General features: G+C 68.2%; 57 protein-coding genes and 4 pseudogenes (2 of these 61 running past the window's edge). 24 read left to right on the top strand and 37 right to left on the bottom strand.

Features of this window, described 5'->3' with window-relative positions; genetic code table 11:
- Window positions 1-756 carry the 3' portion of a transglutaminase-like domain-containing protein gene (locus tag BW730_RS10940; protein ID WP_077686267.1) on the top strand. The gene continues 105 nt to the left of window position 1, outside the view, so only the last 756 of its 861 coding nucleotides appear in the window; its start codon lies beyond the left edge, outside the window; the stop codon is at window positions 754-756.
- Between the two features lie 23 nt (window positions 757-779).
- On the opposite strand, the pseudogene BW730_RS10935 reads toward BW730_RS10940, so the two are convergent.
- From BW730_RS10935 to trhA, 10 genes and pseudogenes are all read right to left on the bottom strand, one after another.
- Window positions 780-2,194, bottom strand: a pseudogene (locus tag BW730_RS10935) (sulfatase family protein).
- A gap of 23 nt (window positions 2,195-2,217) precedes the next feature.
- Complete coding sequence (locus BW730_RS10930; protein WP_077686266.1) at window positions 2,218-3,729, bottom strand: sulfatase family protein; 1,512 nt, start codon at window positions 3,727-3,729, stop codon at window positions 2,218-2,220.
- Window positions 3,726-4,739: an aliphatic sulfonate ABC transporter substrate-binding protein gene (locus BW730_RS10925; protein WP_077686265.1), complete on the bottom strand. Its 1,014-nt coding sequence runs from the start codon at window positions 4,737-4,739 to the stop codon at window positions 3,726-3,728. The genes BW730_RS10930 and BW730_RS10925 overlap by 4 nt, the downstream gene beginning before the upstream one ends.
- A 21-nt stretch (window positions 4,740-4,760) precedes the next feature.
- Window positions 4,761-5,480 carry an ABC transporter ATP-binding protein gene (locus BW730_RS10920; protein WP_226997219.1) on the bottom strand — a complete coding sequence of 240 codons (720 nt, stop codon included), beginning with the start codon at window positions 5,478-5,480 and terminating at the stop codon, window positions 4,761-4,763.
- A 64-nt stretch (window positions 5,481-5,544) separates the two neighbouring features.
- Complete coding sequence (locus tag BW730_RS10915; RefSeq protein WP_226996727.1) at window positions 5,545-6,375, bottom strand: ABC transporter permease; 831 nt, start codon at window positions 6,373-6,375, stop codon at window positions 5,545-5,547.
- Window positions 6,365-7,591: an ROK family transcriptional regulator gene (locus tag BW730_RS10910; RefSeq protein ID WP_077686263.1), complete on the bottom strand. Its 1,227-nt coding sequence runs from the start codon at window positions 7,589-7,591 to the stop codon at window positions 6,365-6,367. Before BW730_RS10910 ends, BW730_RS10915 begins: the two co-directional genes overlap by 11 nt.
- Window positions 7,592-8,364: 773 nt before the next feature.
- Window positions 8,365-9,705, bottom strand: coding sequence for a PhoH family protein (locus BW730_RS10905; protein WP_226996725.1), 1,341 nt, complete (start codon window positions 9,703-9,705; stop codon window positions 8,365-8,367).
- 373 nt (window positions 9,706-10,078) lie between these two features.
- Window positions 10,079-10,369, bottom strand: coding sequence for a hypothetical protein (locus BW730_RS19335; protein WP_226997252.1), 291 nt, complete (start codon window positions 10,367-10,369; stop codon window positions 10,079-10,081).
- Between the two features lie 83 nt (window positions 10,370-10,452).
- Window positions 10,453-10,743, bottom strand: a pseudogene (locus tag BW730_RS20375) (PIG-L deacetylase family protein); the annotation flags it as partial.
- 44 nt (window positions 10,744-10,787) lie between these two features.
- Complete coding sequence (gene trhA / locus BW730_RS10895) at window positions 10,788-11,465, bottom strand: PAQR family membrane homeostasis protein TrhA (protein ID WP_077686261.1); 678 nt, start codon at window positions 11,463-11,465, stop codon at window positions 10,788-10,790.
- A 97-nt stretch (window positions 11,466-11,562) separates the two neighbouring features.
- Here trhA and BW730_RS10890 point away from each other — a divergent pair, with 97 nt between their 5' ends.
- Window positions 11,563-12,363: an isoprenyl transferase gene (locus tag BW730_RS10890; RefSeq protein ID WP_226996721.1), complete on the top strand. Its 801-nt coding sequence runs from the start codon at window positions 11,563-11,565 to the stop codon at window positions 12,361-12,363.
- Window positions 12,364-12,408: 45 nt separating this feature from the next.
- Entirely contained in the window at window positions 12,409-12,972 is a 564-nt protein-coding gene (locus BW730_RS10885) for a DUF4245 domain-containing protein (RefSeq protein ID WP_158522609.1), read from the top strand.
- Window positions 12,973-13,616: 644 nt separating this feature from the next.
- Here the strand turns inward: BW730_RS10885 and BW730_RS10880 are convergent.
- Both BW730_RS10880 and xseA read right to left on the bottom strand, forming a co-directional pair.
- On the bottom strand, window positions 13,617-13,832 hold the full coding sequence (locus tag BW730_RS10880) for an exodeoxyribonuclease VII small subunit (protein WP_077686258.1): 216 nt from the start codon (window positions 13,830-13,832) through the stop codon (window positions 13,617-13,619).
- Window positions 13,825-15,051, bottom strand: coding sequence for an exodeoxyribonuclease VII large subunit (gene xseA / locus BW730_RS10875; protein ID WP_077686257.1), 1,227 nt, complete (start codon window positions 15,049-15,051; stop codon window positions 13,825-13,827). Before xseA ends, BW730_RS10880 begins: the two co-directional genes overlap by 8 nt.
- Before the next feature lie 98 nt (window positions 15,052-15,149).
- Here xseA and BW730_RS10870 point away from each other — a divergent pair, with 98 nt between their 5' ends.
- Window positions 15,150-15,980, top strand: coding sequence for a Cof-type HAD-IIB family hydrolase (locus tag BW730_RS10870; RefSeq protein ID WP_077686256.1), 831 nt, complete (start codon window positions 15,150-15,152; stop codon window positions 15,978-15,980).
- A gap of 441 nt (window positions 15,981-16,421) precedes the next feature.
- Here BW730_RS10870 and BW730_RS10865 read toward each other — a convergent pair whose 3' ends face one another.
- Complete coding sequence (locus BW730_RS10865) at window positions 16,422-17,174, bottom strand: hypothetical protein (RefSeq protein ID WP_077686255.1); 753 nt, start codon at window positions 17,172-17,174, stop codon at window positions 16,422-16,424.
- 54 nt (window positions 17,175-17,228) lie between these two features.
- Between BW730_RS10865 and BW730_RS10860 the strand changes: the two genes are divergently transcribed.
- Window positions 17,229-18,209: a 4-hydroxy-3-methylbut-2-enyl diphosphate reductase gene (locus tag BW730_RS10860; protein WP_077686254.1), complete on the top strand. Its 981-nt coding sequence runs from the start codon at window positions 17,229-17,231 to the stop codon at window positions 18,207-18,209.
- Between the two features lie 386 nt (window positions 18,210-18,595).
- Here BW730_RS10860 and BW730_RS10855 read toward each other — a convergent pair whose 3' ends face one another.
- The 4 genes from BW730_RS10855 to BW730_RS10840 form a co-directional block, all read right to left on the bottom strand.
- Window positions 18,596-20,437, bottom strand: coding sequence for an endo-1,4-beta-xylanase (locus BW730_RS10855; protein WP_077686253.1), 1,842 nt, complete (start codon window positions 20,435-20,437; stop codon window positions 18,596-18,598).
- 377 nt (window positions 20,438-20,814) lie between these two features.
- A complete protein-coding gene (gene ilvA, locus BW730_RS10850; RefSeq protein WP_226996719.1) occupies window positions 20,815-22,080 on the bottom strand; it encodes a threonine ammonia-lyase IlvA in 1,266 nt (421 codons plus the stop codon).
- An 890-nt stretch (window positions 22,081-22,970) separates the two neighbouring features.
- Window positions 22,971-24,464 carry a DNA recombination protein RmuC gene (locus BW730_RS10845; protein WP_145952818.1) on the bottom strand — a complete coding sequence of 498 codons (1,494 nt, stop codon included), beginning with the start codon at window positions 24,462-24,464 and terminating at the stop codon, window positions 22,971-22,973.
- A gap of 47 nt (window positions 24,465-24,511) precedes the next feature.
- Complete coding sequence (locus BW730_RS10840) at window positions 24,512-24,982, bottom strand: GNAT family N-acetyltransferase (protein ID WP_077686250.1); 471 nt, start codon at window positions 24,980-24,982, stop codon at window positions 24,512-24,514.
- Window positions 24,983-25,100: 118 nt separating this feature from the next.
- Between BW730_RS10840 and BW730_RS10835 the strand changes: the two genes are divergently transcribed.
- Window positions 25,101-26,366, top strand: a complete 1,266-nt coding sequence (locus BW730_RS10835) for a M18 family aminopeptidase (RefSeq protein ID WP_077686249.1) — start codon at window positions 25,101-25,103, stop codon at window positions 26,364-26,366.
- A 102-nt stretch (window positions 26,367-26,468) separates the two neighbouring features.
- Here the strand turns inward: BW730_RS10835 and BW730_RS10830 are convergent, their stop codons facing one another.
- The 4 genes from BW730_RS10830 to BW730_RS10815 form a co-directional block, all read right to left on the bottom strand.
- On the bottom strand, window positions 26,469-27,335 hold the full coding sequence (locus BW730_RS10830) for an iron ABC transporter ATP-binding protein (protein WP_077686248.1): 867 nt from the start codon (window positions 27,333-27,335) through the stop codon (window positions 26,469-26,471).
- Window positions 27,332-28,384, bottom strand: a complete 1,053-nt coding sequence (locus BW730_RS10825) for an iron chelate uptake ABC transporter family permease subunit (RefSeq protein ID WP_226996717.1) — start codon at window positions 28,382-28,384, stop codon at window positions 27,332-27,334. Before BW730_RS10825 ends, BW730_RS10830 begins: the two co-directional genes overlap by 4 nt.
- Window positions 28,377-29,360: an ABC transporter permease gene (locus BW730_RS10820; RefSeq protein WP_077686247.1), complete on the bottom strand. Its 984-nt coding sequence runs from the start codon at window positions 29,358-29,360 to the stop codon at window positions 28,377-28,379. The genes BW730_RS10825 and BW730_RS10820 overlap by 8 nt, the downstream gene beginning before the upstream one ends.
- A 93-nt stretch (window positions 29,361-29,453) precedes the next feature.
- A complete protein-coding gene (locus BW730_RS10815; RefSeq protein ID WP_077686246.1) occupies window positions 29,454-30,467 on the bottom strand; it encodes a siderophore ABC transporter substrate-binding protein in 1,014 nt (337 codons plus the stop codon).
- A gap of 199 nt (window positions 30,468-30,666) precedes the next feature.
- Between BW730_RS10815 and ychF the strand changes: the two genes are divergently transcribed.
- From ychF to BW730_RS10780, 6 genes are all read left to right on the top strand, one after another.
- Window positions 30,667-31,740, top strand: a complete 1,074-nt coding sequence (ychF, locus tag BW730_RS10810) for a redox-regulated ATPase YchF (RefSeq protein WP_077686245.1) — start codon at window positions 30,667-30,669, stop codon at window positions 31,738-31,740.
- 141 nt (window positions 31,741-31,881) lie between these two features.
- Complete coding sequence (locus BW730_RS10800; RefSeq protein WP_077686244.1) at window positions 31,882-32,400, top strand: P-loop nucleotide/nucleoside kinase family protein; 519 nt, start codon at window positions 31,882-31,884, stop codon at window positions 32,398-32,400.
- A 101-nt stretch (window positions 32,401-32,501) separates the two neighbouring features.
- Window positions 32,502-33,041 (top strand): type IV toxin-antitoxin system AbiEi family antitoxin domain-containing protein, encoded by a 540-nt coding sequence (locus tag BW730_RS10795; protein WP_077686243.1) that lies wholly within the window; start codon window positions 32,502-32,504, stop codon window positions 33,039-33,041.
- Between the two features lie 95 nt (window positions 33,042-33,136).
- Entirely contained in the window at window positions 33,137-33,883 is a 747-nt protein-coding gene (locus tag BW730_RS10790) for a nucleotidyl transferase AbiEii/AbiGii toxin family protein (protein WP_226996716.1), read from the top strand.
- 213 nt (window positions 33,884-34,096) lie between these two features.
- Window positions 34,097-34,918 (top strand): siderophore-interacting protein, encoded by an 822-nt coding sequence (locus tag BW730_RS10785; RefSeq protein WP_077686241.1) that lies wholly within the window; start codon window positions 34,097-34,099, stop codon window positions 34,916-34,918.
- A 286-nt stretch (window positions 34,919-35,204) separates the two neighbouring features.
- Entirely contained in the window at window positions 35,205-35,636 is a 432-nt protein-coding gene (locus BW730_RS10780) for an NUDIX hydrolase (RefSeq protein WP_077687624.1), read from the top strand.
- Window positions 35,637-35,723: 87 nt separating this feature from the next.
- Here the strand turns inward: BW730_RS10780 and BW730_RS10775 are convergent, their stop codons facing one another.
- The 4 genes from BW730_RS10775 to BW730_RS10760 form a co-directional block, all read right to left on the bottom strand.
- The gene (locus tag BW730_RS10775) at window positions 35,724-36,311 is read right to left on the bottom strand and encodes an SMI1/KNR4 family protein (RefSeq protein WP_077686240.1); all 588 of its coding nucleotides are present in this window, start codon (window positions 36,309-36,311) and stop codon (window positions 35,724-35,726) included.
- Window positions 36,312-36,543: 232 nt separating this feature from the next.
- Complete coding sequence (locus tag BW730_RS10770) at window positions 36,544-36,981, bottom strand: AAA family ATPase (protein ID WP_077686239.1); 438 nt, start codon at window positions 36,979-36,981, stop codon at window positions 36,544-36,546.
- A gap of 135 nt (window positions 36,982-37,116) precedes the next feature.
- A complete protein-coding gene (locus tag BW730_RS10765; RefSeq protein ID WP_077686238.1) occupies window positions 37,117-37,419 on the bottom strand; it encodes a hypothetical protein in 303 nt (100 codons plus the stop codon).
- An 80-nt stretch (window positions 37,420-37,499) separates the two neighbouring features.
- Window positions 37,500-38,198: a Type 1 glutamine amidotransferase-like domain-containing protein gene (locus BW730_RS10760; protein WP_158522607.1), complete on the bottom strand. Its 699-nt coding sequence runs from the start codon at window positions 38,196-38,198 to the stop codon at window positions 37,500-37,502.
- Window positions 38,199-38,389: 191 nt separating this feature from the next.
- Between BW730_RS10760 and BW730_RS10755 the strand changes: the two genes are divergently transcribed.
- The 6 genes from BW730_RS10755 to BW730_RS10730 all read left to right on the top strand — a co-directional run bounded on the left by BW730_RS10755 (window position 38,390) and on the right by BW730_RS10730 (window position 43,033).
- Window positions 38,390-38,776: a DUF2510 domain-containing protein gene (locus BW730_RS10755; protein WP_077686236.1), complete on the top strand. Its 387-nt coding sequence runs from the start codon at window positions 38,390-38,392 to the stop codon at window positions 38,774-38,776.
- Between the two features lie 165 nt (window positions 38,777-38,941).
- Window positions 38,942-40,045 (top strand): hypothetical protein, encoded by a 1,104-nt coding sequence (locus BW730_RS18155; RefSeq protein WP_145952817.1) that lies wholly within the window; start codon window positions 38,942-38,944, stop codon window positions 40,043-40,045.
- Between the two features lie 616 nt (window positions 40,046-40,661).
- Window positions 40,662-40,919, top strand: coding sequence for a hypothetical protein (locus tag BW730_RS10745; protein ID WP_077686234.1), 258 nt, complete (start codon window positions 40,662-40,664; stop codon window positions 40,917-40,919).
- 378 nt (window positions 40,920-41,297) lie between these two features.
- Window positions 41,298-41,519, top strand: a complete 222-nt coding sequence (locus tag BW730_RS10740) for a hypothetical protein (protein WP_077686233.1) — start codon at window positions 41,298-41,300, stop codon at window positions 41,517-41,519.
- 165 nt (window positions 41,520-41,684) lie between these two features.
- Window positions 41,685-42,380, top strand: a complete 696-nt coding sequence (locus BW730_RS10735) for a hypothetical protein (protein ID WP_077686232.1) — start codon at window positions 41,685-41,687, stop codon at window positions 42,378-42,380.
- Window positions 42,381-42,553: 173 nt separating this feature from the next.
- The gene (locus BW730_RS10730; protein ID WP_145952816.1) at window positions 42,554-43,033 is read left to right on the top strand and encodes a hypothetical protein; all 480 of its coding nucleotides are present in this window, start codon (window positions 42,554-42,556) and stop codon (window positions 43,031-43,033) included.
- Between the two features lie 25 nt (window positions 43,034-43,058).
- Here the strand turns inward: BW730_RS10730 and BW730_RS19325 are convergent, their stop codons facing one another.
- The 7 genes and pseudogenes from BW730_RS19325 to BW730_RS10700 all read right to left on the bottom strand — a co-directional run bounded on the left by BW730_RS19325 (window position 43,059) and on the right by BW730_RS10700 (window position 47,234).
- Window positions 43,059-43,235, bottom strand: coding sequence for a VOC family protein (locus tag BW730_RS19325; protein WP_226996715.1), 177 nt, complete (start codon window positions 43,233-43,235; stop codon window positions 43,059-43,061).
- Between the two features lie 134 nt (window positions 43,236-43,369).
- Window positions 43,370-43,495, bottom strand: a pseudogene (locus tag BW730_RS20170) (VOC family protein); the annotation flags it as partial.
- Between the two features lie 40 nt (window positions 43,496-43,535).
- Window positions 43,536-44,108, bottom strand: coding sequence for a hypothetical protein (locus tag BW730_RS10720; protein ID WP_077686230.1), 573 nt, complete (start codon window positions 44,106-44,108; stop codon window positions 43,536-43,538).
- A 383-nt stretch (window positions 44,109-44,491) separates the two neighbouring features.
- Window positions 44,492-44,935, bottom strand: coding sequence for an alternative ribosome rescue aminoacyl-tRNA hydrolase ArfB (gene arfB, locus BW730_RS10715; RefSeq protein ID WP_077686229.1), 444 nt, complete (start codon window positions 44,933-44,935; stop codon window positions 44,492-44,494).
- 183 nt (window positions 44,936-45,118) lie between these two features.
- A complete protein-coding gene (locus BW730_RS10710; protein WP_145952815.1) occupies window positions 45,119-45,607 on the bottom strand; it encodes a hypothetical protein in 489 nt (162 codons plus the stop codon).
- 191 nt (window positions 45,608-45,798) lie between these two features.
- Window positions 45,799-46,518: a TetR/AcrR family transcriptional regulator gene (locus BW730_RS18560; RefSeq protein WP_158522605.1), complete on the bottom strand. Its 720-nt coding sequence runs from the start codon at window positions 46,516-46,518 to the stop codon at window positions 45,799-45,801.
- Between the two features lie 137 nt (window positions 46,519-46,655).
- A complete protein-coding gene (locus BW730_RS10700; RefSeq protein WP_077686227.1) occupies window positions 46,656-47,234 on the bottom strand; it encodes a 1-acyl-sn-glycerol-3-phosphate acyltransferase in 579 nt (192 codons plus the stop codon).
- Window positions 47,235-47,434: 200 nt separating this feature from the next.
- Here BW730_RS10700 and BW730_RS10695 point away from each other — a divergent pair, with 200 nt between their 5' ends.
- The 3 genes and pseudogenes from BW730_RS10695 to BW730_RS20370 form a co-directional block, all read left to right on the top strand.
- A complete protein-coding gene (locus BW730_RS10695) occupies window positions 47,435-47,872 on the top strand; it encodes a carboxymuconolactone decarboxylase family protein (RefSeq protein WP_077687622.1) in 438 nt (145 codons plus the stop codon).
- Between the two features lie 78 nt (window positions 47,873-47,950).
- Entirely contained in the window at window positions 47,951-48,364 is a 414-nt protein-coding gene (locus BW730_RS10690; protein WP_145952813.1) for a hypothetical protein, read from the top strand.
- Window positions 48,365-48,532: 168 nt separating this feature from the next.
- A pseudogene (locus BW730_RS20370) lies at window positions 48,533-48,622 on the top strand (DUF2798 domain-containing protein); the annotation flags it as partial.
- 116 nt (window positions 48,623-48,738) lie between these two features.
- On the opposite strand, the gene BW730_RS10680 reads toward BW730_RS20370, so the two are convergent.
- Complete coding sequence (locus BW730_RS10680) at window positions 48,739-49,065, bottom strand: YciI family protein (RefSeq protein WP_077686225.1); 327 nt, start codon at window positions 49,063-49,065, stop codon at window positions 48,739-48,741.
- A 107-nt stretch (window positions 49,066-49,172) separates the two neighbouring features.
- On the opposite strand from BW730_RS10680, the gene BW730_RS10675 reads away from it, so the two are divergent.
- Complete coding sequence (locus BW730_RS10675) at window positions 49,173-49,622, top strand: acetyltransferase (protein WP_077686224.1); 450 nt, start codon at window positions 49,173-49,175, stop codon at window positions 49,620-49,622.
- Here BW730_RS10675 and BW730_RS10670 read toward each other — a convergent pair.
- Window positions 49,597-51,141 (bottom strand): trypsin-like serine peptidase, encoded by a 1,545-nt coding sequence (locus BW730_RS10670; protein WP_077686223.1) that lies wholly within the window; start codon window positions 51,139-51,141, stop codon window positions 49,597-49,599. The two genes, BW730_RS10675 and BW730_RS10670, sit on opposite strands and share 26 nt — an antisense overlap.
- A gap of 252 nt (window positions 51,142-51,393) precedes the next feature.
- Between BW730_RS10670 and BW730_RS10665 the strand changes: the two genes are divergently transcribed.
- A complete protein-coding gene (locus BW730_RS10665; protein WP_226996713.1) occupies window positions 51,394-51,984 on the top strand; it encodes a hypothetical protein in 591 nt (196 codons plus the stop codon).
- Here BW730_RS10665 and BW730_RS10660 read toward each other — a convergent pair.
- A complete protein-coding gene (locus BW730_RS10660; RefSeq protein ID WP_077686222.1) occupies window positions 51,977-52,396 on the bottom strand; it encodes a GNAT family N-acetyltransferase in 420 nt (139 codons plus the stop codon). The genes BW730_RS10665 and BW730_RS10660 overlap by 8 nt on opposite strands.
- Window positions 52,397-52,878: 482 nt before the next feature.
- Here BW730_RS10660 and BW730_RS10655 point away from each other — a divergent pair, with 482 nt between their 5' ends.
- Window positions 52,879-54,267: an MATE family efflux transporter gene (locus BW730_RS10655; protein WP_077686221.1), complete on the top strand. Its 1,389-nt coding sequence runs from the start codon at window positions 52,879-52,881 to the stop codon at window positions 54,265-54,267.
- Window positions 54,268-54,300: 33 nt separating this feature from the next.
- On the opposite strand, the gene BW730_RS10650 is transcribed toward BW730_RS10655, so the two are convergent.
- Complete coding sequence (locus BW730_RS10650) at window positions 54,301-54,744, bottom strand: DUF6176 family protein (protein WP_077686220.1); 444 nt, start codon at window positions 54,742-54,744, stop codon at window positions 54,301-54,303.
- 22 nt (window positions 54,745-54,766) lie between these two features.
- Window positions 54,767-54,863: the end of a Na+/H+ antiporter NhaA gene (gene nhaA / locus BW730_RS10645; protein WP_226996711.1), read on the bottom strand. It continues 1,139 nt past the right edge of the window; 97 of the gene's 1,236 nt are visible here — the last part of the coding sequence; its start codon lies beyond the right edge, outside the window; it ends in the stop codon at window positions 54,767-54,769.

Below are 54,863 nucleotides of genomic sequence, written 5' to 3'. Positions count from 1 at the left end.
GTGATCGGCCACTATCGCGCCGAGGACCTCGACCCGTCGACGGCAAGCGAGATCCATCTCCGCACCGTCGCCGAGATCCTCGACGCCGACCAGTCCCGACACCAGTTGTCCCTGGCCGAGCCGCGGCCTCCCCGGGACCGGGTCCAGGGCTGCTGCCGCGACCATTCGCTCCTCGCCGTGTCGATCCTGCGCTCCCACGACGTCGCGGCCCGCACGCGCGTCGGCTTCGCCTCCTACTTCCTGCCCGACTGGTGGTGCGACCACGTGGTCACGGAGGTCTGGGAGGACGGACGGTGGCGGCGCTTCGACCCGGAGTTCGTCGACGGAGGCGCCGACTTCTCGCCGCACGATCTCGACCGGTCGGGCGACGGCGCATTCCTGACGGCCGCGCAGGCCTGGCTGGGGTGGCGCCGCGGCGAGCGTGACCTCACAAACTTCGGCGTCGGCCCCGACGTGCCTGAGCTTTCCGGCCCGGACTTCGTGCGCGACTACGTGATCTACGAGGCCGCGCACCTGGCGGGCGACGAGTTGCTGCTATGGGACGTGTGGGGAGGCATGGACAACCCCGACGAGTCGATCGACCTGGAGTTGATTGACAGGCTCGCCGGTCTCTTGGTGACGGACGAGGAGCAGGCTGTCGCGCTCTACCTCGCGGACGAGCGGCTTCACCCCGGCACGGAGGTGACGCGCCTCGACCCGCTCGGGGGACCCGCGGCCGTCGAAGCGCTGCCGGCTCGCGGGGAGACGGCCCCGTAACGAGGACGGGGCCGCCGTGACGCTCAGACGGACCAGTCGGGGCGCGGTGTCTCCGGGCCCTCGTACGGGCGGTCGCCGTAGAGTTCCTGCAGTCGGGCCAACTCGGCCTCGAGGTCGCGTCGAACCTCCGTGTAGGACGGATCGTCGGCCACGTTGGTCAACTCCGACGGATCGGCGACCAGGTCGTACAACTCGAACTCGCTCGGCAGCACCCGCTCCGACGACCCGGGCGTGCCCAGCCCGTCGTTGTAGTAGTGGATGAACTTGTGCGTCGCCGTCCGCACCCCGTAGTGCGCGGGCGCGTGGTGCTCCGGGTCGTCGTGCTCCCAGTAGCGGTAGTACATCGACTGCGGCCAGTCCTCGACGGACTCGCCACGCAGCAGCGGACGAAAGCTGCGACCCTGCTGGGCGGGCAACGCCTCGGCCGACTCGCCAGCCATGTCCAGGAAGGTCGCCGCGAAGTCGACGTTGGTGATCATCGCCTCGACGTGCGAGCCCGGCTCGATCTCCGCGGGCCAGCGCATCAGCATCGGCATCGTCAGCGACTCGTCGAACATCAGTCGCTTGTCGAACCAGCCGTGGTCGCCCAGGAAGAAGCCCTGATCGGAGGTGTAAACGACCACCGTGTTCCCGGCGAGCCCCGCCGCGTCCAGCCAGTCGAGCAGCGTGCCGACCGAGTCGTCGATCGCCTGGATGGTCTGCAGGTAGTCGCGCATGTAGCGCTGGTACTTCCACCTGGACCGCTCGCGCCAGCGCTCGTCGCCCTCCAGGTCGGCGGGGACCGGTTCCTTGACGTCGGCAAGGGTGAGGTCGTCCAGGGTCATCGCCACGTCCTGCACGACCTGGCTCATCGACGCGTGGTCGTCCCACATCGTCTCCGGTTCCGGGATCGACCCGGCCGGGTAGAGGTCGGCGTGCCGCGGGTGCGGCACCCACGGCCGGTGCGGCGCCTTGTGGTGGACCAGCAGCGCGAACGGGCGGTCCCGGTCGACCCCGTTGAGGAAGCCGAGGCTCAGGTCGGTGACGATGTCGGTGGCATAGCCCTCGACCCTCTCCTCACCCTCCGGCCCGTACATCAGTGGGTCGACGTACTCGCCCTGCCCAGGGAAGATGCGCCAGTCGTCGAAGCCCTGCGGGTTCGACTTGGGCGTGACGCCCAGGTGCCACTTCCCGAAGAGCGCCGTCTGATAGCCGGCGTCGTGCAGCACCTCGGCGAACGTCGGCACCCGGTAGTCGAACTCGGAGTAGATCGAGCAGGCCCCGTTGACGTGGCTGTAGGCCCCGTCAGGATCGTCGCCCGCGACGGCGTGCAGATCGAGTTGGTGCAGTACACCGCGTCGAGCCGGGCGCCCTGCGTCGCGATCCGGTCGATGTTCGGCGTCGAGTTGACCCTGCTTCCGTACGCGGAGATCGCGTGTGCGGCGTGGTCGTCCGACATCACGAACACGATGTTCGGCCTTGTCATCCAGCGACCTCCTCGGGCGCGTAGGTCGACTCGTCCAGGCCCGACATGCTCGGGTCGTAGTCGACTCCTCCGACGTCGAACATCGACGTCATCCAGTGGTAGAAGTTGTCCCCCCGGTCGCGCAGCCGCGTGTACAGCCGCTGCAGCAGATCCTGGCGGACGGCGGCCATCTCCGGATGCGTGTACCGGTTGAGCAGTTCGTCGGGGTCAACGACCAGGTCGTACAGCTCGTTGACGGACTCCGGATTGACGACCAGCTTGTACCTGTCGGAGCGGATCATCCGCTGCGGCAGCGGGAAGTGGTGCCCGTGGAACTCGCAGACGATGTCGTCGTCCCAGTCGGGCTCCTCGCCCCTGACCAGCGGCAGCAGCGAGCGCGAGTCGACGGCCGGCGCCGGGTCGAGCCCGCACCAGTCGAGGATGGTGGCGGTGCAGTCGAGCAGGCTGACGAACTCGCGTCGGACCTGACCCTCCGGCGCCCCGGGTAGCCGGACGATGCCAGCGGTGCGGTAGATGTCCTCGTACATGGCGGGGCCCTTGTCGTGCAGCCGGTGCGCGCCGGTGAACTCGCCGTGATCGGAGCTGAAGAAGAAGGCAGTCGAGTCCATCAGCCCGAGCTCCTCGGCGACCGCGAGCACCCGTCCGATCTGCTCGTCGATCAGCGTCACATACCCCCAGTAGACGGCGATCAGCTTGCGGCTCTCCGCCTCGCTCATGCTGTCGAAGGTCCAGTGCGCCGAGTAGTTCTTCTGCACGGGGGGCTTCGACGCGAACGTCTCGGCCACCGACTTGGGCAGCTCGATCTGATCGGGGTCGAACATGTCGAAGTACGCGTCGGGGACGATGTATGGCAGATGCGGGCCGAAGTAGTGCAGCGCCAGGAAGAACGGGCGGCCCGTGTCGCGCTGCTCCGCGGCGTAGCGGCGCAGCAGGTCGATGGTGCGATCGGCGAGGTAGTGCTCGAAGGTCGCCTCGACGGGTTGGTGCAGCCGCGCAGCGAGCAGGTTGCCGGGGCCGCCGTTGGGCAGCGTGCCCCGCATCTGGTCGCTGATCTCGTAGCCGGGCAGGCCCCGTTCCTCGAGGTAGGCGAGGTAGTCGGGATGGTCGACCGGGTTGTGCCAGCCGTGCAGTTGGGCGCCGTCGAAGCCGAACGCGTCGCGCTCCTTGTTGGTGCCGACGTGCCACTTGCCGATCAGCCCGCAGTTGTAGCCGGCGCCCCGGAGGGCCTCCGAGAAGGTGAACTGGCCTTCCCGGAGGTCCTCCTGGTACCCGACGTTGCGCTCGTAGTTGGCGAGCAGTTTGTGCCTGAACGGCGCCATCCCGGTCAGCAGGCTGGCGCGCGCGGGCGTGCAGATCGCCGTCGGGGTGTACCACCGGTCGAACCGGGTGCCCGACGCGGCCAGCGCGTCCAGATGCTCAGTCCGGGCGACCTGGTTGCCGTACGCGCCTAGCGTGTCCGCCCGATGCTGATCGGTCAGGAAGAAGACGACGTTCTTGGGAGCGGTCACTTACCCGCCTCGACGAACAGGTCACCCACGTAGAAGTCCTTGGGTGCGACAGGTGTGCCCTCGATCTTGCCGTTGGCCTCGAAGAACTTGTTCATCGCCGTGAGCCACGTGTCGATGGTGCCGTCCTCGGTCAGCGTGTCGAGCTCGGCGGCCTTGTAGTACTTGGCGTTGGAGGCGTCGGCGTTGATGGCGTCGACCTCCGCGGCGTTCATCTTGGCGACCAGTTCGACGGTGGCGTCGAGGTTGTCGGCGCGGTAGTCCATCGCGTCTCGGAGCACCTTCAGAACCTTGATGGTGGTCTCCTTGTTCTTCTCCGCGTAGTCCTCGCCGGTGACCATCACGTTGGGGAACTGCATGACGTCGACGAAGTCGGTGTTCTTGGCAAGCTCGACGAGGTCGGGGACCTGCTGCTTGATGGTGTCGATCATCGGGTACCAGATGCCCGCCGCGTCGACGTCCTTCGAGGCGAATGCCGACACGACGGTCGCGGCGTCCATGGCGACCTTCTCGATGTCGTCCATGCTCATGCCTGCCTGCTCGAGGGCGAGCTGGACGATCATGTCGCCCGAGGTGCCCTCGGGGATGGCGACCTTCTTGCCCTTGAGGTCCTGGATCGAGTTGATGCCGGGCTGGGCGATCACCCGGTCGGCCTGGCCGACGCCGTTGATCGTCAGCAGCTTGGCCTTGCCGGAGGCGGGCAGCCACATGGCGCCGGGGCCGATGTAGCCGAACTGCAGGTCGCCGGTGCCGATCGCCTGGATCTGCAGCGGGCCGTTGGTGAACGACTTCAGGTCGGCCTTCAGGCCGTGCTTCTCCCACAGCTTCTGATCGTTGGCGATGGCGAGAAGGCTGGTGCCGTTGAAGTCGGGAATGTAGCCGTAGGTGATGGGGGTCAGCTCGGCGGGCTTCTCACCGCCGGCGGAGGGCGTGTCGTCGCCGCAGGCGGCGAGGACGCCGACGGCGGGGACGGCGAGCAGGGAACCGAGCAGGGTGCGACGGCGCATGTTCATGGAAGGGTCCTCTTTCGGGGGTTAGGAAGCGACGGCTTCGTCGTCGACCTGGTCCTGGTGGTACACGGCGTACCAGATCTCGTTGCGGAGTTCGGTGAACTCTGGGCTCAGGCGCACCTCTTCGGTGCGGGGGTAGGGGAGGTTGACGTCGATGATCTTGTGGATGCGTCCCGGGCGGGCAGCCATCACGACGACACGGTTGGCCAGGTAGACGGCCTCGTCGACGTCGTGCGTGATGAACATCACGGTGCGCTTCTCCTGCTCCCACGTCTGCAGCAGGTGCTCCTGCATGCGGACCCGGGTCAGGGCGTCGAGTGCGCCGAATGGTTCGTCCATCAGCAGGATCTTCGGGTTCATGGCGTAGGCGCGGGCGATGGCGCAGCGCTGCTTCATGCCTCCGGAGAGCATCTTGGGCAGCGCGTCGGCGAAGTCGGTCAAGCCGACCATGTCGATGAAGTGCTGGGCGCGGTCGCGGCGTTCCCCGGCGGGGACGCCCGCGTTCTTCAGGCCGAACTCGACGTTCTTGCGGACCGTCAGCCATGGGAACAGCGCGTACTGCTGGAAGATGACGCCACGCTCGGGGCTCGGCCCGTTGACCGGCTTGCCGTCGACGAGCGCGGTGCCGCTGGTGGGCTCCTCGAGCCCCGCGAGGATGTTCATGAGCGTCGACTTGCCGCAGCCGGACGGGCCGACGACGGTGACGAACTCGTTGTCGACGAGGTCGAGCGAGACGCCGCCCAGCGCAACGAAGCGCTCCTTGCCGAGGTCGAAGACCTTCCGGACGTCGCGGATCTGAATCTTGGGGTCATCGGCGCTCCTGCCAACTGGTCAGCTTGTTCTCAACCCACAGCAGCCCGCGGTCCATCAGGAGGCCGATGCCCCCGATGATGACGATGCCCACGAAGATGACGGGGAGTTGGTAGTAGATCTGGGCCTGCTGCATGCGGTAACCGAGGCCGACCTGGGCGGCGATCAGTTCGGCGGCGATCACGGTCGCCCATGCGGAGCCGAGGCCGACGCGCATGCCGACGAGGATGAACGGCGTCGAGGCGGGGATGACGACCTTCGCGAAGATGGTGCCGTCCTTGGCACCGAGCACGCGGGCAGCGTTGATGAGCGTCTTGTCGACCTGCACGACGCCCTGGAACGTCGAGATGACGCAGGACAGGAACGCGGCGAGGAAGATGACGAAGATCTTGGGCACCTCACCGATGCCGAGCAGCGCAATCATCAGCGGGATGATCGCCAGCGGCGGCACCGTGCGGAAGAACTGGATCCACGGCTCGAGCAGCCCGCGCGCCCAGGGGTACCAGCCCATCAGGAAGCCGACGGGGATCGCGAGCGCGGTGCCCAGCACGAAGCCGGTCAGCACTCGCGTCAGAGAGGCGCCCAGGTCGGTCCAGAGGGTGCCGTTGGCGGCCATCTTGATGGCGGCCTGCACCACCTCGGGCGGCGTCGGGAGCTTGATGCCCGAGATGGACACCAGCCACCAGACCCCGATGCCGAGGAAGATCGTGACGACGTTGAGGATCAGCAGCGTCGGGCGCTGCTTCTTGGGTGGGGTGAGGTCGGCGGACGCGGCCGCGGCCACCTCCCGGTCGGCATGCAGGACGGCGCCGGTTGCGTTATCCGACACGCGGCGCCCCCGTCACTTCTAGGCGGTTGGGGCTCATGGAAGCCTCCTTCTGGGGTTCGGTGGCACGCTGCTGGGCCATCAGGGCGACGATCCCTCCGATGGCGCCCGCCTCTTCTCCGAGGTTGCTGTGGCGCACGGGGACGTGTTGGGTGGACAGGACGGAAGGCCAGAGCGCAGCCTGGACGCGCTCGACGAAATCGGGAAGGTAGCGGGGGACCTCTCCTGCGAGGACGACCTCGCCGGGGTCGCTGACCAGGACCGCCATCGCAAGGACCCGGCCGACGCGCTGCGCGGCGACCTCCAGGAGGGCGACGGCGTCGGGGTCGCGTTCGGCCGCGGCGGCCTCGAAGGCGGCACGATCGGGAGCCTGGCCCTTGAGGTGGGCCCAGTCGCGGGCCAGCGCGTCGATGGAGGCCACCGTCTCGAGGCAGCCGCGTCGACCGCACCGGCACTCGAGGGCGTCGTCGTCGAGTTGGACAATGAAGTGGCCGATCTCGCCCGCCTGCTGGTGCGCGCCCTGCGCGACCGAGCCGGAACTGATCACTGCGCCGCCGATGCCGGTGGACATGCGGAGGTAGACGAGGTTGCGGATCGGGGTGGCGCGGCCGGCAGAGGCTTCAGCCAGGGCGGCGAGGCGGATGTGGTGGTCGACCATGATTCCGACGCCGAACGCCTGGCTGAAGAGTTCCCGGATCCGGGCGCTGACCATGTGGAAGGGCTCGGCGCGGGTCGCGCTCGGCAGGCCAGAGTCCCAGGTCGCCGAGTTGGGGCCTGGGAGCCCGATCGCGATGCGGCTGAGGGCGCCGAAGTGGACGTCGTCGCCTTCAAGGCCTCTGGCCAGTTCGATGCCTGCGCGGCAGCGTCGCTCCCAACCGTCGTCGGGGGAGTAGGACGCGGTCCCGCTGGCGATCACCTGGCCCGTGGAGTTGGCGATGCACGCCATGACGCGGGTGTGGGAGTAGTCGACGGCGATGTAGCGGGCGGCGCCGGGGTTGGCGCACAGCACCTCGGCGGGTCGCCCGCGCCCTCCGCTGTGCGTGACCTTGGAGACGACGACGGCGCCCTCTTCCTGGAGGTCGGTCAGCACCTCAGAGACGGTCGATCGGGTGATGCCGAGCCGGCTCGCGATCTGGCCGCGGGTGAGGTGGACGCCCGAATGCAGCAACCCGAGGACGGCTCCTCGATGCTGCAGTCTTGCGGTCCGATCTGAATCCATGCGGGCTAGCTAACTTGCCCGGATTTTTTCCGTCAACATCTCGACAAAAATAGATTCGTGAATCGTGATAATTTCGTTACTTTTGCGACGTTTGTCCCGAAAGCTCGTGCATGCGGCGCTGTCGCGCGGGCAGGGGGCCACGGTAGGCGGTGGAATTCCGTCCCGCCGCCGCCGCGCCGACCGAGTCGCGCAGCCACCCCGGGTCGTCCCATGGGCCGTTGACCGACCCCGTCGAGACGTTTGTCCACCGTGCGTCGAGCTTGTCGAGACGTCCGATGGTCGGGTGGTTCTGGTGCTTGGTCGGTTCGGGCGGGTTGGTCGCGGTCGGTGGTGGGTTGCGGACCCCTCGACGGGCTCGGGGATCGTTCGTCGAGCTTGTCGAGACGTCCGATTGTCGGGCGGATCTGAAGCGTGGTCGGCCCTGGGAGTCGTCGCGTTGGGTGTGGGTTGCGGACCCCTCGACGAGCTCGGGGACCGTTCGTCGAGCTTGTCGAGACGTCCGAGTCCCGCGCGGGGCCCTCGGGCACCGTTCGTCGAGCTTGTCGAGACGTCCGATTGCCAGGTCTGGGCCTCGTCGGCCTGGGGAGTCGTCGCGTTTGGTGTGGGTTGCGGACCCCTCGACGGCTCGGGGATCGTTCGTCGCGTTGGTGTGGGTGCGGACCCTCGACGGGCTCGGGGAGCGTTCGTCGAGCTTGTCGAGACGTCCGATTTCACGGGTACGCGACGCGGAGAGCCCCGGGCGACCTGCGCCCGGGGCTCGACGCAACGTAAGGTCAGCCGACCTGGTCACCCTCCAGCAGGTCCGTCACGAGGGCCGCGATGGGGGACCGCTCGGAGCGGGTCAGTGTGACGTGGGCGAACAGCGGGTTGCCCTTGAGCTTCTCCACGACCGCAACGATGCCGTCGTGCCGTCCGACCCGCAGGTTGTCGCGCTGGGCGACGTCGTGGGTCAGCACAACCCGCGAGTTCTGGCCGATCCGCGACAACACCGTCAACAACACGTTGCGCTCGAGCGACTGGGCCTCGTCGACGATCACGAACGCGTCGTGCAGCGACCGGCCGCGGATGTGCGTCAACGGAAGCACCTCGATCATCTCCTGCGCGAGCAGTTCATCGATGACGTACTTGTTCGTCACGGCTGAGAGGGTGTCGAATACGGCCTCGCCCCACGGCTGCATCTTCTCCGCGGACGTGCCAGGCAGGTAGCCGAGGTCCTGGCCGCCGACGGGGTACAGCGGTCGGAAGACCATCACCTTGGAGAACTTGTGCTGCTCGAGCGTCTGTTCCAGCCCGGCGCACAGCGCGAGGGCCGACTTACCGGTACCGGCCCGACCGCCGAGCGAGACGATGCCGACAGAGTCGTCCATCAACAGGTCGAGCGCGACACGCTGTTCGGCAGACCTTCCCCGAATGCCGAACACCTCGCGATCCTGCTTGATGAGGCCGATCCGGCCGTCGCTCTTCACCCTGCCCAGCGCGCTGGAGCCCGGTGCGTGAACGACGACTCCCGAGTTGACCGGAATGTCCGACTCCACATCGAGGCTGCCCGTCTCGTAGAGGGTCGCGACCTCTTCGGTGCCGACGTCGATGCTCGCCATGCCGGTGTAGCCGGTCAAGGTGGGCATCTCGTTGCGGTACTCCTCGGCCGCGAGCCCGACGGCGGCGGCCTTGACGCGCAGCGGCAGGTCCTTTGACACCAACACGACGTCGTGGCCCTCGTTGGCGTAGTTCAGGGCAACGGCCAGGATGCGGGTGTCGTTGTCGCCAAGGCGGAACCCGAGGGGCAGCGCCTCCTGGCTCGTGTGGTTCAGCTCGATGCGAAGGTTTCCGCCGTCCTCGTTGATTGCCATCGGGGTGTCGAGGCGTCCGTGATCGACGCGGAGGTCGTCGAGGAGCCGCAGCGCGCTCCTGGCGAAGTAGCCGAGCTCGGGATGATGGCGCTTCGCCTCCAGTTCCGTGATCACCACGATCGGCAGGATCACGTTGTGTTCCGCGAACCGGAGCATCGCCCGCGGGTCGGACAGGAGGACTGAGGTGTCGACGACGTAGGTGCGGATCGCGGTGTCGCTGGTCGTCGAGGTGGAGGTTGTTGGCTGGTCAGACGTGGTGAGCACTGTTGCTCCCTTCCCGGGGGCGGTGCTTCGTCCGTCCCCGAGTACGAAGGTCAGGGGACTTGTGTTGCTGCGATGGAGCCTCTCTCCATGACGAGACGATAACCCGCGACCCGCTCGCGCGTCGTCGAATCACACAATTGTCATTTACCGTTCACCGAACGGTCCCCGACGCCGACGCGGCCGCCGACCCGGCGCCCAGTCGCCGTTCAAGGGCGTGGTCGGGTGCCGCGTTGAGCATGTTTGGCTGCTCGTTTGCTCTTGAGCCGCGAAATCGCGGCGTGTCGCGCAACGAGACACCAAACATGCTCAAGTCCTGACCCAGCCGCGCGCGGCACCCTCGTCGACGCGGACCGACGCGAGCGCGACGTGGGGGTCAGGCGGGGCGGCTGATCAGGCGCAGCCCGACGCGGATCCAGCCCTGGTCGCGACTGATGGAGCGGTAGACCTGGGCACGGGCCTGCGCGGCGACCGGGGTCGTCGGGTCGAGCACCCGCAGGTACACCTCGTGCTCGGCGAGTGAGTCGATCGCCGCCTGCACGTCCTCGTCGCTGACCTCGACGTGGTGCGTCGGTTCGGGGCCGTTCTCGAACTGCCAGATGCCGAGCGGGGCGACGACGTCGACCGCCGCGTCCCCGAAGGCGATGTGATCGGCCTGGTTCGGCATGCCCGGACCCCACTCGGGCCGCGATAGAGGCTGATCACCAGGTCGGCGTCGGGGTGGGCCTTGACGGCGGCGTCGAGGCGTTCCCGGAGGTCGGGGGCCTCGCTGAGCCGGGAGTCGGGCAGGCCGAGGAACTCGATGTCGTGCACGCCGACATGGGCGCCCGCGCGGATCTGTTCCTGCTCACGCAGCGGGCCCGCCTCCGATGCGGGCATCCCCTCGATGCCCTCTTCTCCGCTCGTGGCGAGGATGTAGGTCACCTTCTTGCCTGTGCGGGTCCAGAGGCTGATGGCGGGCGCGAGGCCGTATTCGGGGTCGTCGGGGTGCGCGACCAGGATCAGTGCATGCGACCAGTCGGTCGGAAAGGGCTGCGTCATGTCGCCACGCTACCCAACGCTCAGGCGACTGAGGACGGATCGCGTCAGAAGACCGCCAGCCCGATCGCGATCGCGTGCAGGACCGCCGCGATGATCGTGCAGGCGTGGAAGACCTCGTGGAAGCCGAACCACTTCGGCGAGAGCGCGGGCTTCTTGGTCCCGTAGGCGACCGCACCGAGCGAGTAGACGAGCCCACCTGCGAGGAGGCAGACGACCACGCCCGGGCCGCCGTTGACCCAGAACTGGTTGAGCCACCCGACCGCGGCCCAGCCCATCGCGACGTACAGCAGCGTGTAGAGCCAGCGGGGGGCGCCGAGCCAGGTGGTGCGGAACACGACGCCGAGGATCGCGATCGACCAGATGAGGATCAGCAGGCTCCACCGCGACGTGCCCGTCAGCAACGTGAGGGTCAAGGGGGTGTAGGTGCCGGCGATGAAGACGAAGATGTTGGAGTGGTCGATCCGTCGGAAGATCGACAGGCCCTTGGGCGACCAGTTGCCGCGGTGGTAGGCGGCGCTCGTGCCGAAGAGTTGGACGGCGGTCAGCGTGTAGATGCCGCAGCCGATCCTGCCCTCGATCGTCGGGGCGAAGATGGTGAAGATCAGCCCGGTGATCAGCACGACCGGCGCCATGCCCAGGTGCAGCCAGCCGCGCAGTTTGGGCTTGATGGGCGCCTCGGCGACCGGTTCTGCTGTTGCCACGGGGGCACCTTCCCTCGTCATGGTTCCAGTCATCAGAGATACCTACGCTTCCGTAACTTACGCTACCGTAGGTTAGTCGGTCCGAGACGAGATTCCAACCCCACGCTACGCTTCGTTCATGTCCTGGTGGAGTCGAATGCTCGAGCGGCACTGGCCGCCTCGCTGGCTCTACACGACCTATGAACGTCAGGTCCTCGAAGGCATCGACAAGGACAGCCTCCCCAAGCATGTCGCGGTGCTTGCCGACGGCAACCGTCGATGGGCCAGGATGAACGCGCCGGGGGAGCCGTTGGTCGCCGGCTACCGGGCCGGGGCGGCCCGCCTGATGGAGTTCGTCGAGTGGTGCGACGAGGCCGACCTGCAGGTCGTCACGCTCTGGGTGCTCAGCACCGACAACCTCTCGCGCAGTGACGACGACGAGTTGCGCCCCCTGCTTGCGGTGATCGACGCACTGGTCAAGGACCTGGCGGCCACCGGCCGCTGGCGGGTACAAGCCGTCGGGGCCCTCGATCTGCTTCCGGCCGAGATGGTCGAGTCGCTGAACGAGTCGGCCGCGGCCACCTCGCAGGTTGACGGCATGCAGGTCAACGTCGCGATCGCCTACGGCGGCCGACAGGAGTTGCGCGACGCCGTCCGGTCGCTGCTCGCGGCCAGGGCGGGGGAGGGTGCCACCCTTGAGGAGGTCTCGCGCACCCTGGAGATCGACGAGATCTCCAAGCACCTCTACACCAAGGGTCAACCGGACCCCGACCTGATCATCCGCACCTCGGGCGAACAGCGGCTCTCCGGGTTCCTGCTGTGGCAGTCGGCCCACAGCGAGTTCTACTTCTGCGAGGCCCTCTGGCCCGATTTCCGGCGCGTCGACTTCGTCCGCGCACTGCGCTCGTACTCGCACCGGGAGCGCCGTTTCGGACGCTGACGTCACGATTCAGCGCCTCATGGCAGGCCGGTTACGATGGCCGTCATGGCGCGCAACCAGAACTCAAGGGCCCGAGACATGATCATCTCGATGGCCGTGATCCTGGTACCGGTGCTGCTCATCGTGTTCTTCTTCACCCAGCCCGCCGACCAGGATCCCGAGAAGGCCGACGTCGCGGGCATGCTCACCCGGGCAAAGACCGAGTCGCCATACCCGCTGCTGCAGGCAGAGGGCCTCGGCGACGACTGGGCGGCCGTGAGGGTCGCCTGGGCCAAGGACGGGGCACCGTGGATCACCTCGGAGCCCGCCGACGGCGACTCCTGGCAGGTGGGCTACCTGTCTCCAGATGACATCTACTACGGCGTCCAGCAGCGCAACCGCGACGTCGCACGGTTCGTCGACACCGTCACCCGCGACGGGAAGGCCGTCGGCGGTGAGGTCGAGGTCGCCGGGCGCACCTGGGAGCGCTACGAGAGCGAGGACGGGCGCACCCGCAGCCTGGTCAGCCGGACAGACGACGTCACCTCGGTCGTGACGGCGGACACCGACTTCGTGGAGTTGGAGGCCTTCGCTGGCACGTTGGTCGAGGTCGCACCGAACCCGAAGTAGCCGCTGCGTGAGCCATGCGGAGCGCGTGAGCGGTCCGCATCGGTCGAAGCCTCGTGAGGTGTCCGCGGTGTCGGGTCAGCGCTAGGTCAAAGGGGTTTCGACGCAGGCTGCGCCGCTTCGCCGCTTCGCCGCTCTGCCCGGCTCAACCAGCGCGTGCGCGTCGGAGTCGGTCGCCCCCGCTGGGTGAGCCATGCGGAGCGCGTGAGCGGTCCGCATCGGTCGAAGGCTCGTGAGGTTTCTCGGTGTCCGATCGGTGCTCAGGGTCAGGGGGTTTCGACGCGGGCTGCGCCGCTTCGCGGCTTTGCCCGGCTCAACCAGCGCCTTCGGGTGGGAGTCGGTCGGCCCCGCTGGGTGAGCCATGCGGAGCGCGTGAGCGGTCCGCATCGGTCGAAGCCTCGTGAGGTTTCTCGGTGTCCGATCGGTGCTCAGGGTCAGGGGGTTTCGACGCGGGCTGCGCCGTTTCGCGGCTTTGCCCGGCTCAACCAGCGCCTTCGGGTGGGAGTCGGTCGGCCCCGCTGGGTGAGCCATGCGGAGCGCGTCAGCGGTCCGCATCGGTCGAAGCCTCGTGACGCTTTCCGGGGTCGATTGTGGGTCGACGGCGTACCGGGCGACGCGCGCATGTCAGTCGCTCGACAAGGCCCTCGTCAGTCGTCCTCCGGGTCCTCGTCCTCGGCCGACCGTGACTTCGCCACCTGCTCCTTCGCGCCGTCCAGGAACCGCTGGCACAGGTCGGCCAGCCGCTCACCGCGCTGCCACAGGGCCATGGAGTCCGCGAGGGAGGTGCCGCCCGACTCGAGTTGGGCGACGACCTGCATCAGCTCCTCGCGGGCCTCCTCGTAGGTCGGTTCCTTCTCAGCCATGCTGCTCCTTCTGGTGGGCCTCGACGACGTCGAGGGTGAGCTCGCCGTCGGCGAGATAGGCGTGGATCCGCTCCCCGGCGGAGGCGTCGGCGACGCTGGAGACCGACTCGTGATCAGGGCCGACGAGGACCGCGTACCCGCGCTCAAGGGTGCGTTTGGGCGACAGCGCCCGGATCGACGTGACCGCGGCGCGCAGGTCGGCCTCCTCAGCCCGCAGCGTCCGGTCGATCGAGGACGAGAGCCGATGGCGCAGCAGCGACAACCGCTCGTAATGGGCGGCGAAGGCGGATGTCGGGTCGACCATCACCGGCCTCGACCGGACCGCCTGCAGCGCGTGTTCCTCCCGCGAGATCAGCGCGTCGATCGCTCGCCTCAACCGACTGGTCGCCTGGTGAAGGCCCGCCACCTCGACGGCGTGGTCCGGGACGACGCGCTTGGCGGCATCCGTCGGCGTCGAGGCGCGCAGGTCGGCCACGAAGTCGACCAACGGGAAGTCCCGCTCATGGCCGATGGCGGTGACGACCGGGGTGCGGGCGGCGGCCACGGCGCGCACCAACCCCTCGTCGGAGAAGGAGAGCAGGTCCTCGAGCGAGCCGCCTCCGCGGGCCAGGATGACGACGTCGACCTCGGGGTCCGCGTCGAGGCGGGCAAGGGCCGTCATCACAGACTCGGCCGAGTTGGGGCCCTGGACGAGCGCGTGCCGAACCTCGAAGCGAGCGGCGGGCCACCGTCGGGCCACGTTGGTGAGCACGTCGCGTTCCGCGTCGGAGTCCTTGCCGGTGACCAGCCCGATCACCCGAGGCAGCAGCGGCAGCCGGCGCTTGCGGTACTCCTCGAACAGGCCCTCGGCCTGCAGTTTGCGCTTGAGTTGCTCCAGTTGCGCCAGGAGCCGCCCTTCGCCCGCGACGTGCAGTTCGAGGCATTCGAGGCTGAGGCTGGTAGTCCGGTCCCAGAGCCGCGGTCGCACCCGTGCCGTCACACGTGACCCCTCGGGCAGCGGCCCCGCGGCGTCGAGCACCAGCGACGAGACGGTCACCTGCGCGGACATGTTGGCGACCCGGTCGCGGAACGTCATGAACTGCGTCGCGCCGCTGCGCCGCTTGATCTCGACGACCTGCGCGTCGACCCAGATCTCCCCGAGCCGCCCCACCCAGTCCTTGACGGCGCCGATGACGCGCCCGAGCGGCTGTGGCTGCTCCTGGGAAGAGTTCATCGGCATGTACGAACCCTAGTGCCGAGGTCAGACGTTTCGGCGCCACAACCGCCTGGGTACGGATCGGCCGGGGCGATCCGTCTGGTTCCCGCTAGGGTCGAAGCGTGATCAGGCTCATCGCGACCGACATCGACGGCACCCTCCTCAGCAGCACCCAGCGGATCTCGCCGCGCAACCTGGCGGCGCTCACGGCCGCGCGCGACGCGGGCATCGTCGTCGTGCCGACGTCCGGGCGCCAGCCGTTCTCCATCGTGGACGTGCTGGGTGACACCTGGCTCACCGACGGGATCGTGATCGGCGCCAACGGCGGAGTCGGGTTCGACTTCGCGGGCGACGAGGTGCTGTTCGAGAGGCTGATCTCTGTCGAGGCGCAGACGGCGCTGTTCGAGGCGCTCCGCGAGCGGTACCCGTCGATCGCGTGCGTGTCGGTCCGCGACGCGGGCGCGACGTTCTGGCCGGAAGCGGGCTACGTCGGAATGATGGACCCCGGCGACCACGGGCGTGGCGAGACGCTGCCGCACTACCCACTCGAGGAGGTCCTCGGAACGCCTTCGCTGAAGCTCGTGGTCAGGGGCGTCGACGTGACACCCGAGGAGTTGCGCGACGAGGCGGAGCGGCTGAGCATCCCCGGTGTCGCCGCATCGACGTCCGGGGCCCCGTTCCTGGAGGTCGCCGCGGCGGGCGTCAACAAGGCGACCGGGCTGGAACTGCTCTGTGCGCGGCTGGGGATCGACCGCGACGAGGTGATCGCCTTCGGCGACAACAACAACGACGTGGAGATGATCGAGTGGGCCGGGGTCGGGGTCGCGATGGGCAACGCGCTGCCGGAGGTCCAGGCGCTCGCCGACATGGTCGCTCTGACCAACGACGAGGACGGGCTCGCGGTGATCCTGGAGGAGTTGGCCGCCAACGAGTGGCGCGGTCTGCTGGGGTGACGAAAGGGGGCGCCGGGTGCGGCGCCGTGGTCACCTGGCAGGGCCGTTCTACGGGGGAACAACGAACAGGTTCCGGGGGACGGTGCTCGCTGAGCTTGTCGAAGCGTCCGTAAGTGTTCGCTTGGGTTTCGGACCCCTCGACAAGCTCGGAGAATGGCGAACGGACTCGGGATCGGGTTCCGGGGCACGCTGCTCGCTGAGCTTGTCGAAGCGTCCGCAAGTGTTCGCTTGGGTTTCGGACCCCTCGACAGGCTCGGGGAGCGATTGGGGGCTCGGATCACTCGACGGGCTCGGGGAGCGATGTGGGGGCTCGGATCACTCGACGGGCTCGGGGAGCGATTTGGGGGCTCGGATCCCTCGGCGGGCTCGGGGAGCGATTTGGGGGCTCGGATCCCTCAACGGGCTCGGGGAACGGCGCTGGGGCTCGGAGTAGAAGCGGCCTCAGTCGTCCCAGGTGCCGGAGGAGCAGGTCGCGTACCAGGTGCCGAACACGATGTTGCCCGGCTGGACGGGATGGTCGAGAGCGATCCCGCAGCTCAGGTCGATGGCGGAGCGACCCGTCACAAACTGGAACTCCACGCCCGTCAGCTCGTTGACGCGACGCTCGACGTTCTGAACGGTGAGCGCCATCAGAAGCGTCGGAGTTGCCTCCTGCGGCGTGATGGCGGCGGCCTGTAGGCCGACCAGTCCGGGCGACATCAGCGCCGTCGCGCCCAACTGCAGCGCTCCCGACTTCGACGACGGCGAGGCGAGGAATGCATCCTCGTCGGCGAACACTTCGATGTCGATCGCGAGAGCCCCGACGCGAAGCGCGTCAGCGACGCTGAACTCCTCGCTGTTGCGCAGGTCGTGCTGCTGGTAGGCGAACGGGTCGTCGACCATCGCGAGGTACTGCGTCAGTAGTTGCCCCTCGCCGTCGGCCGCGTAGAGCGCGACACGGGCCAGCAGGTCCGTGAACCGGACGACCTGGGCGCGGTAGGTCGTCTCCGAACGCAGCCCGGCCGTCGTCATGACCGCCTCGCCTTCGCGCTGCAGGAACGCCAACCGGGCGCCGCTGGGGTCTGTGTACGTGCCGATCATGGCAAATCCCGGCGCCTCGTTGACGCCGCGCACCCCCGCCTCGAACGCCTTCTTGATGATTTCCTCGATCGTTGGCGCGTCGAATCCGATGGCGTGAAGCTGCGGGGTATCCATGCGCCAAGGGTAGCGAGGTGGTGCCACCGACGAACCCACCTAGACTTGGGTTCCATGAGCAGCGCAACCGAACAAGGCAAACGAGTCGTCGTCGCGGCCCCCCGAGGGTACTGCGCGGGCGTGGACCGCGCCGTGGTGACGGTTGAGAAGGCCTTGGACCTCTACGGCCCGCCCGTCTACGTCCGTAAGCAGATCGTCCACAACAAGCACGTCGTCGAGACCCTCGAGGCCCGCGGCGCGATCTTCGTCGAGGAACTCGACGGCGTTCCCGAGGGTGCGACCGTGGTGTTCTCGGCACACGGCGTCTCGCCTGCCGTGCACGCCGAGGCCGCTGAGCGCTCGCTGAAGACGATCGACGCGACCTGCCCGCTCGTCACGAAGGTGCACCACGAGGCGAAGCGGTTCGCGTCGCAGGGCACCCAGATTTTGCTGATCGGTCACGCCGGTCACGAAGAGGTCGAGGGGACCATGGGTGAGGCGCCCGAGCAGACCACGCTCGTGCAGACCCCCGACGATGTCGACTCGCTCGAGATCCCCGAGGGCACGAACCTCGCGTGGCTGAGCCAGACGACCCTCTCCGTCGACGAGACCATGGAGACTGTGAGCAGGCTGCGCCAGAAGTTCCCGCTGCTGATGGACCCGCCCTCGGACGACATCTGTTACGCGACGCAGAACCGCCAACTCGCCGTCAAGCAGATCGCCGGCTCGGGGTGCGACCTGATGATCGTGGTCGGCTCGCAGAACTCGTCGAACTCGGTCCGACTCGTCGAGGTCGCACTCGACGCGGGCGCTAAGGCGTCCTACCGCGTCGACAATGCGAGCGAGATCGATGAGGCATGGCTCGAGGGCGTCGAGTCGGTCGGCGTCACCAGCGGCGCCTCCGTGCCGGACGACCTGGTGCAGGGGGTCCTCGACTTCCTGGTCTCCAAGGGGTACCCGGCTGCGGTCGAGGAGCGCCTGACGGAGGAGACGCTGCAGTTCGCGCTTCCCCCCGAGCTGCGCAAGGACCTGCGCAAGTCCGCCATCAACGACTGACGGCCAGCGAAAGGGCGGCCCGCCGCCACGGGGAGCACAGGGTCTTCGGTGGGCCGGGTGGTCTCGAATGCGGATCGGAAATGGCACGCCCCGGATCCGGGGGCAAAGCACCGCGGCGGCCGACCCGGATCGCAATGCGAACCGGCCAACCGCCGCGGTGTTACGTATCCAGGCTCTGTCGGGGTCATGTCGGGCGTTGCACCGACATCGTGTCGGCAGGGCCCAGCCACGGGAAACGGAGTTGTCGCCCTCGGCGATCGCCTTGGCCGATACCGACTCCACCCGTACTGACTTGTCCGTCGGCGCATCCCACATGAGCCACCACAGCCTGGACATTCGCGGACCGACCGACGTCTGACTGGTCCGCGACACCTATTTGTCCGCCGCTACCGCCTCTCGAGGCCGTCGATCGCGGCCAGCAGGGTGGCGAGTGCTGCATTGACCTCGGCCTGCGTGCCTCGCTTGGAGATGACGGCGTTAGCCTTGCCCCGAGCGCCGTTCACGGCGCCGATCGACTTCCCGGTGTAGGTCTTGCCCCGAAGGTCCAACGAGTCCACGAGGGCGATGGCATCGACCAGGCGAGAGGTGTCGGAAATCGGCTTCTTGAGCCCAAGCCAGCCCTCTGGGTTGGCCACGGCCACAGCTGCGAGCTTCTCGGAGAAGTCCCCGTTGAAGATCTGCGGGTTGTGGTTCCGGCGCCAGTTCTGCGCGTCGGTCAAGCCCCAGAAGGTCACGCGGTCAACGTCCTGGGAGTACTTCTTGTAAACCGCGAAGTACTCAGCGAAGCGCTGCGCCTGGATGCTCTCCAACTCGGCCCGGTTGCTGATCTTGTCAGCCCAGTAGGTCGCGCCGGGCTTCTGGAAGAGGTCCTTGACGGACGGGTCCGTCAGGTCGTAGTAGGGGCCGTTGGTGCCCTGCGGTTCGGCGTTCCATGCCTCGAACGCCTGGACGTCGAGTTCGCTGACGCTGACACTGAGGCCGGCGTCGATGATGAGCTGGATAGACCGCTCCACCGAGGCGTGGTCAGAACACGCGCCGGGCTTCCAATCCGCCGCCCCGTTGTCAGACAACTCGGGGAGACGAGTGAAGTCGGAGCAGGCGAAGGCTGGCGTCTGGTTGATGTAGTTGTGCGACTGCATGCCGATGCCCTCGATCAGCAGGCGAGCGTCGCCCGGGTTTGCCTTGGCATAGCGCTGGTTGAACTCGGTGGCCATGGCGATGATCGCCTTGGCCTTGCCCTCAGACTGGAACACGTTGAAGTCGTTGTACTCCAGCTTGACGTTCGGGGCGTACTTCCTCGCGAAGACGAACGCGTCGTAGATGAACTCGCCCGGGTCGGCACCCGGCTCGCTGGCGTACGCCTTGTACCACTGGGACGACATCCGGAGGTACTGGCGCCAGCCGACCGCGGGGTCGTACTGGTCGACGCCGTCGGCGAATGCCTCGTTGACGACGTCCCACGACACGATGGTTGCCGGGTCGAAGGTGGTGCTCTCCCCGAAGTGCGTCAGGACCGTCTCGATGTAGCGCTCCATGTTGGCCTTGGCCTGGGCGCGGTTGAGGGGAGTGAGTTTCGCGGGCGACTGGCTGTGCCAGACGAGCACGTGGCCGTGCACCTTGATGCCCCGGTCCTGGCTATCCTTGACGAACTTGTCCGCGTTGGCGAATGTGAAGTCCCACTCGCCCGTGGTCTGGTTGATGTTGGCGTTGGGTAGCAGTTGGTCGGGCTTCATGAGGTTCTCGCCCGTCATGATGTTGTAGTGACGCGCGACCGTCGCGGAATCCTGTGTGCCTGCCTCGTAGGTGCGACTCCCGGCATAGATGTTGCCGATGGTGAAATCGTCCTTGTAGACCTGCTTCAGCGATGCCATCTCTGGCCGGAACGAGGTGTCGAGGACGACGTCGGAATCGGGCATGGTGAACGAGTCCACCCGCGCGCCGATCCAGTCAAGGCCCGGAGAGCTCCATCCGGCCCACACTTGGCCACCACCAGGGACCGCAGTGAGTTGCACGATGTCGCCGGGGCGGTATTTGCCTGCGCCGGTGACGATGCCCTTTCCCGCGCTGTGAATCGTCACGCTGAACGAGGGGGCGCTCTGCGCCGGCATGGAGAAGCCCGAGGCGGCTAGCGCGAGCCCCAGCGCCCCCGCCAGGACTCGGACGGTGCGTGGCCTGGCGCTCTCGGTGCCCGCAGGGGACCGCCTTGGGAGAACGGTTCGGATTGTCATTGCTGATGCCTTTCAGTTGCGGCAATGGAACTGATTGGTGTGGCTGGTCACAACCTCGCGGGACCCAACCCACGAAAATGTTTGGTTGCGCTACAAAACATAGCCAGGGTCCATGAGGGCGTCAAGGACGCTTTTCCACGCGCCGAGAAGAGGCTTGTGGGCGGGCATCGCCCGGCGTTTCTTGCCCCGGAACCGGGGGCGCCGCTAACTGCGCATAGCTTCATCGAGGGGGTTAACTGACTCACCGCCTGCGGAGTCGGGACGCCGGTCGGTGTTGCCCGGCGGCTCGCCGCGTTCCGCTTCCTGGACCTGGCCAGGCGCGCCGGTTTGCCCATGTCACAGCGCGTTTGGGTGACGCAGCGTGGAGTGCCCGACGGCTAAGTCAGGAACTGGAAGAAGGGGCTGTCGTAGGCGACCTCGTGGGCCTGCATGCCACACTCCTCGATCCGTTGCAGCAGGAACGGGTAGTCGGTGGGGTTGCCCAGTTCGACGCCGACGAGCGCCGGTCCCGTCTCGCGCGCATTGCGTTTGACGTACTCGAAGTAGGTGATGTCGTCGTCGGGTCCGAGCACGTTGTCGAGGAAGGTGCGCAGCGCGCCGGGCTGCTGCGGGAAGTCGACCAGGAAGTAGCGCTTGCGGCCTTCGTGGATCAGCGACCGCTCGACGATCTCCGCGTAGCGCGAGACGTCGTTGTTGCCTCCGGAGACGACCACGAGCACCCGTGAGCCGGTCGGGATCTGGGCACGTTGGCCGACGCCCCCGGTGGGCAGCGCCGCCGCGGCCAGGGCGCCCGCGGGCTCGGCGATGATGCCGTCGGTCTGGTACATGTCGAGCATCTCGGTGCAGATCTGGCCCTCGGGGACCCTGATCAGTTCGATGCCTGCCTCGCGGATGGCGTCGAAGGTGAAGTCGCCGACCCGTCGGACCGCAGCACCGTCGACGAATGTGTCGATCTCGTTGAGGGTCACCGGCCGCCCCGCCGAGATGGCGGCCGCGACGCATGGCGCGCCCTCCGGTTCGACGCCGATGATGCGGACGTCGGGGTGGTGCGCGCGCAGCCATGCGGCCGCTCCGGAGACAAGACCCCCGCCGCCGACCGGGAGGACGACGACATCGGGCGCGAAGCCCAACTGCTCGAACGCCTCGACGATGAGGGTCGCCTGGCCAGCCGCCGTGCGGGCGTCATTGAAGGCGGGAACCAGGACCTTGCCCTGAGTCGCCAGTCGTGACGCCTCCTCGGAGGCCTCGTCGTAGGTGGTGCCGTGCAGGACCAGTTCGACGCGGCCCCGTCCGATGTCGAGGATCCGTTGACGCTTCTGGCGCGGGGTGGTGTGGGGCACTACGACGGTGGCGGTGATGCCGAGCGTGGCCGCGGAGTAGGCGACGCCCTGGCCGTGGTTGCCCGCGGAGGCGCACACGACTCCCGCGAGGCGCTCGTCGCGGGTGAGTTGGGCCATCAGGTTGTAGGCGCCGCGCAGCTTGTAGGAGCGCACGGGCTGAAGGTCCTCGCGCTTCAGCCAGACCTCCGAGCCCGTCGCCTCGGACAGGCGCTGGTCGAGTTGGACGGGCGTGCGGGCGGCGACGCCCTGCAGTCGCGCAACCGCGTCGGGGATCTGCGCCTCGAGGTCCGTCAAAGTCGTCATGGGGGCCATTCTTGCGCCGCCACGCATCCTGGGCCAACGACGACCACCGATTGCAGCGTACGGGTTGGTGTGGCGGGTGTTTCAGCGAGAGTCGCCGGGGGTCGGGAAGCGTCGCATCGTCGGTCGCGGCTGGCTCAACCCGCAGGCGTCGGCGGACTGGGCGACTTCGGTGGCGGCCTGGCTTGAAAAAGAGGCGTTGACGGCCGGGGACTGTTCCGCTGGGTGAGCCACGAAGGGGCGCGGAGCGTCGCTTCGTCGGTCGAAGCCTCGTTACGTTCGCTGCGAGTCGGGTGGCCGTGGGCGGTGTCGCGGCGTCGGTCGCGCTCAGGTGATGGTCTGCGGGGGTGTCACGTTGGTTTCGACGCACCCGCGCGACTTCGTCGGCGGGGTGGCTCAACCCGCAGGCGTCGGCGGACCGGTTGACTTCGTCGGCGGGCTGGCTCGACCCGCGAGCGTCGGCGGACCGGTTGACTTCGTCGGCGGGCTGGCTCAACCCGCAAGCGTCGGGGAGACGGGGGTGTTCCGCTGGGTGAGCCACGAAGGGGCGCGGAGCGTCGCTTCGTCGGTCGAAGCCTCGTGAGGTGCGCTGGTACCGGGGAGTGACGACGCCCGGGCGCGACTGCGTCCGCCAGCGGCTCAGCCGCGAGATCGACGCAGCGCCTGGCACCGTCGGGAGTCGTTCGTCGAGCTTGTCGAGACGTCCGAGCCCACAGGCAAACCGTCGCCGGCTCGCTCTCCAGACCCAAACGGTGGGTCGTCGTGAACCCCTGAAGGGCCCAGGAACATCGGCCAGGGCCCTCGACAAGCCCAGCGACCACGGGACAGACCCCTCCGCCGAGCGCAGGCAGAGGGCCTGAACGTGCGACCTACGACTCGTGTGTTCGGGCCCGTCAGGCCTCGCGCCGTCGGAGGTCCTGCTCTCGTTCCACCAGCCGATCCGACTCCGCGTGAGCCAGGGCCTCCGACTCCCTGTCGCGCGAGTCCTCGTAGTCCAGCATCTCGGCGACCGCCATCTGGCGCGTGGTCTCCGACACAGTCGCCAACTCGTCCAATTCGTCGGGGGAGATGCCGAAGTCGCGGAAGCGGCGCGCGGAGACCATCACCCGGCTCTCCATCGCGGCCACCGTCTTGTTGTAGTTGCCGACCGACGCGGAGAGGGAGCGGCCGAGCTTGTCGAAGTGCGACCCCATGGTCGCGAGGCGCTCGTACAGTTCCCGACCGAGCCTCGAGACCTGGGCCGCCGTCTCCGTGACCGCCACCTGCCGCCACCCGTTGGCGACGATCTGCAACTGCGGGATCAGCAGCCCGGGGGAGGCGAGCACGATGTGCTTGCGCGTCGCGTACTCGTGCAGATCGGGCGCCTGCTCCAGCGCGAGCCGGTAGAACTCGTCGCTTGGCAGGTAGAGGACGACGAACTCGGGGGAGCCAGCGTCGAGTTGCCAGTAGTTCTTGTCCGCGAGTTGGTCGACGTGGGTACGCACGTGCGTGGCGAAGGTGCGCAGGTGCCGCTTCTGCTCGGCGGGGTCCTCCGTCTGATAGGCGTCGAGGACTGCCGCAAGAGGCACCTTCGAGTCGACGAAGATCACCTTTCCCGCGGGCAGGTTGACCCGGAGATCGGGCCGGAAGGTGCCGTCGTCGGAGACGTAGGTGCGCTGGGTGTCGAAGTCGCAGCGCTCCGTCAGCCCTGAGATCTCGACGATCCGCTTGAGGCTGCTCTCGCCCCAGGAGCCGCGCACCTGCGGGGTGCGCAGCGCGTTGCTCAGGGAGAGCGTCTCGCGCCGGATCGCCTCGCCGGAGCGCCGCAGGGTCGTCACCTGCTCGCCCAGTTCGGCCGCCATCCGGGCCCGTTCGGTCTCGACCATCTGCAGCTTCTCCTGCATCTGCCGCAGCCCGTCACTCAGCGGCCCGACGAGCTGCTCGGTGGCCTTCAGGCGCTGATCCGCGACGGCGTCGGCCTGGCGTGACTGCCGGTCCAACGCCTCGGCCGACAGCACCTTGAACTCGGCGAGGAGGGTCTCCCGGTCGGTGGCCTGCTCGGCGGATCGTTGGATGGCCGCGTCGCGCTGGGCAGTGGCGGCGGCGACCCGCGCCGCGGCCTGAGCAGTGTCGCTTCGGGCCTCGGCGACCATCCGCTGTGCCTCGGAGGCGGCGGCGCGAAGGTCCGACTTCTCGGCGAGGTGCTGGGCGATCTCCGCCTTCGACATCGCGGCGTCCTCGCGGGCCCTGCTCGCCTCCGCCCGCGCCATCGCGGCGTCCTGCCTGGCGTCGGTGAGCGCGAGGCGCTCAGCATCGGCCGATCCCGAGGTGGGCGCGGTTCGGCGCCCGAAGATGAACCCGGCGGCGGCGCCGAGCGCCAGCGCCAGCAGGCAAAGGAGAACGGCCAAGGCTTCCATGGCTCCATCAGAGCAGAGGCCTCCGACAGTTCCGTGCGTCAGGCGGGCGTGTCGAGCGGGCGCACCATGATGATCGTCGGGCCGTCCCAGTCGAGGCGATGGTGTTCCTCGAGCGGCACGAAGCCCATCGCGGTGTAAAAGGCCCGCGTCCTCCGGTATGGCTCGTGGTCGAGGCTGGGGCCGACGGTGTGCACCGTCAGGAACGACGCACCGTCTGCCGTCAGGTCTGCTGCGACGCGTTCGACCAGGGCCGATCCGACGCCGCTGCGATGCGCGTCGGCGCAGACGGCGAGCAGATGCAGTTCGGCCGACCGCGGGAAGTGCCGTCGGACGAGTGCGACCCCGACGGGCCGTTCGCCGTCGTGGGCGAAGAGGCAGTTCAGGCCTTCGTCGGACACGTCGCGGACGTAGCCGTCGTTGGCCTCGGGGATGCCGAACCATTCGGGCAGCGAGTCGAGGATGGCGCGGGCGGCGTCGGGGTCGCGCACGGCGCTGAGGGTGATGGGCATGCTGGTTCCGTTCGTAGGTGTTTGGCTGTGACGAGGCGGTCGTCTGCTCAGTGACGGAACATGGGCGCAGCCTATCGGGTGGGGGAGCGGGGCGAGGGCGCTGGGATAGCCTGGGGCCATGCTCGAGACCGCCCAAGCCCACATCGATGACCTGTCCGATTTCGTCGTCGCGTCGCCCACCAGTTACCACGCCGCCGACCAGATCGCGGTGCGGCTTCGCCAGGCCGGGTTTGAGCAGGTCGACGAGCGGCAGCCGTTCGGGTCGGTCGCCGGACGCAGGTTCCTGGTGCGCGGCGGCGCGGTGGTTGCCTGGGTGGCGCCAGAGGAGGTGACGGCCGAGTCGCAGTTCCGCATCGTCGGGACGCACACCGACTCCCCGAGCTTCAAGGTGAAGCCGGGGGCGCTGCTGCGGAGCGCTGGTTGGGTCGAGCTCGGCGTCGAGATCTACGGCGGACCGCTGATCAACTCGTGGCTGGACCGCGACCTCGGTGTCGCGGGCCGGATCGTGACGCGTGACGGGCAGGTGCTGCTGGTCAAGACCGGGCCCATCGCGCGGATCCCGCAACTCGCGATCCACCTCGATCGCACGGCCAACGACGCCCTCAAGTTGGACAAGCAGACCCACACGCAGCCGATCCTCGCGGTCGAGATGAAGCAGCCCCTCATCGAGCACCTCGCGGCCCTCGTCGGGATCGCGGCCGAGGACGTCGCGTTCCACGACCTGTACGTCTTCGACACGCAGCGGCCTGCCGTGATCGGTGCCGAGCGGGAGTTCCTGGCGTCGGGCAGGCTGGATAACCTGGCGTGCACCCACGCCGGGCTGACCGCCGTCGAGTCGCTTGAGGGCCCGGGGGAGCACGTCGCGGTGTTCGTCGCCTTCGACCATGAGGAGGTCGGGTCCGACACCACGACCGGCGCGGGCGGCCCCATCCTCGAGTCGGTCCTTGAGCGGATCGCCGCTGGCTACGGGCTCGGCCTGGACGAGACGCGCGCCATGCTGGCCCGCTCGACGTGCGTGTCGGCCGACACCGGCCACGTCGTCCATCCGAACTACCCCGGGCATCACGACCCGGTGAACCAGCCGCTGCCCAACCGCGGGCCGCTGCTGAAGATCAACGCGCAGCAGCGCTACGCGACCGACGCCCTGGGCGCGGCGATCTGGCTACGGGCGTGCGACGCGGCGGGCGTGCCAACGCAGCCGTTCGTGTCGAACAACGCGGTGCCGTGCGGGTCGACGATCGGCCCGATCACCGCGACCCGGCTCGGGATCACGACGGTCGACGTCGGCGTCGGGCTGCTCAGCATGCACTCCGCCCGCGAACTGTGCGGGGTCGAGGACCCCTGGTTCCTGGCCCGCGCGGCGGCTGCCTACTGGTCCGAGTAACTCGGCGCGGGCGCCGTTCGTCGAGCTTGTCGAGACGTCCGAAGGCACGGACCGACGCGCTACGCCCCGCTCACTGGCCGCTGCGGATAGTCCGCCTCGCGGCTAGGCGGGCATCCGCAGCGTGAGCGACACAGGGCCCTCGGCGTGGGGCGAGCCGTCCAGGCAGCAGCCGTCGCCCGCCGACTTGTGGCAGTGGTCGCACATCGGCACAGGCAGGTAGAAGTGGGCGATCCGGCGTCCGCGGAACTCTGCGACCTCGATGTCGAGGTCGAAGATCTCGCGCAGCAGGTCGCGCTGCACGATCTCCGGCGGGGTGCCGATCGCCACGACCTTCCCGTCCTTCATCGCGACGATCTGGTCGGCCCAGCACGACGCGTAGTTGATGTCGTGCACCACGATCACCACCGTCTTGCCCAGTTCGTCGGCGGCGCGGCGCAGGGTCTGCAGCATCGAGTGTGAGTGGGACACGTCGAGGTTGTTGAGGGGCTCGTCGAGCAGGACGTATTCGGTGTCCTGCGCGAGCACCATGGCGACGTAGGCCCGCTGCCGCTGACCGCCGGAGAGTTCGTCGAGGTAGCGGCCCTCGAGGTCGGCGAGGTTCATGAAGTCGACGGCCTGGCTGATGGCGGCCTCGTCGGCCTTGGTGAGGCGTCCCTTCGAGTGGGGGAAGCGCCCGAAGCCGACCAGTTGGCGCACCGTCAGGCGCGTGATGAAGTGGTTCTCCTGACGCAGGATCGACACGATCTTTGCCAGATCCTGGGACTTGGTCGTGCTGACGTCATATCCGGCGACCTCGATGACGCCCTGGTCCATGCCGAGCAGTCGGCCGATCATGGTCAGCAGGGTCGACTTCCCCGCACCGTTGGGGCCGACCAGCGCCGTGATGCCGCCCTCGGCGATGGTCAGGTCGACGGGACCGATCGAGACCTCGCTGCTGTAGGACTTCAGCACGTTCTTGAGGGTGATCACAGGCGTCCCTTTCTGAGGATGACGATGAGGAAGAGGGTGCCGCCGACGACCTCGATGATGATCGAGACGACGCCCTGGGCGGAGAAGATGTTGCGCATCACGAAGTAGGCGCCTGCGAGGATGACGAAGGCGACCAGGATCACCATCGGGAAGATGTAGCGGTGGTCGTAGGTGTCGGCCAACTGGTAGGTGAGCGTCGCGACAAGGAACCCGAGGAATGTCATGGGCCCCACCAGCGCCGTCGAGACGGCCATCAGGATCGACACCAGCAGCAGTACCTGCATCAGTTCGCGCCGGTAGTTGATGCCGAGGCTCGTGGCCGTGTCCTTGCCGAGGCCGAGCAGGTTCAGCCGGCGGGACTTTGTCCACAGGAGGCCACCGGCGATGGCAACGAGCGGGATCGCCAGCGGATAGTAGGACGAGTCGGCATTCGACACGTTTCCGAACAGTCGGGCCGACAGGACATCGAACTCGCTGGGAGTGAGGAGGCGCTGCATGAACGTCGAAACCGAGCCGAGGCCGCCGCCGATCACGATGCCGACCAGCAGCATCACCTGCAGGTTGGCGTACTTGCCCGACAACAGCCACCCGTAGAGCGCGACGGCCAGGCCGACCATCAGGATGACCTGGAGGCCGAACTGGAACACGCCCTGCAGGGAGATGAGGCCCGCGACCCCGAGGAAGTAGACGGCGGAGGTCTGCACCGCCCGGTACAGCGACTCGAATCCCATGATGGACGGCGTGATGATCCGGTTGTTGGCGACCGTCTGGAACGCGACGGTTGCGATGCCCTGGCAGAACGCGACGATCACCATCGCGACGAGGCTGTCTGCGCGACGCTTGGCGATGCGCCAGAAGCCGTCCGTGCCGACCGGCAGGGGGTTGCCCCACGCGAGCAGCCCGAAGGCGAACACCGCGGCCAGGACGATCAGGATCGCCATGATGATCCAGTAGCGCCTGCGCGCCGTGGGCGTGGCTAGTGAACCGCTGTGACGCGGCAGGTCGGGGAGCGGTTGGTCCAGCACGGACGTGGTTCGAGGATCAGCCACGGCGACGCTGCCTCAGCAGGAGGGCGACGAAGACCACCGAGCCGACAACGCCGAGGATCAGGGAGACCGGCACCTCGAACGGCATGATGATGGTGCGCCCGATCAGGTCGCAGACCGTGACGATCGCGATGCCCGTCAGGCACACCCACGGCAGGTTGCTGCGGAGGTCGTCGCCGCGGATCATCGAGACGATGTTGGGCACGATCAGCCCGAGGAAGGGCAGGTTGCCGACCACCACGGTGACCACGCCCGTCGCCACTGCGATCAGGGCGGTGCCGAGCAGCACGACGCGGTTGTAGTTGACGCCGACGTTGGTGGCGATGTCCTGTCCGAGGCCCACGACGGTGAACCGGTCGGCGACCACGAACACGGCGATCGCCACGAGCAGGACGATCCACATCATCTCGTAGTTGCCCCGCAGCACCGAGGTGAAGCTGCCCGCGAACCAGACGCCCAGGTTCTGGAGTTGGTTGGTCTGCAGCCCGAAGAAGGTCGTGATCGAGCCGACGACGGCGCCGAGCATGATGCCGACGATCGGGACGATGAGCGAGGAGCGCAGCGAGACTCGGCGCAGGAACATGAAGAACACCATGGTTCCGATGAACGCGAAGATCACCGCGCCGGTCATCTTCATGAAGAGGGTCGCGCCCGGGATGAACACGATGACGGCGAGCAGGCCGAGCGAGGCCCATTCGGTGGTGCCGGTCGTGGTCGGTTCGACGAACCGGTTCTGCGTCAGAAGTTGCATCACGAGACCGGACATCGCCATCGCGCCGCCCGCGAGCACCAGCGACACGGTCCTGGGCACGCGGGTGATGGCGAACATCTCGGCGCCGTCCTGGCCGCCGACCACGTCGTAGACGCCCGTGAACAGGGACACGACCAGCAGCGCGGCGACGATCAGCACGCCGACGAGCAGCCATGGGTCGAACAGCCGGGCCTTCTTGGCCGGCGGGGAAAGGGTGGCAGTTGTCATCGACGGTCCGTGTCAGTGGGTGGAGACGCCACGAGGTGGCCCGGGCGAATCCCGGGCCACCGTCGCAGTGTTGTGTGGCAACAAGAGCGCTACTCAGCTCTGCTTCGCGCCCTCCAGGGCGTCGGCGAAGCTGTTGAGGAACTCGGTGTAGGTCTGGATCGACTCGTTGGTGTAGGTGTCGGCAGGCATGTAGACGACCTGCTTCTTCTGCACCGCGGGGACGTTCTTCAGCGCCTCGGAGGCCTCGATGATCTCGGCTGCAGGCTTGTACTCGGGGTTGTCCGCATCGACTGCCGCGGAGCGGTCCATCACGAGGATCCACTCGGGGTTCGACGCGGCGATCGCCTCGACGGAGATCTCGTCGCCCTCGTGGTTGTCGGAGGCCTCGTCGACCTCAAGCGCGGGCGTCAGGCCTGCGTCGGTGAAGATCGGGCCGAGGGTGCGTCCCTTGCCGGGGGCGATGTAGCCGATCTCGCCGCCCGAGACGTTGATGGCCATGGCCTTCTGCGTCGGGTCGTAAGCGGCCTTGACGCGGGCGAGCGCCGCGTCGAAGTCCTCGCCGAGCTTGGTTGCCTCGGCCTGCTTGCCGAACACGTCGCCCAGGACGGTGACCTGGCGCTTCAGTTCGTCGGCGAATGGCTCCCCGTCGCGCGGATCAAGTTCGACGAGCTTCGCGTCGGGCACCAGGGCCGCGATGTCGTCGTAGAACTGTGTGAAGCGCTGGCCGACGACCACGATCTCGGGGTCGGCCGCGGCGATCAGTTCGAGGTTGGGCTCGTTGTGCGTGCCGACGTCGACGACCGAGGCGTCGTCCTTGTAGGCGATGGTGGTCGGCATCAGCGACACGGCCGCTGCGGAGAGCTTCACGTCCCAGTCGGACAGCGTCTCGAAGGTGCGGTTGTCGAGTGCGACGACCTTCGTGGGGGTCGCGTCGAAGGTGTAGCTGCCGCGGTTGTCCTCGATGGTGACGGACTGTGCGACCGCCGAATCGGACGCCGAGGGCGCGGGGCTGGTGGTGTCGGCGGGGGCCTGCGCACTGCATCCCGCGAGGGTGATGGCGGCGGTGAGGGCCAGTGCTGCGGGGGCGAGGTGCCTCTTGAGGTCCATGCGTGTCTTTCGGCTCGAGGGGAGTTCCTGGTCGACCTGAGCACCGCGTCCGGTCGGCTCATCGACTTAGGTGAGCCTAACCACACTATTTACGATACGCAAATCTAGTTTAAATAACACGGTGTCGCAAACCTGCCCGACTAGCGGTGCTGCGCCGCGGGTTAGGGCGCCCTGACGCTGCCCGGTAAGCTCATCGCTCGTGGCACTCACCATTGGAATCGTCGGCCTCCCCAACGCCGGCAAGTCGACCCTGTTCAACGCACTGACCCGCAACGACGTGCTCGCGGCGAACTACCCGTTCGCGACGATCGAGCCCAACGTCGGCGTGGTCGGCGTCCCCGACGCGCGCCTGCCGGAACTCGCGAAGGTGTTCGGCTCGGAGCGCATCGTGCCCGCGACCGTCAGCTTCGTCGACATCGCGGGCATCGTGAAGGGCGCCTCGCAGGGGGAGGGGATGGGCAATGCCTTCCTCGCCAACATCCGTGAGGCCGACGCGATCTGCCAGGTGACCCGTGTCTTCGACGACGAGGACGTCACGCATGTCGACGGCAAGGTCGACCCGGCCAGCGACATCGACACCATCACCACCGAGCTGATCCTGGCCGATCTCGCCACCGTCGAGAAGGCGCTTCCGCGCATCGAGAAGGAGGCGCGGATCAAGAAGGAGTCGCAGCCCAAGGCCGCAGCCTTCGCCGCAGCCAAGGAGGTGCTCGAGTCGGGCACGGGCGTCCGCGCCGCGGGCCTCGACCTCGACGAGTTGTACGAACTGCACCTCCTGACCGCCAAGCCGTACCTGTACGTGTTCAACTGCGACCAGGACGAACTCGGCGACGAGGACCTGAAGCAGAAGATGCGCGCCCTGGTCGTACCGAACGAGGCGATCTTCCTGGACGCGAAGTTCGAGTCCGAGGTCGTCGAGATGGACGAGGACGAGGCCCGCGAGTTCCTCGCCGAGATGGGCGTCGAAGAGCCGGGCCTCGACGTGCTGGCGCGCGTCGGCTACGACACGTTGGGTCTGCAGTCGTACCTGACCGCCGGCCCGAAGGAGTCACGCGGTTGGACGATCAAGAAGGGCGCCACCGCCCCCGAGGCCGCAGGTGTGATCCACACGGACTTCCAGAAGGGCTTCATCAAGGCCGAGGTCGTCAGCTTCGACGACCTGATCGCGGCTGGCTCCATGTCGGCGGCGAAGTCGGCAGGCAAGGTCCGCCTCGAGGGTAAGGACTACGTGATGGCCGACGGCGATGTCGTGGAGTTCAGGTTCAACGTATAGCGCTGCTGTTACGGCGATCCGTCTGGCGCGATACTTTGGGGCCTCCGAGGAGGTCTGGATGTACGCAGTCACACCGCGGCTCGGGCTCGAGCGTCGCGCGCTTCGGGACAAGGTCGCGGCCATCACACCCCTGGCGGTCGCATGACCGGTCGCCTGGTCGTGCTCTCCGGCCTACCGGGCGTCGGAAAGACGGGCATTGCCGAGGTCGTCGCTGCGCGTACGGGGTCGGTTCACCTGTCCATTGACGAGGTGGAAGAGTCGAATCTTGCCTGCGGTCTGCCGCGGGGGTGGCGGGTCGGCGTGGCCGCCTATGAGGCGACGCGTGCGATGGCAGAGCAGAATCTGAGGCTTGGACACGACGTCATTGTCGATGCGGTCAACGACAGCGAAGAGGCTCGGCAGACCTGGCGTACGGCGGCGTCGCGAACAGGCGCACATCTCGAGTTCGTGTGCCTCGTGATCTCCGATGCACAGGAGCATGAGTGGAGGCTCAACGGGAGGGATCGCGGCCTCGTCTTCGTCGGTGAGCCGACCTGGGCGGACGTTGAGCGTCGGCGCGCTGGCTTCGCCCTGTGGTCCGATGAGGTCTTGGAGTTTGACACGGCAGTGCGGACTGTTGACGAGGTGTCGGACGCCATCACCGCACGTTTCTGTGCGTAGAGAGTCCTCGTCGCCACCGGTGGTTCTCGGTGCCGGAACTCCCCGCCTCGACCTGTGACCAGTATCTGTCACAATACTACCGTTTTCGGTATAGTTGTGACATGACTGAGGTGAAGTACCGAGATATCGTGCGCGAGATCGCGCTGGATAACTATGGGTACGTCACCACGCGGGAGGCGGGCCAAGCCGGTGTCCCCCCTGTTGAACTGCCCAAACTTGCGGCGCGGGGCGGGCTCGAGAATGTCGCCTATGGGCTGTACCGCGTGCCGGACATCCCTCCGACCCGTTTCGACCAGGTCGCTGAGGCGCTGCTTCGAGTCGGTGACGGTGCCTATCTCCATGGCGAGTCAGTGCTCGCGCTGTTCGGCCTCGGCGACGTCAATCCCCGACGGATCAAGGTAGCGATCCATAAGCGTGCCCGCCCCAAGCTGCCAGCGTTCGTTGAGATGACGCAGGTGCATGCTGGCGCGCCCACGACCATTTACGAGGGACTCGCCTCGCAGCCTGTCGCGGATGCCCTCCTCGAATGCCGGGGCCGCATCGAGACAAAGAGGCTTCTGTCTGCGGCCAAGGAGGCACGAGCTGAGGGACTCTTGACGACCGCTGAGTATCGGAGCCTGGCCAAGGAACTGGCCTCATGAGCTACGCAGGAGTGCCTACAAGTGTGCGATCTCTGGAGCAACGCATTCGGAATCTCGAGGGTAACGACGGGTTGGCCCAGCGGCGCAGGATCAGCATGGCGCTGGTTGTGGTCGGCCAGATGCTCCCGGCTGGCGCGATCAAGGGCGGCAGTGCAATGGCACTTCGGTACGGGCGTGGTACGCGGTTCACCCGGGATCTCGATGCCGCGCGAATCGAGCCCCTTGCAGTTTTCCGAGCCAGGTTCGAAGAGTCACTGGCAACCGGTTGGGCGGGCTTTACAGGACGGCTGGTCGAGAAGGCTGCGCCACGGCCGGCGGCCGTGCCCACCGCTTACGTCATGCAGCCCTTCGAGGTGAAGCTCGACTATCGAGGTCGGCCATGGTGCACGGTGATTTTCGAGCTAGGTCACAACGAGATAGGGGATGCTGAGCAGCCTGAGTTTCGGCTCGCCGACGACCTTGCGGCGCTGTTCACTGATGTCGGACTCCAAGCGCCGAAGCCTGTGCCGGTCATGCGCGTAGACCACCAGATCGCGCAGAAGCTTCACGCTGTATCGGGTGTGGGCAGCGAACGAGCCCGGGATCTCGTCGATCTCCAACTGCTCGACGATCGCGAAGACCTGGAGCTTGGTGAGGTGGCGGAGACCTGTGCTCGACTCTTCGCCTACCGCCGACAACAGGCATGGCCTCCGACTGTCGATGTGACCGAAGGGTGGGAATCCCTCTACGCAGAAGCGTCAGACGGCCTCGGTGTGCTGCCCTCGGTTGAAGGGGCCGTCGCCTGGGTGAACAGCTTCATCCGGCGGATCACTTCGATGGGATCTTCCGAAGCCACAGAATGATCCGGCCAGCGGAGCCGGCTCAACTGGATCGATGCACCTGGCTTGAGACTGGGGCTAGTCATGGCAGAGGTCGACGCCCCATGGCGGAGTTCCTGTTCGACGCCCAGTGCCATCGGACCCCTACCGTCGGATCTTTTGGCAGAAACGGCCCCCTTGGGGCGCTTGGCTGTGGGCACGAGAAGGGGTCGAATTAGGTAAGGATAGGCTTGCCTTATGAGCCGGAAGAAGAACACGCCCCCTGACCGACGATTCATGGTGGCTCAGGTCGCCCGAGCCGAGCGCTTGAGTCCCAACTTCGTTCGGGTGACCCTGGGTGGTCTGGACGGGCTCGAAGCTCGTGGCGCTGATCACTGGTGCCGTCTCTTCTTCACGCGCGATGGTCAGGAGGCCCTGAAACTTCCCACGAGTACCACCGAGCTGGGTTGGTACCTGCAGTATCTGGCGACGCCGAGGACTCACCGACCCTGGGTGCGCGCGTACACACTGCGGGACTGCAGGCCCGAGGTCGGCGAAGTGGACATCGACTTCGTCATCCATGGTGGTGACGATGGCCAACTCGGCCCTGCGGCGCAGTTCGCGCTCGATGCACGTCCTGGCGACCGGGTCGGTTTCCTTGACCAGGGAGCGGCCTTCACCCCGGACCACCCTCACGACTGGACCCTGCTGGTCGGCGACGAGACCGCTCTGCCGGCGATCGCGGGCATCTGTCGCGCGCTCCCGGCGGATGCCCGCGGGATTGCGGTCGTCGAGATCCCGACAGCCGAGGACCGCCAGGACTTTTCCACACCCGCCGAGATGCAGATCCAGTGGATCGAGCGGGACGAGTCGGGTCGACCGGACGCGCGCCCGGGCGAGCTCGCGCTACAAGGGCTGACCTCGATGACCTTGCCCGACGGCGCTGTGCACGCCCACGTCATCGGCGAGTCCGCCTTGGCGACGGGGGCACGCCGCCACCTGGTGCAGGACCGGGCGGTGCCGAAGCGAAACGTCGACTTCGTCGGCTACTGGCGACATGGGCGGCCCGCAACCAGCTGATCTCGCCGCGCCCGAGTGTGGTGTCGCCAACTGATACCGCTACGGCGCTGCTCGAACCCATCACGGGTTCACCGTCAGCGGGAACGGCGCAGCTGGCACCTCCCCGTTCCCCGCTGGCCCTTGAATCGGCTTGGATGGGAATGGACCGGGTCCTGCGATCGTCCGATCGGCGACGCAGTGCACCGGGTCGTCGTCGACACACTCGACGGGTCGGCCGACAACTGAGGCTCGCTGACGCGCGCCGAGGCCCAGAGGAGGAACGCCCGTGCCGCAGCCGAGGCGGGAGGTGCAGAAGGTCGTCGCCTATGTGGTGCACGACGAACGCCTGCTCGTGTTCACGCATGATGATTTTCCGATCGAGATCACCGGCGTACAGGTCCCCGCGGGGTCCATCGACGAAGGTGAGGCTCCGGAGACTGCCGCAGTGCGTGAGGTTCGCGAAGAGACGGGGCTGTCGTCCAGGGTGGTCCGCTCGCTCGGCGTCGAGCGCTACGACATGTGGCCGGCGAAGCCGGAGCTGCATGTCCGGCACTTCTTCCAGCTCGAACTGACGGGCGACGACGTCCCGGAGCGCTGGGCGGCAGGGGAGGATGACCCGTCCGATGGTGGTGCACCGTCACGCTGGACCTGCTGGTGGATCCCGCTGCGGAACTCGCACACCCTGTGCGCCGGGTTCGGGGTCCGTTTGGGCGGTATTGAGGCCGATGGCGCAGGCTGATCCGGTGCGACGCTTGGACGGGGACAGGCCGTGTGAGAGATCGGTCGGCAGTGGATGAAGATCGGGTTGGCACCGGCAGTGCTGATTTCACCGCAGAGCGAGGACGTTCTGGATGTAGGTGTCCTCGATGCCCTGCGACGCGGCGAGCTCGCGAAAGAGCGCGATCGACGCCGGATGAATGTCGTAGGTGTCGTCGTAGAGGTCTTCGCCGCGTTGCTCCGACACCTCGAGCCAGGCGATCGACAGCTTCAGCAAGCCACTGATGTCACGCGCGATCGGCTGCGGATCCCAGTACCCCATCCCATGCACGGCGAAGAACACCTCGCCGTCGACCGACGACGGGTCCAGCATGAGCGGGTCGCCGCCGCTGTCAGCGATGACCAGCATGTTCGACGGCCAGTCAACGCTGGGCTCGCCCGTGCGTCCGTCTGTCGCGTAGCCGATCTGCTGACCATCCAAACCGGCGAAGGGATAGAAGGTGATGTCCTGCCAGATGCTCCCCACAACCGCATCGGCCGGGTTGTGCCGAGTGTAGAAATCACGGGCATCCGCGCGAGCGAAGCGCTTCTCGACCTGAAGCCGATCCGTGTTCGCAAGGAACTGAGGAAGTCCGTGGAACTCGACGGCTGGGGTGTTCGCCGTCAGCTCCACAAGGCGGGTGATCAGTTGCTCCACGAGGGTTCCTATCTGTGAAGGGCCGGCAGGGGTGGGGCGGCCGGCTGTGATCTGGTGGTGGGATTCATTGTCGCGTGCCGAAGATCCACGGACGGTAGCCGACCGAGTGGTGCGAGGCGCCCTGCTGCGACGAGACGCGGGCGAGCCGGAGCAGATCGCAGCGATCAGGCCTCTTCAGTCGGCATGAGTGGTGCGGACTCGACGCTCGTCGGTGTGCATGAAGGCCTGCCACCTATCGAAGGGCCTCAATCTCATCGGCCAAGTCGGCGACCGGGCGGCGTCCATCCAGTTCGAGGCTTGCCCCACGCCGCAAGAGAGGCTCGACGTCCGCGAGATAGGCCCGAACCTCGTCCTGCTGTTCGAGCGTCGACCCGTAGGGGTTGTTCGTCCGGTTCGACAGGCGCTCGAGCAGGACCTCGAGGGGAGCGCTCAGCAGCACGACGTGGTCGAACCGGTTGTAGAACAGGCCCTGGTTCTCCGCAGTGCCTGACACCACGACATCGTCTTCGCGGGCAAGAAGGTCCGTGAGTCTTGTTGCGTCCCAGAGTCCATTGGGGAGGGTCCAGGAGTCATAGTCGGTGTCGACGGTGGTGCGACCTCGGCGGTTCAACTCCTCGAGCAGTGTGGACTTTCCTGCGCCGGACATGCCGGTAATGAGGACGCGAGGCATGCAGACAGCGTATCCGCGGCTCATCTGGATGCGCGCCGTCGCGAGGTCATCGCACGGTGTGCTCGGCCATGACGCTCATCGCGGGGCGTCCAAGGCGGTCTTCAGAGGCCTTCAGGCGAGCTTCTCTACCTGGAATCAGGTCCGCCGCTGGCGCTCCCAAGCCATCTTGATCGCGGTGCGGATGGCGTCGGCGTCGCCGTCCAGGTTTGCCTGCACCTTCTCGTGGGCCTCCCACGCCGGAGGCACGCCGAAGGTGTCGGGATGGGCGGCGAGCATCGACTCGCGCTGGGTCGGGTCCAGTCTGATCAGGATCGTGCGGTCCGTTTCGGGACGCACCACGAGTAACCCGTTGACGTACCAGCCCACGCGGCCGTCAATTCGCCGCTGACGGCACCCTTCGAGTTGGGCGGCGAACGCGTCGACATCGTCGAGTTCCATCTACGCAGCCTACGGCGCTCAGGGCGTGAAAGGCCCACGGCTAGCACGGTGACCGTTGGGCTCGCCGACACTTCGCCGGCTCAGTGCGACTCGATTACTCCGCCATCGGCACCGAACCGGCGCCAGTGCCCCGTGGAGACGACGATCGGGTCGGTGTCCGGGTCACGCACCAGGAGCGCGGAGTCGTCGTCCAGGAACCAGACCTCCTGATCCGTCCGTGCGGCGCCGCGCGCGGCCCGGGCCTCGGCGTCCGCAGGCATCCAGTCGGCGCCCAGGTGCCCCATGAAGAACCAGTCGAACAGCGGCACCGCGGGCGCGACCTCATCGAGGTCGAACATGGCGAGCTCCTCCTGATCGTCGAAGGCATCGGGCCAGCGGTTCAGGAGGCGCGGGAAGATCATCGACCCGGCGCTCCACCCGACGTACACCTTCTCGTCGAGCAGATCGGCCAAGACCGACGTCAGCCCGGTCTCGGCCCAGGCGTGCGCGAGCCACAGGTTGCTGCCGCCGTAGCCAAGGATCACGTCGGCCGACCGCAGCCGAGCCTCGACCAACGACGCCGGTCCGGCGAACAGCGAGGCGACGTCGAACTCGGCCCAGCCAAGCGTTCGCAGCCCGTCGAGGTGGTCGACGAGCGTAGAGCTGTCCCCAGGGAAGCCAAGGATCGCGTCGATCACGACGACGACCCGGGAGTCGGCGATCGGCTTACCGATGAGGTCGACGAGCGTGTCCCGGATGAGCGCGTTCGAGATCCCGTTGGAGGTGAGCAGCATCCGCATCCGATCACCGTAGTCCTGCCTCTGAGGATCGGAGCCTGCTCGTATCGAACGGGGCCCGAAGTTGGTTGCCGACGTCCTCGAGACCGTCGCACCGGCGGACGCCGCCACTGCCGCGACCGATCTGGGTCGATTCGGCCCGCCGGTGGTCGAACCTCGGGCAGGATGCGAGCACATCCGAGGTTGGAGGGAACATGGCGGCGACGCAGGCAGGCTGGTACGACGACGGGTCCGGAACGCAGCGATGGTGGGACGGAAAGCAGTGGACGGAGCGGGTGCAGGCTGCTGCGCCGGCCGCGCCGGGGCTCGGCGGGATGATCGACAGGATCCAGGCCGACGCCGTCTCAGGGGCGCAGCCGCGACCCGCTCAGCGCGGCATGAGTTACGTCGTGCTGCAGGTCATCCTCAAGGAGAAGATGTGGGGAACGGGATCGGGCAACCTGACCGAACTGGAGGGTGTGATCAACAAGCAGGCGGCCCTCGGGTACCGCCTCCACACCATCACCACGGCCTCCTCGGGAAGCAAGGGCTTCGCGGGAGGCGACCGCATCCAGGCGACCATGGTCTTCGAGAGGCTCTGAGCAGGAACTCTGAGTCGCGCGGCTCCCAACCGAGCACCCCGAGTCGGACGACCGGCACCTCATCCGCGACCGTGACGCCGTCGACGTCACCTGGGACTGGCCCAACTGACGCATGCTTGAACAGGCGGCTCACTAGGATCGCAGCCGACAAGGAATGGGGTGAGCATGGCGAAGACCTCGACGGCATGGGAGGACGGCTTGAAGGCCGCGTCGACGGCGCGCGGGATGCGGTTCGTCAGCGGCACGCCCTATCTGCTCGACGATGTCTACCTCACCACCCTGACGGCGTGGTTCCTCAGCGCGACGAAGGACGGCCTCGGGCACAGGGTCGAGTGGAGGGTCGAAATCAAGCCGCTGCGCGTCGACGCCCTCCTGTGGGAGGCGTTCATGCCCGACACCGCGATGGGGCCGCGCATGCAACTGAACCGCCGCATCAACGGCGCCTTCCGAGTCCAGCCCCTGGTCATCGCCGAGGGCGTCACATCGGTCGAGCCGGCCGCGGAGCCCTACACGACGGCGGCGCTCGACGCGTTCGAGGCGGCCAGGGATGACTTCATCGCCGCGCATCCAGACGAGGCTGGCTTCGCGCGCGCCCTCGAGGACCGGCCCGAGGCCAGCCAGCCTCGGGGCCTGGTGCTGTTGATCACTGCGCTGCTCGCGGCCGATCGTCCCGCTGACGCGGCGCGGGTCGCCGACGAGGCGATCGCCCGGGGCGAGACCGGCTCGATGAGTAGCGTCGTCGACGTGCTGAAGTACCTGGCCGCATATGCCAGGGGGCCCGAGGTCTATGCGGCCTTCGAGGCGAGCCTGGTGCCGACGCACACCATGCAGATCCTGCGTGAGACGAGTCCGAGCAGCGCGCACGAACTGCGTCGCGAGCATTACGTGGGACGGTTCGGGCATCACCTGTCGAGCATGGACGGCAGCGACCCGTGGGCGGTGATCCTCGAGGAGATCGCGCCCGAAGGAGCCGACGGCTCTTCGGGACTGCGGTACCTGCAGGCCGCAGGCGCCGCCGAACGGATGATCGTCGAGTTCTGTCGGCCGGACCCGGAGGCGCCAGGTTCGGCGGTGCGATCCGTCGTCGGACGCGGAGGGGATGACGAAGGGACGGTCGAGTTTGTGCTTCCGCGCAGCACCGAGGTCGTCGGGACGCACGAGGTCTTCGACGCTGAGGAGGCGGTCGCAATGTTCGAGGCGTTCTACCGGGCGGGCGACATCGGTGACGGGTACACGCTGCGTGCTGTCGAACGCTTCGACCCGTCGTGATGGTGGTTGACTGAGCCAGCCGCCGCGACCCAGTGGCGGACGGCGTGGAGGTTCAACTCCTCTCGCTATGAGAGTGGCTTGGGGGCCGACGAACGAGTTACCAAGCATGCTCAAAGTCGGAGTCCGCACCGCGCCCCGATCAGGGGAAGGTCGCCGTGGTCGGGTCTCTGTACGGGTGAGAGGGGTGGTTTCGACGCGCGTCGCGGCGCTGCGCGCCTTGGCGCGGCTCAACCCACGGTCGGCGGGCGTTGCGGCACTGCGCGCCTTGACGCGGCTCAACCCGCGGGGTTGCTGATTGAACCAGCCGCGGCGACGGAGTCGCCCGCTGCTGTGTCGAAATCCTGGTGAGGTGTGCGCTGGAGCTTGTCCGCGTGGCGGCAGGCGCCGGACATTTGCGTCTTCTATTGGGCGTGAGGGTCCCCTTGGCCGGTCGACGGTAGGTAGCGGTCGTCTGCTGTCTGCGCGGGCGGGAGTTGGTTTCGACGCGCGTTGCGGCGCTTCGCGCCTTGGCGCGGCTCAACCCGCGGTCGGCGGGCGTCGCGGCGCTTCGCGCCTTGACGCGGCTCAACCCGCGGGGCGCGGCCGAATCGGGGCCGAGCAGGGCTAGGCTCGCCGCATGTCCCTGTCGCGTGAACAACTCATCGAGATCCTTGCCGAGGCCGACCCCGTCGGCCTGATCGAGGAAGGCGCGCCGCGCGACGAGTACTCCCGCGAGGCCGACGCGATCCTCGAACTCACCGGGGTGCCGAAGCTGTCCGAGATCACCGGGGTCTTCGCCGTCAGCTTCGCCGACCCCGGCGCGTGCCAGCGCGAGACCGCCCGGTGGATCGTCGACGAGATGATCGCCCGCGGCGCCGAGTTCTCAGGCTTCTAGCCCGCGCTCTGCTGGGCCAGCCCTGCAGACCGTTGGCATGGGGCGCCGCGAGGAACCGCAAGCGGCCAGGCACAGCACGGGCCGATCAGCCGCCTGGTGCGGTCGTATCGACGGCGAGCCAGAAGTTCTCGGGCCCATCCCGCTCAGTTTTCTCGCCTGCGACTGACCGCTCAGCGCGGCGAGTCGGGGTGGTCGTCTGTGCGTACCACGTCGTTGCCGGCCTCATCTCGCTGGACCGGCACACTAGTGCGTTGCCCGCCAGTGTTCCAAGGGAGGGACACTTGGCGTGCTTGCCCGGGCCAGGTGGTCCGGGGAGGGCCAGGCACTGGCATGCTGAGCGCAACGATCAGTCCCAGACAGGGAAAGGCGGGTTTGCGGATGAGCCGATGGTGGACGGCGTTGACCCTGCTGGCCGGGGTGTTCCTGATGGCCTTCGGGGCCTTCGTGGTGCTCGCGGGCGAGGCCGACGACTCGCCGGGACTCGGCGGGCTCGGGCTCATCACCGGCCTGATCGGGCTGGTGATGATCCTCAGGACGGTGCTGAGTCTGCGGCGTGCCACGCACTCGAGGGACTCGGCCCCTGGCGCGCCTCAGCGGTAGGCGAGCGGACGCCGGGCCTGCTCTGAGCCGACCGCGACCCTCGCAGCGGAATCCGACCAGACCCCCGCCTGTGCCTGACCAAACCGTCTGAGACTCTGGGCATCGACCCCAAGCCGGCTCCGGGCGGTCGATGCGGATAGGCCGGCCAGCTGGTTGGATCGGGGAATGGCACTGCACTCGTTCCACCTCGTGCACCTGGCACCCCATCACGGGGTCCGCGCGTTGCTGAGCCCGCCGTCGGCGCCTGGGCTTGTGCACGCGGAGGTGCTGGCCGGGATGGACCTCGGAGCGCCGATCGTGACGCCCCGCCGGATGCAGGTCGGAAGGCTCGCGGTGTTCGCCGAGTGGGCAGAGGAGGCGGCCCTCGGGCAGTTCCTCGCCCAAGATCCGCTGGGTCGAGATCTTGCGACGGGCTGGCACGTGCGGCTTGCCTATCAACGGCGCTGGGGGAGCGTCCGCGAGGTGGCGCACCTGCCGGAGCACGCCGAGAAGACCGACCTCGACGCCCCCAGCGTCGCGGTCACGCTCGCCAGGATGCGGTTGCCGGAGTTGCCGCGGTTCCTGCGCTGGGGCCGACCCGTCGAGAGGCAGGTCCGCGACCATCGCGAGGCGACGCTCGCGCTCGCCGCGATGCGCCCGCCCAACACCGTGGCGACCTTCTCGGTCTGGACCAGCGCGCGCGCCATGACCGGGATGGTCTGGGGCCGCGACCAGGGTCCGACCGCCAGGCTCCACAACGAGGCCATGGCGGAGCGGGAGCGCCGCGACTTCCACCACGAGTTCACGACGCTGCGGTTCCGTCCGCTCAGCGAGCACGGTTCGTGGAAGGGGCGATCGGGCTACGTCCCAGAGGTGGGTTGAGGCCGTCGGCCGGGAGAGAGGCCCGGCAACCCGCCCGCGACGTGAGCTTCACCGTCTCGCCGGTGGCCGGTTCGACGACCGAGCGTGAGTCGCAGGACGCCCGGAGCGGCTCGGGGCCAGGCGACTCGTCCGCCTACCGAGCCACTGGCCCCCAGCGATGCCACGATGAGGCGATGGAGACCATGCTGGAGGCATTCCTCGAGATCAACGACCGTATCGCGGGCCTCGTCCCAGAAGACTTCGCCCCCTTCGACGTCACGGTCGAGGGAGCGACCTGGCGGTTCACCGGCGTCGCGGGCACCCCCGGGCCCGACCGATTGCTGGTGGTCACGGTCGATGCCACCGTCACGCCCACGACGGCACCCGCGCTCCCACTCGCCGTTCAGATGCACGTCGACCAGGTGAGTTCACCCGATGCGTTGGAGGCCCGCATCTCGCTCGGCGGTCAGATCCACTACCACTGGGGTCACCACTACGACGCAGGAACCTGGATCGCCGTCTCCACCTCGCCCGATCCGCTGGCGCTCCCGCACGCCGTCGCCGGGCAGGGGACCTTCGCGGCCTTCCTGGACCTGGTGCCGAGGCCGGTCGTCAACGCCGACCTGCTCTGGCGGATCGCCGAGGGCATGCGGGTCTCGGACCGGATGCGCTGACCGCCGCTCCGTGGGTGGGGCCGACTCAGGACCGTGTCAGGTCCTGGGCGAGCATCACGAGGATGCCGCTCGGCCCGCGCAGGTACGTCAACCGGTACACGTCGCGGTAGTTGGCCACACCTCTGAGCGGACGACAGCCGTGCCGCGCCGCGATCGCGAGCGACTCATCCAGGTCATCGACCGAGAACGCGACCCGGTGCATCCCGATCTCGTTCGGAAACGTCGGATCCGTCTCGATCGCGTCGGGATGGATGTACTCGAACAGTTCGATCCGCCCCTGGCCGTCGGGGTCTGGAGCATCGCGATCTTCGCGTGGTTGCCGTCGAGGCCAACGGCCGTGTCGGTCCAGTCGCCGCTGACGGTGTCGCGCCCGATCACCGTCATGCCGAGGTCGGTGAAGAAGCCGATGGCCTCCTCAAGGTCGCGCACCGCAATGCCGACGTTCTCCAAGCGGATTGTCATCGCACGGCTCCTCCCAGGGGCGCCGGGTGCTGCCCCGTCCTTAGTCTTGCCTCAGATACAGCACGCTGGTCTGCCCGTTCCAGATGCGCTCGACCTCCGGCATGTCGCCGCCGTTGTAGTAGTCGGGCAGTTCGAGCGCGACGCCTGCCGGCGCGTAGACGCCGAACGGGGCGCCCTCCGCGGAGTAGGAGAAGGTGCCCTGCTCCTCGCCGACGAGCTTTATCGGCTCGGTGATGCCGCGGCCCTCCCAGGTCGCATTCGGGAGCGCGACGGTGACGCACTCGGCGTCGCTGCTCTCGGGGGTCGGGCACCAGCGCCCGTTGATGTCCTCGGCCTTCGGCTCCGGAGCAGACGAGGTCGCCGGGGCGCTGCTCGGCGCGGGTGGGCTCGTCGGCGCCTCGGGGGTCGCGAGGCTGGGTGTCGGCGAGGCTGCGGGCGTGCTCGTCTCGGGGACGCTCGATGGAGAGGTGACGGTCTGCGTGGTGCTTGCGCTCGGCGCGCCGGACTCCGCGCCGGGTGTCGTTGCGGCCTGGCAGCCGACAAGCGCGGCCACCGATAGGGAGGCAAGGCCGAGGAGGAACGAGGTGTGCAGCTTGGTGCTGTGGCTAGGCATGACGTCGATCGTAGGGGCGGTGTGGTTCGTTGGCCGTCCGTCTGCGGGCTGAACTCCGCTGCTTGGTTGACGGAGGTGCAGGCGTCGATGGCGCGTCCGTTCCGCTCGGTGCTCGGACGTCTCGACAGGCTCGACGAGCGGTGGTCGAGCTCCCGAACGGTCGAGGCCCGTGCGCGGTATGGGTGGGCGTGGCTCGATGTCGACGCGGTGCTTGGGTCTGTGGGCGGGCGCGGCTTGGTTTCGACACGCGCTGCGGCGCTTCGCGCCTTTGCGCGGCTCAACCAGCGACGCCCGGCTCAACCAGCGACGCCCGGCTCAGCCAGTGGGGCTGGGGCTCCGCGGCTGTGCCAGCGTTGTTTCGCGTCTGCGCGGCCGAGCAATCGTCAGTCCAGGCCGGGGCGGCGGCGGTTCTGCTTCGTCTCGGCCCTGCCGCGCTTGGCCGCCAAGCGGCGCAACTGGGAGCCCCGCGTCGGACGGGTCGGCCTGCGCGACTTGGGCGGAGGGGCCACCGCTTCCCGCAGCAGGACCGCCAGGCGTGCCCGTGCCGTCGTCCGGTTGCGCAACTGCGAGCGGTGCTCCGCCGCGCTGACCGTCAGCACCCCCGCGCTCAGCCGCGAGTCGAGCCTCCCTAACGCCCTGGCTCGCTGCTCCTCGGTGAGGGCCGTCGTCGTCGCGACATCAAGGCTCAACTGCACCCGAGAGTCGGCCGTGTTGACGCCCTGCCCGCCCGGGCCGGAGGCGTGGGAGAACTGTTCCCGCAACTCGCTCGCGGGAACGACGAGACCGTGCGGGATACCCGGGCCCGGCGCGACGTGCAGATCCTCCATGCGTCAGAGTCTGCCCGTTCGACCTCGCCGGCGCGAACCCTCCCGACGCCCCGGAGATCACGCAGGGCCGCCTCGAGGCGGGATAGCTTCGCCCATGCGCGGTCTCCGTGTGGTCGTCATGGTCCATGAGGCAGGGCCGACAGGCGGTTAGGCGAAGGGCTGCGCCGGGGCCGCGGCGGGAGGTCAGTCGCAGTTGGGGCAGCCGCCGCCGACCAGCGGCATCTCGATGAAGCAACTGGGGCACACCGCCGCCCTGACCTCGACCGGCTGAGGCTTGCGGGCGGCCGACCGCGGCGCTGCTGAGGGGCGCGGCGGGGCGGTCGTGGGGCGGGCGTCTTCGGGGACCGACTCGCAGAACGCCTTGTAGCAGGCGAGGCGGGCCTCGGAGGCGTGGCGCTCGCGCTCCGACTTGGTAGCGAACGGGGCCTCTCCGGCCACTTGGAGGACGGCGTCGTAGGCGGCGCCGACCTTTCCGTCCTGCGCGTTGACGGCCAGCGCGATGAGTGGCGGAAGTCCGCGACCCTGGCACGCGGTCGCGACCAACTTGAGCACCGGTGCCAACCAGGTGCGCTGCTGGGCGTGGGTCCGGATCCCGGAACGATGCTGGACGGCCTCCGCGAGGTCCGCGTACGTGACGGTCGCGCCGTAGCGCGACGCGGTCTCCCGCAACACGATGAGCGCCTCACGCGCCCAGGGGACCTGCCCCGCCTTGCTACCGACTAACCGTTGACTGACTGGGGGTGCGCTCATCACAGCAGGATTATTCCAGCAATTTCGGGGCCCTCTGACCACGGGCAAGGGCGAACGGAGGGCCAGAGGCTGACTCCCAGGGAGCGGCCGTCCGCGCATGGTGAGGGTCGTGCCTAGTCAGGTGGCGGTGCGACCTGTGCGATGCCGTCCAGGATCCGGTCCACCATGAAACCCCGATGGTCCCAATCGGCCCAGATCTCCGAGGCCTCGGAGATGTCGCGCATCGTGGTTGCAAGGCTGGGTAGCCGATCACCGACGCGGGTCCCGATGAACGCGAACCAGCCCGCAAGCCCGTCGCCGCTGAGCATCGGCCCCATCTCGACCGCTGTGCGACTCGCGTTGCGGACATGCCCGCTCAGCAACAGCACGAGGGCCAGGCGCTGCGGGGCACCGAGGCCCATCCCGCGGAGCGCATAGACGGCGTCGAGCCACGCCAACTGATTCGGCCCTGCCGGAGGCCCGAAGGCCGGGACGTAGGGCAGCCACGGACGTCGGTCGTAGACCTCCGAGAGGGCATTGGCCCATCGCTCCAGGGCCGCGCGCCACCCGTCATCGACGCCGTCCGTCACGCAGCCGCCCACGTCGGTCAACGGCGGGGGAGGGCCCAGCGCCGCGTCCTCGATCAGGACGAGCAGGTCATCCTTGGACGCGACGTGGCGGTAGATCGACATCGGGCTGCCGCCGACCTCCGCAGAGACCGACGCGACGGTCACAGCGTCCAGGCCGCCCCGGTCGGCGATCCGGACGCCCGCCTCCACGAAGTCGCTCAGCGTCCACCGCGGCGGACGACCGCGGGCGGGCGTGGCAGGCTCCGGCCACAGCTTCGCCCACACCCCGCTCGTGTCGACAGGCAATGTTTCTGGCGCGCCCGAAGCAGGCTCGCGCGATGGTGTTCCCCCATCCGACCATGCTACGGCTAGGGCGAATGCCGCGAATAGATGGCCTTCGGCCAGTGCCGGACCCGGCGTCGTCAGGCGGCGGGGGGCTGCTCGTCGCGCAGTCGCGGCTCGACCCGATACGCCGGGATGACCCCCGCCTTGTCGGCGTAGAAGGCGCGGATGACGTCCATGTCGGCCGGGATGTCGCCCGTCAGTTCGATCGTCGGGCCGAGGCCCGTGGTCATCGTCGTGCGGTCGACGTAGCCGAGGGTGACGGGCATCCCCGTCTCCCGCGCGATCCGGTAGAAGCCCGACTTCCAGTGCGTCTGTCCCTTGCGGGTGCCGTCGGGGGTGACCACGAGGCCGAACACCTTGCCGGAGCGGACCTCCTCGACGACCTCGTCGACGATGCGGCTCGGGTTGGTACGGTCGACCGGGATGCCGCCCAGCGCCCGCATGATCGGCCCGCGCCACCCCTTGAACAGGCTGTGCTTGCCCAGCCAGCGCACGTTCATGTCGAGCCGCCACGCGATCCCGAGCATCAGCACGAAGTCCCAGTTGGACGTGTGCGGGGCGCCGATCAGGATGGTCGGCCGGTCCGGTGCCGGTTCCGTGACGAGTTTCCAGCGGCTGATGGCCCAGAACGCGCGGGCGATGAATCGTCTGAGCATGGCGTCATACTAGGGCCAAGCCGGCGTTGAGGGCGGGTAGCGCGCACACCCGGACGTTCCCCGTCAGCGGCGTCGCTTCGGCCTCCTCGACGGACGCAGCGACGACGGGAAACCGGCAGGTCACCCAGCGACCGCCGGCCGCACGCCGCTGGTTCCGGCGTATGGTCGAAGACGTCGCCCGCACAGCGAAGGAGCGCGACATGATCAACCCGAACCTCAGCAAGCGGCAGTCGGAGTCCTACCGGTGCCTCACCCAACTTGACGCGTCGGTCGCCGAGGCGGCCAAACGTTCGGGTCTGGATTCCCTGCTGATCGAACTGGTCAAGATCCGCGTCTCCCAACTCAACGGCTGCGCCTACTGCCTGCGGATGCACACCCGTGACGCGATCCGACTGGGGGAGAGCGCCGAACGCCTCGCGGTGCTCGCCGCCTGGTGGGAGTCGCAGTACTTCACCGAGCAGGAACGCTCGGCGCTCGCGCTCGCCGAGGAACTGACCGAGATGCCCGTGCCTGAGCCCCGACGCTGGGACGACGGTTCCCTCACCGAGGACCAGGCGGCGGCCGTCGCGTGGCAGACGGTCGTGATGAACTCCTGGAACCGGCTCGCGGTGTTCAGCCACTACCCGGTGGCGCCCTGACCATCGCGCCCTGACGATCGAGCCCTGACCAGGAGCGGTGGGCGCCCCTGGCGTTAGTCTCGTGCCGGGAGGAGACCGATGCTGGAACGACTAGTGGGATCGCGCGTCTACTCGGTCTCGGTCGCCGTGACCGAGACGGTCACGCTCTACCTCGACGACATCGCGTCGCTGACGCTTGAGGTCTGGCCGCACCTCGCCAGGGGTGGGACGGTGCTGCGCCACGGGGACGCCGGCTACAGCCAGGCGCTGCTCGACCTGCCGGGGCAACTGGTCACCGACGCGTCGGAGCGGTCCAGGGACGGCATGCGTCTGGTGCTGGAGGACTGGGAACTGCGCATCGACCCACGCGCCGACGAGGTGTACGTCGAGATCGCGCTGCTCAGGATGTCCGACCAGTCCTGGAACTGCTGGCGGCCGGGCGAGACGCCCTTCGAGCACGTCGGTGCCGTTAGCGAAGACGTCGACGGTTCGGCTACCCTCGGACCCGCCTGAAAGATCCTGGCTGGTGTGGTTATTCCAGCCCTCTGACGAGATGATGTCACCTTCTGAGTGAACCCAAGGCGCTCGAACCCACGACGGGAACGGCGCCGCCTCGTGCCCGCGTCGTCCCAGAGAAGGACAGACGTGAACAAGAAGACGGCGCTGATCGCCCAGGTGATCATGACCTGCATCATGGCGGCCACCATGTCGGGGTTGATGAGCCTCATCGCGCTCGGCCCGACGCAGGCGTGGCTGGCGGCCTGGCCACGGCAGTTCGCGGTGGCATGGCCCATCGCGTTCGCGCTGACGATGCTCGCCTGGCCGGTGGCGACCGCCTCGCCGTCCGGCTCGTTCGGGCGGCCACCTCCGACGGGGCGAACTAGGGCTCACCGGATCTCGCGGACCTCCTGCGGGCAGCGGCAGGCCCGCGCGAAGCGGGCCGCCCAGCGCAGCGCCTCCTCTCTGGACTCCACGTCGACGACGGTGAACCCTCCGTCGAACTCGCGGGTCTGCGGGTAGGTGCCTTCCGTGACCGTGCCGTCGGCGGCCACCATCACCGGGCCGACCGCGTTGTCGATGCCGCCCGCGAAGACCAGCACCCCCGCGTCGCGCGCCTCCCGGGTGGCGGCGTCGGCGTCGGCCGAGACCTGCGGCAGGTCCTCGGGGTCGACCCGCATCGCGGGGCCAGGGAAGGAGATCAGGTAGGTGCTCATGGGTGCCTCCTCGTGGTTGGTCGTGCGCAACGCTACGCACGCGCGACGCGGAGGACGCGGGGTCTGGGAGGATCGGTGGACAGAAACGCCGAGCACGGGAGGGTGACATGGAGGTGCGGGACGCGACCGTCGAGGACTGGCCGGTGCTCGTCGACGTGTGGCGTAGCGCAGTCGACGCCACCCACGACTTTCTGGCCGCCGACGACAGGGACCGGATCGAGTCGCACCTGGCCAGCGACTACTTCCCGCAGGTGAGGCTCGCCGCCGCCGTCGTCTCCGACCGGATCGTGGGCTTCGCCGGCGTGGCGGGCGGCTCGCTGGAGATGCTGTTCGTGCACGCCGACTTCCGCGGTCGCGGCGTCGGGACGACGCTCCTGGGGTGGGCGTTGCGTCAAGGCGTCGACCGGGTAGACGTCAACCAACAGAACCCGCAGGCGGTCGGCTTCTACCTCGCCAACGGGTTTCACACCGTCGGGCGGAGCGACCTCGACGACCAGGGCAGGCCGTATCCGCTGCTGCGGATGGCGCTGGTCAGCGCTCCACGATCTGATCGGTGACCGGGGACTCGTTGCCCGCCATGTCGAAGCCGACGGCACAGAAGCGGGCGGGCAGGTCCTCCGGCGCGAAGAACAACGGCTGCCGACGGTAGGGGAAGTAGGAAGAGCGGTCCGAGCAGTCCGTCTCGTCGACAGGGCCGAACACGAGGTGGATGTCGGCGATGTCTGGGATGTCGAACAGCGGGTCGATCATCAGTTCGTCCTCGCCGAGCGGGGTCTGGCTCAGCTTGGGACCCTCCGTGGGGGCGACGGTGTCGACCGAGTAGACGAACCGGGCGGCGGCCTCCTCGTTGCCCGGTTCCGCGGCGCAGGCGAGAACGAAGCCGTTGGCGGTGGGCAGCGTGACGGGGGTGCTGGCGATCTCGACGCCGTCCTCGAGCGTCATCATCGGGGCGGAGTCGTAGGTCGCCGGGTCCGTGCAGGTCCTGGCGTCCTTGAGCGGGACCCCCTGCACGACGGCGACTGCCTGCGCGCCCCCGGCCTCGAGCGTCAGTTCGGCGGGGCGGTCCCCACCGTCGGTGCCGTCGGCTCCGTAGATGCCGCCTCCGCCGACCCGTGACAGCGACCCTGCCGCGAGCGGGCAGTCGTCGCCCAGCGCGAACGTGCCGTCCGGGAAGCATGCGCCCATGCCAGCGATGTCGACGCCGTAGCTGCTGTTGGGCACGAACTCGGCCCCGTCGGCGGTGATCTCGCACGGCTTGCCGAGGTAGCAGCTCGCGCCCCTGTCGGCGGGTACCCCGGTGTTGGTGGTGTTGATGATCGACACGATCTCACCGTCGGCGATCATCGGGGAGCCGGAGGAGCCGCCCAGCACGCCCGGGCAGTCGGTGCGGGGCGCGTCGAGCCACAGCCACTTGTGCTCGATCAGGTCGACCGTGGCGCCCAGGGTGCACTCACCCTTGCGGAGCACCTGCTGATCGGCGGCGACGCCCTGCGTCGGGGACGCGATGTTGACGACCTGTGTGCCCTCGGCCGGTGCCTCGGAGGCGATCTTGAGCGGCACCGCGCCAGCGGCCCGGAGTTCGCCGAGGGTGGAGTCCACGCGGACGATGCCGACATCGACGCCGCGCATTGTGCCGTACTCGAAGCGCGTGACGGGCACGCTGAGCACCTTCTCGGCGCCGCCCGCGACGTTGAAGAAGCGGACCTCGCCCTGGCCCTCGGAGTCGATCAGGGTGTCGTTGGCCGACATCCCGTCGACGCCGACGCAGTGGCCGTTGGTGAGGAGATAGGCGGGCGCCGTATCGACACCCGTCTCGATCAGAGTGCCGGTGCAGCCGGCCGAGACGACGAGCGTCGCAACCCCGCCGTAGGTGGCGAGTTCAGCCGCCTCCAGTGGCGGCGCGGGGACGACAGGCTCGGGCTCGGCAGGGGCCGACGGGGAGTCCGTGGCGGAAGGCGCGGTCGTCCCCGGGACCGTATCCGAGGGGGTGGGTTGCGGCCTCAGATCGGGGGAGGGAGCGCATCCCGCCACCACCACGGCCGCCGCCGCCAGAATCGTGCCCCAACCCTTGCCCATGACTCACCCTTTCGGCCAGTGAACCCGCAGCCTAGCGGTCCCTTCCCGGGAGCCGTCGTTGGCCAGATGCGCGCAACCTGCAGGTCGAGCGTCGCCACTGCAGGCGTCGACTCGATGGCGATTCTCGCATCGGGCCATCGATACCGCTGAACCCCAACCCGGGCCGATCCGTCCGAATGGTTCCCGCCCAGCCCTGGCGGGAAGCGTCTCTGACCCGGGCCCGTGTAAGGGTGGAGAAAGGCCCTTGCCGCAATGGCATTGGCCGACGACAACGGAGGTATCGCAGCGATGCTCGCGGAGTTCCCCCTGAACCAGGCATTCACGACGGCCTGGTTCGGGCTCATGACGATCGTGTGGCTCGGGTGGGCGCAGGAGGCCCCGTCGCCGCGACTCAGAGGGCTGCTCGGCGCCGGATCTGTCGTCGGAATCGCCCTGGCGGCGCTGTTCGGCTACGCGGTGTACGCCCGCTGGAGCGACGGAAGCGTGCTCGCCGGCCGCGAGGCCTGGTTCGGGGTACTTGTGGCGGTCGAGGTCGTCGTCGCCGGAGTCGGCGCCGTGATCCTGGCAAGGCGTGGGCAGGGACGTTGGGCCGCCTGGTGGGTCGCCCTCACCGTCGCGCTGCATTTCATCCCCCTCGGGTTGGCCATCCTTGGCGACTGGTCAGTCGTGGCGCTCGGTGTCGTGCAGACGATCGGGCTGCTGTTCGTGATCGGCCCCCTGCGTCGCCGCGAGGGCCCCACGAGCGCCGTCGTCGGGCCGTTCATGGGCGCAACGCTGTTGGTGTTCGCGCTGGCGGGTGCCGTCGTCTATGTGGTCCGCTGGGGCTGGCCGTGGGTCAGCTGAACTTCACGAAGGCGTGGATCTTGGAATCGAGGTCGCGAATCTCGGAGAATCCCATCGACTCGTAGAAGGCGCGCTGGCGCGGTTCGTCGTCGGTGATCAGGACCTTCTGGCGGACCTCGTCGAACGGTTCGAGGACGCGTTCGAACAGGCGCTTGCCGATCCCGTCGCGCTGGTGCGACGGCGCGACCAGGATGTCCTGGAGGTAGACGATCGTGAGCCCGTCGCCGACGACGCGCGCCAACCCGACGAGTCGGCCGTCCTCGCGTGCGCACACCACCCGCAGCGACCGGGTGATCCCGTCGAACAGGCGGACCGGGTCGCGGGTGTAGGCCGTCCAGCCGACGCTGGAGTACAGCGTGACCAGTTCGTCGGAGGTGGGCAGATCGTGGTCTGTGAGTTGAACGGCGGGCACGGGGTGAGCTTAAGCACTGACGGTGTCAGCCGGTTCCCCTGCTGCGGGTGAGGTGGCCGTTGGTGCACCCCGCGCGGAGGCGTCGGCACGCTACCGGCGCGGGTGAAGGGGACGCCTCCGGCGGCGGCGCCGTGCGTCAGATGCTCGGGTCGACCTGCCCGTCGAGTGGGATCCCGACGTCGGCCCGCCTGGGCGGGGCCGACGACTCTCCTTGGGGCGGGCGCTGGGGAGGGCCCCCGCGATGAGCAGTAGTCGGTGTTCGTTGCTGGTTACGCCATCTGTGAACGCTCACATCGCCATCGGGTCGGGGATGCTGCTCAACCCACCCACGCCACCGCGAAGACCGCAGTGTTCGGGCGACCCCGAATTGCACTCTGGGGTAAGAGGCGTAAGCTAATCGGTCGGTTCGAGTTAATTTCACGGAACCACAAATAGCTTCCTCTTCTCTACATCCAGCCCTATCTGAGCGCGCGAGTACACCCATGTCAAACAACCTTACGGTCGGTTCGCCGACCCGCGTGATTGTCGCCTTCACCCTTCCCCTCCTCATCGGCAACCTGTTCCAGCAGCTCTACCAGTTCACCGACGCCGCGGTCGTCGGCCGAATGCTCGGCGTCAACGCCCTCGCGGCGGTCGGTGCGACCGGCAGCCTGATGTTCCTGCTGCTCGGCTTCACCTTCGGCGCCGCGGGCGGCCTGGCCATCCCGATCGCCAAGGCCTATGGCGCCGGCGATCTCGCCGCGCTCAAGCGCCACTTCGCCAACGCCATCCGCGTCTCGGCCGCCATCGCCGCCGTGATCACCGCGGTCGGCGTGCTCGGTGCCAAGGACCTGCTGACGCTGATGCAGACGCCGCATGAGTTGATGGGCGACGCGAAGGCGTTCCTCATCGTCTCCTTCGCAGGCGCGCCAATCGTGATGGCCTACAACCTGCTCGCCTCGGCGATCCGGGCGCTCGGCGACAGCCGGACCCCGCTCTACTTCCTGATCATCAGTTGCGTGCTGAACGTGATCCTCGTGGTCGTGTTCATCGGCGCCTTCGGATGGGGAGTGCCCGGCGCGGCCCTCGCCACAGTGATGGCGCAACTGGTCTCCGTGATCCTGTGCGTGATCCTGATCGCCCGCCGGATGCCCCAGCTTCGGCTCGGCCGCGCCGACTGGAAGTCGCAGCCCGGCGAGCTCGGCGAGTCCGTGCGCCCCGGCCTTGCCATGGGCTTCCAGATGTCGGTCATCGCGATCGGCGCCGTCGTGCTGCAGTATGCCGTCAACGGTCTCGGCGCGACCTCGGTCGCCGCGTTCACCGCGGCGATGCGCGTCGACCAGTTGGCCGTCGCCCCGCTCGGCTCGTTCGGTGTCGCCGTGACGACGTTCGTCGCGCAGAACCGCGGCGCGGGCAAGTGGGGCCGGATCCGCGCCGGTGTCTGGCGCACCAGCCTCGTCACGTGGGCACTTGCCCTCGTGCTCGGCCTTGTCGTGGCGCTCCTCGGGACGCCGATCGTCCAGGTCTTCGTCGGCGACGGCCAGCAGGAGGTCGTCCGACTTGCGCACGACTACCTCATCGTCCAGGGCGCGCTCTACCCGATCCTGGCAAGCGTCTTCGTGTTGCGCAACGCCATCCAGGGCCTCGGCGCGACCGCGATCCCGACGCTCGCCGGGTTCATGGAACTGATCGTGCGCGCTGTCGTCGGCCTGGTGCTCGTCGCCCCGCTCGGCTTCCTCGGTGTCGCGCTCGCCGCCCCGTTCGCGTGGGTCGGCGCGCTGCTGCCGGTCGCCGTCAGTTGGTTCGGCTGGCGTCGCGCGCTGATGGGGCAGCCCGACGGCGCCCCAGAGCCCGCGCCCGTGCGTCGGCTCCGGCTCGCCCGGGCAAGCTGACCCCCTTCCGCTGGACCGGCCGGCCCGGGCCGACTAGCCCGGCTGGGCAGGCGGTTGGGCCGCCTCGACGAGCGCGGCCAGCACCGTCGGCGGCGCGAGCAGCAGCCTCGGCTGCAACTCCTCCCAGCCCTGGTGCTTGGTCGCGACGGCGAACGCGTGGTGAGCCCTGTCAAGGTCGTTGTCGAGCACCAGGCCGGGGGAGTCCTCGCCCATCAGTTGCAGGTGGTACATCCACCAACTGCCGTCGGCCTCCCGGTTCAGGAACGTCGCCTCGAAGGCCATCCGCTCCTGGGGAAGGGTCGCGAGGCACTCGTCGTAGCGCTCGTGCAGCATCGCCATCCACTCGTCGAAGCGCGCCTCCTCCCCGTCGAGAAGGCGCGCCCGGCTGAGTTCGAGGCGCATGCCAGCGGGAACAGACGGCGGCATCGGCCACCCGGGGAAGTCGTGATCGACCGGGGTGAACGGGATGGGATCCATCCCGACACCTTAGGCGAGCGGGTCAGGGGATCGGGTCGGTGTCGACGTCGACGACGCCGTCCTCGTTCATGTCGGTGGAACGCTTCAGGCGCGCCGACCGGCGAAGCGCCACGGCACCG

This window comes from Tessaracoccus aquimaris, from assembly GCF_001997345.1.
In the GTDB taxonomy this organism is placed as follows: domain Bacteria; phylum Actinomycetota; class Actinomycetes; order Propionibacteriales; family Propionibacteriaceae; genus Arachnia; species Arachnia aquimaris.
This window is presented reverse-complemented; position numbering and strand designations above follow the sequence as displayed.

What these genes read in the sequence shown, in the direction of transcription:
- BW730_RS10925 (WP_077686265.1), bottom strand. Translation starts at nt 4,739, where the DNA reads ATGAACATGCGCCGTCGCACCCTGCTCGGTTCCCTGCTCGCCGTCCCC.
- BW730_RS10910 (WP_077686263.1), bottom strand. Translation starts at nt 7,591, where the DNA reads ATGGATTCAGATCGGACCGCAAGACTGCAGCATCGAGGAGCCGTCCTC.
- BW730_RS19335 (WP_226997252.1), bottom strand. Translation starts at nt 10,369, where the DNA reads ATGCCGAACCAGGCCGATCACATCGCCTTCGGGGACGCGGCGGTCGAC.
- trhA (WP_077686261.1), bottom strand. Translation starts at nt 11,465, where the DNA reads ATGACGAGGGAAGGTGCCCCCGTGGCAACAGCAGAACCGGTCGCCGAG.
- BW730_RS10890 (WP_226996721.1), top strand. Translation starts at nt 11,563, where the DNA reads ATGTCCTGGTGGAGTCGAATGCTCGAGCGGCACTGGCCGCCTCGCTGG.
- BW730_RS10885 (WP_158522609.1), top strand. Translation starts at nt 12,409, where the DNA reads ATGGCGCGCAACCAGAACTCAAGGGCCCGAGACATGATCATCTCGATG.
- BW730_RS10880 (WP_077686258.1), bottom strand. Translation starts at nt 13,832, where the DNA reads ATGGCTGAGAAGGAACCGACCTACGAGGAGGCCCGCGAGGAGCTGATG.
- xseA (WP_077686257.1), bottom strand. Translation starts at nt 15,051, where the DNA reads ATGCCGATGAACTCTTCCCAGGAGCAGCCACAGCCGCTCGGGCGCGTC.
- BW730_RS10865 (WP_077686255.1), bottom strand. Translation starts at nt 17,174, where the DNA reads ATGGATACCCCGCAGCTTCACGCCATCGGATTCGACGCGCCAACGATC.
- BW730_RS10860 (WP_077686254.1), top strand. Translation starts at nt 17,229, where the DNA reads ATGAGCAGCGCAACCGAACAAGGCAAACGAGTCGTCGTCGCGGCCCCC.
- BW730_RS10855 (WP_077686253.1), bottom strand. Translation starts at nt 20,437, where the DNA reads ATGACAATCCGAACCGTTCTCCCAAGGCGGTCCCCTGCGGGCACCGAG.
- ilvA (WP_226996719.1), bottom strand. Translation starts at nt 22,080, where the DNA reads ATGACGACTTTGACGGACCTCGAGGCGCAGATCCCCGACGCGGTTGCG.
- BW730_RS10840 (WP_077686250.1), bottom strand. Translation starts at nt 24,982, where the DNA reads ATGCCCATCACCCTCAGCGCCGTGCGCGACCCCGACGCCGCCCGCGCC.
- BW730_RS10835 (WP_077686249.1), top strand. Translation starts at nt 25,101, where the DNA reads ATGCTCGAGACCGCCCAAGCCCACATCGATGACCTGTCCGATTTCGTC.
- BW730_RS10820 (WP_077686247.1), bottom strand. Translation starts at nt 29,360, where the DNA reads ATGACAACTGCCACCCTTTCCCCGCCGGCCAAGAAGGCCCGGCTGTTC.
- BW730_RS10815 (WP_077686246.1), bottom strand. Translation starts at nt 30,467, where the DNA reads ATGGACCTCAAGAGGCACCTCGCCCCCGCAGCACTGGCCCTCACCGCC.
- BW730_RS10800 (WP_077686244.1), top strand. Translation starts at nt 31,882, where the DNA reads ATGACCGGTCGCCTGGTCGTGCTCTCCGGCCTACCGGGCGTCGGAAAG.
- BW730_RS10795 (WP_077686243.1), top strand. Translation starts at nt 32,502, where the DNA reads ATGACTGAGGTGAAGTACCGAGATATCGTGCGCGAGATCGCGCTGGAT.
- BW730_RS10790 (WP_226996716.1), top strand. Translation starts at nt 33,137, where the DNA reads ATGGCGCTGGTTGTGGTCGGCCAGATGCTCCCGGCTGGCGCGATCAAG.
- BW730_RS10785 (WP_077686241.1), top strand. Translation starts at nt 34,097, where the DNA reads ATGAGCCGGAAGAAGAACACGCCCCCTGACCGACGATTCATGGTGGCT.
- BW730_RS10770 (WP_077686239.1), bottom strand. Translation starts at nt 36,981, where the DNA reads ATGCCTCGCGTCCTCATTACCGGCATGTCCGGCGCAGGAAAGTCCACA.
- BW730_RS10765 (WP_077686238.1), bottom strand. Translation starts at nt 37,419, where the DNA reads ATGGAACTCGACGATGTCGACGCGTTCGCCGCCCAACTCGAAGGGTGC.
- BW730_RS10760 (WP_158522607.1), bottom strand. Translation starts at nt 38,198, where the DNA reads ATGCGGATGCTGCTCACCTCCAACGGGATCTCGAACGCGCTCATCCGG.
- BW730_RS10755 (WP_077686236.1), top strand. Translation starts at nt 38,390, where the DNA reads ATGGCGGCGACGCAGGCAGGCTGGTACGACGACGGGTCCGGAACGCAG.
- BW730_RS18155 (WP_145952817.1), top strand. Translation starts at nt 38,942, where the DNA reads ATGGCGAAGACCTCGACGGCATGGGAGGACGGCTTGAAGGCCGCGTCG.
- BW730_RS10745 (WP_077686234.1), top strand. Translation starts at nt 40,662, where the DNA reads ATGTCCCTGTCGCGTGAACAACTCATCGAGATCCTTGCCGAGGCCGAC.
- BW730_RS10740 (WP_077686233.1), top strand. Translation starts at nt 41,298, where the DNA reads ATGAGCCGATGGTGGACGGCGTTGACCCTGCTGGCCGGGGTGTTCCTG.
- BW730_RS10735 (WP_077686232.1), top strand. Translation starts at nt 41,685, where the DNA reads ATGGCACTGCACTCGTTCCACCTCGTGCACCTGGCACCCCATCACGGG.
- BW730_RS10730 (WP_145952816.1), top strand. Translation starts at nt 42,554, where the DNA reads ATGGAGACCATGCTGGAGGCATTCCTCGAGATCAACGACCGTATCGCG.
- BW730_RS19325 (WP_226996715.1), bottom strand. Translation starts at nt 43,235, where the DNA reads ATGCACCGGGTCGCGTTCTCGGTCGATGACCTGGATGAGTCGCTCGCG.
- BW730_RS10720 (WP_077686230.1), bottom strand. Translation starts at nt 44,108, where the DNA reads ATGCCTAGCCACAGCACCAAGCTGCACACCTCGTTCCTCCTCGGCCTT.
- arfB (WP_077686229.1), bottom strand. Translation starts at nt 44,935, where the DNA reads ATGGAGGATCTGCACGTCGCGCCGGGCCCGGGTATCCCGCACGGTCTC.
- BW730_RS10700 (WP_077686227.1), bottom strand. Translation starts at nt 47,234, where the DNA reads ATGCTCAGACGATTCATCGCCCGCGCGTTCTGGGCCATCAGCCGCTGG.
- BW730_RS10695 (WP_077687622.1), top strand. Translation starts at nt 47,435, where the DNA reads ATGATCAACCCGAACCTCAGCAAGCGGCAGTCGGAGTCCTACCGGTGC.
- BW730_RS10690 (WP_145952813.1), top strand. Translation starts at nt 47,951, where the DNA reads ATGCTGGAACGACTAGTGGGATCGCGCGTCTACTCGGTCTCGGTCGCC.
- BW730_RS10680 (WP_077686225.1), bottom strand. Translation starts at nt 49,065, where the DNA reads ATGAGCACCTACCTGATCTCCTTCCCTGGCCCCGCGATGCGGGTCGAC.
- BW730_RS10675 (WP_077686224.1), top strand. Translation starts at nt 49,173, where the DNA reads ATGGAGGTGCGGGACGCGACCGTCGAGGACTGGCCGGTGCTCGTCGAC.
- BW730_RS10670 (WP_077686223.1), bottom strand. Translation starts at nt 51,141, where the DNA reads ATGGGCAAGGGTTGGGGCACGATTCTGGCGGCGGCGGCCGTGGTGGTG.
- BW730_RS10665 (WP_226996713.1), top strand. Translation starts at nt 51,394, where the DNA reads ATGGCATTGGCCGACGACAACGGAGGTATCGCAGCGATGCTCGCGGAG.
- BW730_RS10655 (WP_077686221.1), top strand. Translation starts at nt 52,879, where the DNA reads ATGTCAAACAACCTTACGGTCGGTTCGCCGACCCGCGTGATTGTCGCC.
- BW730_RS10650 (WP_077686220.1), bottom strand. Translation starts at nt 54,744, where the DNA reads ATGGATCCCATCCCGTTCACCCCGGTCGATCACGACTTCCCCGGGTGG.